Annotated in this window: 39 protein-coding genes and 1 CRISPR repeat array (1 of these 40 cut by a window edge); of the genes, 18 read left to right on the top strand and 21 right to left on the bottom strand. The window is 57.3% G+C overall.

Annotated elements, in window-relative coordinates; translation table 11 throughout:
* The 6 genes from ACEE09_RS04400 to ACEE09_RS04375 all read left to right on the top strand — a co-directional run.
* On the top strand, positions 1-425 hold a 425-nt coding region (locus ACEE09_RS04400), incomplete at its 5' end, for a transposase family protein (RefSeq protein WP_449082426.1).
* Positions 426-461: 36 nt separating this feature from the next.
* Positions 462-2192 carry an McrB family protein gene (locus tag ACEE09_RS04395; RefSeq protein ID WP_449082424.1) on the top strand — a complete coding sequence of 577 codons (1731 nt, stop codon included), beginning with the start codon at positions 462-464 and terminating at the stop codon, positions 2190-2192.
* A gap of 2 nt (positions 2193-2194) precedes the next feature.
* Positions 2195-3760, top strand: coding sequence for a 5-methylcytosine restriction system specificity protein McrC (locus ACEE09_RS04390; RefSeq protein WP_449082422.1), 1566 nt, complete (start codon positions 2195-2197; stop codon positions 3758-3760).
* Between the two features lie 190 nt (positions 3761-3950).
* Positions 3951-4682 carry a glycerophosphodiester phosphodiesterase family protein gene (locus ACEE09_RS04385; RefSeq protein WP_449082420.1) on the top strand — a complete coding sequence of 244 codons (732 nt, stop codon included), beginning with the start codon at positions 3951-3953 and terminating at the stop codon, positions 4680-4682.
* A gap of 77 nt (positions 4683-4759) precedes the next feature.
* Entirely contained in the window at positions 4760-6277 is a 1518-nt protein-coding gene (locus ACEE09_RS04380) for a DUF1846 domain-containing protein (RefSeq protein ID WP_449082418.1), read from the top strand.
* Between the two features lie 254 nt (positions 6278-6531).
* Complete coding sequence (locus ACEE09_RS04375) at positions 6532-7698, top strand: cytochrome P450 (protein ID WP_449082416.1); 1167 nt, start codon at positions 6532-6534, stop codon at positions 7696-7698.
* Positions 7699-7808: 110 nt separating this feature from the next.
* Here the strand turns inward: ACEE09_RS04375 and ACEE09_RS04370 are convergent, their stop codons facing one another.
* From ACEE09_RS04370 to ACEE09_RS04360, 3 genes are all read right to left on the bottom strand, one after another.
* A complete protein-coding gene (locus tag ACEE09_RS04370; RefSeq protein ID WP_449082430.1) occupies positions 7809-8087 on the bottom strand; it encodes a cupin domain-containing protein in 279 nt (92 codons plus the stop codon).
* A gap of 35 nt (positions 8088-8122) precedes the next feature.
* A complete protein-coding gene (locus ACEE09_RS04365) occupies positions 8123-8740 on the bottom strand; it encodes a lytic transglycosylase domain-containing protein (RefSeq protein ID WP_449082415.1) in 618 nt (205 codons plus the stop codon).
* Between the two features lie 103 nt (positions 8741-8843).
* A complete protein-coding gene (locus tag ACEE09_RS04360) occupies positions 8844-11696 on the bottom strand; it encodes a multicopper oxidase domain-containing protein (protein WP_449082413.1) in 2853 nt (950 codons plus the stop codon).
* A gap of 96 nt (positions 11697-11792) precedes the next feature.
* Here ACEE09_RS04360 and ACEE09_RS04355 point away from each other — a divergent pair, with 96 nt between their 5' ends.
* The 4 genes from ACEE09_RS04355 to ACEE09_RS04340 all read left to right on the top strand — a co-directional run bounded on the left by ACEE09_RS04355 (position 11793) and on the right by ACEE09_RS04340 (position 15342).
* Positions 11793-12296 carry a DUF456 domain-containing protein gene (locus ACEE09_RS04355; protein ID WP_449082411.1) on the top strand — a complete coding sequence of 168 codons (504 nt, stop codon included), beginning with the start codon at positions 11793-11795 and terminating at the stop codon, positions 12294-12296.
* 18 nt (positions 12297-12314) lie between these two features.
* Entirely contained in the window at positions 12315-12797 is a 483-nt protein-coding gene (locus tag ACEE09_RS04350; protein ID WP_449082410.1) for a hypothetical protein, read from the top strand.
* Between the two features lie 84 nt (positions 12798-12881).
* On the top strand, positions 12882-14027 hold the full coding sequence (locus tag ACEE09_RS04345) for a CPBP family intramembrane glutamic endopeptidase (RefSeq protein WP_449082409.1): 1146 nt from the start codon (positions 12882-12884) through the stop codon (positions 14025-14027).
* A gap of 10 nt (positions 14028-14037) precedes the next feature.
* Entirely contained in the window at positions 14038-15342 is a 1305-nt protein-coding gene (locus tag ACEE09_RS04340; RefSeq protein ID WP_449082407.1) for a M18 family aminopeptidase, read from the top strand.
* Positions 15343-15424: 82 nt separating this feature from the next.
* On the opposite strand, the gene ACEE09_RS04335 is transcribed toward ACEE09_RS04340, so the two are convergent.
* Together ACEE09_RS04335 and ACEE09_RS04330 are read right to left on the bottom strand one after the other, a co-directional pair.
* On the bottom strand, positions 15425-15790 hold the full coding sequence (locus ACEE09_RS04335; protein WP_449082405.1) for a GNAT family N-acetyltransferase: 366 nt from the start codon (positions 15788-15790) through the stop codon (positions 15425-15427).
* 95 nt (positions 15791-15885) lie between these two features.
* Positions 15886-16341 (bottom strand): carboxymuconolactone decarboxylase family protein, encoded by a 456-nt coding sequence (locus ACEE09_RS04330; RefSeq protein WP_449082404.1) that lies wholly within the window; start codon positions 16339-16341, stop codon positions 15886-15888.
* A 94-nt stretch (positions 16342-16435) separates the two neighbouring features.
* On the opposite strand from ACEE09_RS04330, the gene ACEE09_RS04325 reads away from it, so the two are divergent.
* Positions 16436-17080 carry a phosphatase PAP2 family protein gene (locus ACEE09_RS04325; RefSeq protein ID WP_449082402.1) on the top strand — a complete coding sequence of 215 codons (645 nt, stop codon included), beginning with the start codon at positions 16436-16438 and terminating at the stop codon, positions 17078-17080.
* Here ACEE09_RS04325 and nadE read toward each other — a convergent pair.
* Positions 17049-17873 (bottom strand): ammonia-dependent NAD(+) synthetase, encoded by an 825-nt coding sequence (gene nadE / locus ACEE09_RS04320; RefSeq protein WP_449082401.1) that lies wholly within the window; start codon positions 17871-17873, stop codon positions 17049-17051. The genes ACEE09_RS04325 and nadE overlap by 32 nt on opposite strands.
* A 168-nt stretch (positions 17874-18041) precedes the next feature.
* On the opposite strand from nadE, the gene ACEE09_RS04315 reads away from it, so the two are divergent.
* The gene (locus tag ACEE09_RS04315) at positions 18042-18488 is read left to right on the top strand and encodes a DUF4870 domain-containing protein (RefSeq protein WP_449082399.1); all 447 of its coding nucleotides are present in this window, start codon (positions 18042-18044) and stop codon (positions 18486-18488) included.
* Positions 18489-19017: 529 nt separating this feature from the next.
* Positions 19018-19836 (top strand): hypothetical protein, encoded by an 819-nt coding sequence (locus ACEE09_RS04310; protein ID WP_449082398.1) that lies wholly within the window; start codon positions 19018-19020, stop codon positions 19834-19836.
* A gap of 147 nt (positions 19837-19983) precedes the next feature.
* Here the strand turns inward: ACEE09_RS04310 and ACEE09_RS04305 are convergent, their stop codons facing one another.
* The 3 genes from ACEE09_RS04305 to vapB are packed head-to-tail and all read right to left on the bottom strand — an operon-like array spanning position 19984 to position 22644.
* On the bottom strand, positions 19984-21960 hold the full coding sequence (locus ACEE09_RS04305; protein ID WP_449082396.1) for a M13 family metallopeptidase: 1977 nt from the start codon (positions 21958-21960) through the stop codon (positions 19984-19986).
* Positions 21961-21970: 10 nt separating this feature from the next.
* On the bottom strand, positions 21971-22429 hold the full coding sequence (vapC, locus tag ACEE09_RS04300; protein WP_449082394.1) for a type II toxin-antitoxin system tRNA(fMet)-specific endonuclease VapC: 459 nt from the start codon (positions 22427-22429) through the stop codon (positions 21971-21973).
* The gene (gene vapB / locus ACEE09_RS04295) at positions 22429-22644 is read right to left on the bottom strand and encodes a type II toxin-antitoxin system VapB family antitoxin (protein WP_449082392.1); all 216 of its coding nucleotides are present in this window, start codon (positions 22642-22644) and stop codon (positions 22429-22431) included. The genes vapC and vapB overlap by 1 nt, the downstream gene beginning before the upstream one ends.
* A 176-nt stretch (positions 22645-22820) precedes the next feature.
* On the opposite strand from vapB, the gene ACEE09_RS04290 reads away from it, so the two are divergent.
* Both ACEE09_RS04290 and ACEE09_RS04285 read left to right on the top strand, forming a co-directional pair.
* Positions 22821-23699, top strand: a complete 879-nt coding sequence (locus tag ACEE09_RS04290) for a Rho termination factor N-terminal domain-containing protein (RefSeq protein ID WP_449082390.1) — start codon at positions 22821-22823, stop codon at positions 23697-23699.
* Positions 23700-23774: 75 nt separating this feature from the next.
* Positions 23775-24770 (top strand): aldo/keto reductase, encoded by a 996-nt coding sequence (locus ACEE09_RS04285; protein WP_449082388.1) that lies wholly within the window; start codon positions 23775-23777, stop codon positions 24768-24770.
* A gap of 146 nt (positions 24771-24916) precedes the next feature.
* Here the strand turns inward: ACEE09_RS04285 and ACEE09_RS04280 are convergent, their stop codons facing one another.
* Positions 24917-25345 carry a hypothetical protein gene (locus tag ACEE09_RS04280; protein WP_449082387.1) on the bottom strand — a complete coding sequence of 143 codons (429 nt, stop codon included), beginning with the start codon at positions 25343-25345 and terminating at the stop codon, positions 24917-24919.
* 241 nt (positions 25346-25586) lie between these two features.
* Here ACEE09_RS04280 and ACEE09_RS04275 point away from each other — a divergent pair, with 241 nt between their 5' ends.
* Complete coding sequence (locus ACEE09_RS04275; RefSeq protein WP_449082385.1) at positions 25587-26882, top strand: adenylosuccinate synthase; 1296 nt, start codon at positions 25587-25589, stop codon at positions 26880-26882.
* A gap of 113 nt (positions 26883-26995) precedes the next feature.
* Here ACEE09_RS04275 and ACEE09_RS04270 read toward each other — a convergent pair whose 3' ends face one another.
* The 4 genes from ACEE09_RS04270 to ACEE09_RS04255 form a co-directional block, all read right to left on the bottom strand.
* On the bottom strand, positions 26996-28129 hold the full coding sequence (locus tag ACEE09_RS04270) for an ABC transporter ATP-binding protein (RefSeq protein WP_449082383.1): 1134 nt from the start codon (positions 28127-28129) through the stop codon (positions 26996-26998).
* Positions 28130-28150: 21 nt separating this feature from the next.
* On the bottom strand, positions 28151-29452 hold the full coding sequence (locus ACEE09_RS04265) for an ABC transporter substrate-binding protein (protein ID WP_449082381.1): 1302 nt from the start codon (positions 29450-29452) through the stop codon (positions 28151-28153).
* A 73-nt stretch (positions 29453-29525) separates the two neighbouring features.
* Positions 29526-30470, bottom strand: a complete 945-nt coding sequence (locus tag ACEE09_RS04260) for a carbohydrate ABC transporter permease (protein ID WP_449082379.1) — start codon at positions 30468-30470, stop codon at positions 29526-29528.
* A complete protein-coding gene (locus ACEE09_RS04255) occupies positions 30460-31407 on the bottom strand; it encodes a carbohydrate ABC transporter permease (protein ID WP_449082377.1) in 948 nt (315 codons plus the stop codon). The genes ACEE09_RS04260 and ACEE09_RS04255 overlap by 11 nt, the downstream gene beginning before the upstream one ends.
* A 139-nt stretch (positions 31408-31546) precedes the next feature.
* On the opposite strand from ACEE09_RS04255, the gene ACEE09_RS04250 reads away from it, so the two are divergent.
* Entirely contained in the window at positions 31547-32479 is a 933-nt protein-coding gene (locus ACEE09_RS04250; protein WP_449082375.1) for a dihydroorotate oxidase, read from the top strand.
* Between the two features lie 17 nt (positions 32480-32496).
* Here ACEE09_RS04250 and ACEE09_RS04245 read toward each other — a convergent pair whose 3' ends face one another.
* From ACEE09_RS04245 to ACEE09_RS04225, 5 genes are all read right to left on the bottom strand, one after another.
* Positions 32497-34050, bottom strand: coding sequence for an MFS transporter (locus ACEE09_RS04245; protein WP_449082373.1), 1554 nt, complete (start codon positions 34048-34050; stop codon positions 32497-32499).
* 157 nt (positions 34051-34207) lie between these two features.
* Positions 34208-34942 carry a trehalose operon repressor gene (gene treR / locus ACEE09_RS04240; RefSeq protein WP_449082372.1) on the bottom strand — a complete coding sequence of 245 codons (735 nt, stop codon included), beginning with the start codon at positions 34940-34942 and terminating at the stop codon, positions 34208-34210.
* A 253-nt stretch (positions 34943-35195) separates the two neighbouring features.
* Positions 35196-36002 carry a methyltransferase domain-containing protein gene (locus ACEE09_RS04235; protein ID WP_449082370.1) on the bottom strand — a complete coding sequence of 269 codons (807 nt, stop codon included), beginning with the start codon at positions 36000-36002 and terminating at the stop codon, positions 35196-35198.
* Between the two features lie 154 nt (positions 36003-36156).
* A complete protein-coding gene (locus ACEE09_RS04230) occupies positions 36157-36600 on the bottom strand; it encodes a DUF3021 domain-containing protein (protein WP_449082368.1) in 444 nt (147 codons plus the stop codon).
* Positions 36601-36620: 20 nt separating this feature from the next.
* On the bottom strand, positions 36621-37058 hold the full coding sequence (locus tag ACEE09_RS04225) for a LytTR family DNA-binding domain-containing protein (protein ID WP_449082366.1): 438 nt from the start codon (positions 37056-37058) through the stop codon (positions 36621-36623).
* A gap of 250 nt (positions 37059-37308) precedes the next feature.
* Here ACEE09_RS04225 and ACEE09_RS04220 point away from each other — a divergent pair, with 250 nt between their 5' ends.
* The gene (locus tag ACEE09_RS04220) at positions 37309-38505 is read left to right on the top strand and encodes an RNase H family protein (protein WP_449082364.1); all 1197 of its coding nucleotides are present in this window, start codon (positions 37309-37311) and stop codon (positions 38503-38505) included.
* A gap of 117 nt (positions 38506-38622) precedes the next feature.
* Here the strand turns inward: ACEE09_RS04220 and ACEE09_RS04215 are convergent, their stop codons facing one another.
* A complete protein-coding gene (locus tag ACEE09_RS04215; RefSeq protein ID WP_449082362.1) occupies positions 38623-39249 on the bottom strand; it encodes a DedA family protein in 627 nt (208 codons plus the stop codon).
* Between the two features lie 372 nt (positions 39250-39621).
* A CRISPR array of direct repeats spans positions 39622-43128; the repeat unit is 29 nt; unit sequence GGAAATACCCCCGCGAGTGCGGGGAAGAG.
* Positions 43129-43149: 21 nt separating this feature from the next.
* Positions 43150-43266, bottom strand: partial view of a type I-E CRISPR-associated endoribonuclease Cas2e gene (cas2e, locus tag ACEE09_RS04210; RefSeq protein ID WP_449082360.1) — the end only. The gene runs 195 nt beyond the window's last position; only the last 117 of its 312 coding nucleotides appear in the window; the start codon falls outside the window, past its right edge — the gene reads right to left on this strand; it ends in the stop codon at positions 43150-43152.

Below are 43266 nucleotides of genomic sequence, written 5' to 3'. Positions count from 1 at the left end.
GTAAAACAAATTTCTCTGGAAAGCACAAACGAGCCGGATTCAACCACCAAGTCATTTGCACCTTGGATGGAAAGTTGCTGGCTATCACAGACCCGGTGCCCGGGGCCAGGCATGATGCTTACGCCTTCAAACATCATGGCTTGGAAAGATATCTTGATGAGAGCACTGTGGCTGATAAGGGCTATATCGGGTTGGGGTTGGCTACCCCGGCCAGGCGCAAGCCGGGTCAGCGGCTGAGTCGGGAGCAGAGGCGGAATAATCGGGTGCTGAATCGGCTGCGGTCGGTGGTGGAGCGGGTTATCGCTCACATCAAGACTTGGCGGATTCTTCATACAGGGTTTAGGCGGCCGTTGGGGTTGTATGGGCGGGTGTTTGCGGTGGTGCGGGGGTTGGTGTTTTTGGCTGCGGGTGGGACTTTTGAATAAGCCTCTATAGATATTTTTAAGCAAAAGGAGAAATAGTTGAGAAAAGATTTTATATTTTGCAACAAAAATATAGATAACCATATGAAGGAGGGAAAAAGCCAGAAAAGTTATAAGCATCCAACAATTGATCAAGATCGAAGTTACTTTATAACAAAATTTCCTGCAGAGTCCCTTTCTGCGAAGGAGTTTATAAAGCGTTTTAATACCTTTCAGGATTCTGGGTCTGGCATGAAGAAGTACTGTATTCCGGAATATGATGAGTTTTCAATTAGGTTTTCTCACGAAATTCGGGAGTCTCTGGAAAACTTGAGAGAAGAGTATTCAGGTGCGTATTTATTCAGGGTATATGATGATATTCGTAAGGAATCGAATTTAGATATTCCCTATAGTTCGACTAACTCTGCCCCTGGTGTGGTCAAAAACCTTGTTCAAATGTTTGAAAACTACAGTCAATTCTCAGATAATTTGGATTCAATAATGATAAGTGCAAAATTAAAAACAGATGCTAATGGGAATCCTAAAGATGGGATTTTTAAAAGTGATCTAAAGACAGCGGGAAGACTCCCTGAGGAGGAAGAATCTGTGATGGAGATGGTTGATCTATTGAAATTCCAGAAAAATGCCATCGTGGAAGGTGTTGCCGGCTCTGGCAAGTCTCACATGCTTCAGAAACTGCGTGAAAGCGGGGAGTATGGTGAAAACGGCAGTCAGATTGAGGTTGTTGTCCTTCACCCCTCCACTTCTTATGAAGAGTTTGTTTCCGGTATTCGTCCGAACTTTACGAAAAAGGAAGGCGAAGGAGAATTTGTAACTCAAGAGGGCATCTTCGTACAGATGTGCAACAGAGCAGCCGCCAACCCAGATAAGAAATTCTTACTCTTCATTGACGAAATCAATCGCGCAAACACCTCCCGAGTCTTTGGCGACCTCATGCTGGTCATCGAAGATTCAAAACGTGTGGACTTCAGTAAATTCACCACTAAATCTCCTGAAGATGAAAATTTTGAAACAGAAAATAAACCTAAAGTAACTTCTTTGGGTGCTGACGAATCAGCAGACGGACAAGTTGCTAAGAGCGAAAAATATCCTTTGAAAGCTTACCAATATGGTGCTCTCTTCTCCTCAGAGACAACGATTCCATCCACCGAAGATGGGAAGTCTGCCGAATATGTCCGCCTGCAAAATCCTATTATTAAGCAGGGAATTGAGTTTAGTAAACTCGCGGTCCCTTCTAACCTGCACGTCCTGGGCACCATGAACACCACTGACCGTTCCGTGGGCACCATTGACCTGGCTCTGCGTCGTCGCTTCCATTGGATTACCCAGGAGCCCATGAATGATAGGGATAAACTGCTCACGGCTTTGGAGCTTTCAGGTGATAAGGGTAAATCAGTTGATTTAGTGGCTGATTGGTTCATACATGCAAATGAAGTTTTAGGCTCAAAGGTTGGCCCTGACGCCCGCCTGGGACACGCCTACTTCTTCGGTAAAGACGGCGACGCGAAAGCTATCGCCAAAGCTCTCATTACCCAGCTCCTAGAGATTATCTTTACCTTCAATGTCAAGGAAGATGTCCTAGAAAAGATTGGACTTCCAAAACTTAAGGCGTACAACGACAAGAAACTTGACTATGAAGGTAAGGGGCTGGGTCGCCGTCCCATCGTTAAAGAAGATAAAGGTAAATCTCCAACACTCGACGGGGGCAGTGACTCTGAGAACGAGGTTTCTGACAACACTGATTCTGAAAATAGCCAGGGCGACCAGTAGTCATGACCGCCTACCGCTATTTCCGTGTGAGCGGGAAGGGCAACGGTGTCGGAATCACCGTGCTGAGGCTGGTGGGGGAAGAAAACCCCACCGGCCCAACCACCCTTACCCTGCACGTCCTCCCCAAAATCTGGTCAGACTATAAGCTCCTACGCACCCTCCCAGACCTCAGCACCTCAGAGCACGAGGGGAAAGATACTTGGCACAGCTATCTCTACGAGATGGACACCCTCCAACTTCCGGACGAGTGGGCTAAATGCCTAGCTGCCGCCACCCCAAACTCAACTGAATTTGAAGAAGAAACCCAAGAAACTGAGCTTGTATCAGAAGTAAAACAACACGGTGAGGAAGACGACAGGGAAGACGGCGAGGTAGACCCTCTCTGGCAGGAAGTCACGCAACCCGGAAAAGACCATCACAAAGTCGAACTCAAGCCCTTAGAGGACGACCACGCCAAGCTTATGTGGGACATGCTCTCCCACTACGACCAGCACCCCAGCAGGGTTGCCGGTCACCGCGACTTCCCACCAGCAGGTACAGAACTCTTCCCCCATATTCCTGCTATGCGTGAAGTCTTTTACGCCCAGTTCGTCCGTTACGCCCTTGAAGCTGTTCGCCACCGTAAACCCACCTTCTTACCTATTCAGGAAGAGCTGGGGTTTGTGCGGGGACGCATGGTGCCAAGAGGGCTCGTTGACCGTAAAGTCCAGCGACGCATGCCTATCCTGTGTGAGTTTGATGCTCTCACAACCGATAGTTACATCTGGCAGGTCATTCGCGCCGCCACCCAGCTTGCTGCCACCAGCAACAACCAAAGAACCCTGGACGCCGCTGTTGAAGTTGATGCCCACATTCGAGACGTCCGCCTGGTTCAGCCGTCAACACTCCTGACGAGCGGCATCGCCGCTAATGACCTAGCTCGCTTGAGCGCAGACTTGAAGAAGGCTTATTTCCTGGGGCGGGCAATGATCAGCGAGAACTTCGGGATCGGCGTTGAAGAACCCCTCACGGAGGGGGGTGTCATCGCCAACATCAAATACACCACCAGCGACCTGTGGGAAAAGATTGTTGCTGGTTACATGCGGCAAAGCGTCGATGAGGCTACGGTGGATGAGCAAAAGAAACTCTATCTCTACTACGACGGTAAGAAGAGCGCTTTCGTTACCCCCAAAACACCTGACCTAATCGTTACTGCCCAGCAGAAGACCACGGTGTTTGACGCCAAGTATAAGTTCCCTAAGGAGTCTATTACTCAGGCCAGTATGAGTGACCAGTACCAGCTCACTACCTACTCCTACCGGATGGGGTGCAGCGCATTCTTGGTCTATCCAGAGCTGGAGGTCGAGCAAAAGACGTCCGGCGGAGGATCTCAGTGCAACAAGGTTTCCTCTCTCTTCCTGGCACCTCCGGGTTATGGCATCAAGGGAATAGAGGGGCAGCCCCAAAAGTCCGAGGGCTGGAGCCGCATCGGCGTCCTTTCCCTGCCCTTTCCTAGTCCTGGTGCTGCTGACTTCAGCTTGGCTGAGGTATATCGGGAACGTATTCGTGAGATCTTTAGTGGCTCTTAGCCAGCTGTTCTCCTGAGAGCCGTATCCGACCTGTGCAGGCTTCTGAGCCTGTGTGCACAGTTTTCCCTGCACACAGCCCAAGGAACCCTGCACAGCCTCACGCTAGCGCCGGGGGAACTTTGCCCAGTGGGAACCTCCCGTTAACCCCCTGGCCCCATGCTGGTTAACCTCCCTGCCCCATACTGGTGCCATGCGTATTTTTGCTCACCGCGGGGCGTCCGGAACTTACCCTGAAAACACGCTTGCCGTTTTCGCCGCAGCCGCAGATTCTGGGGCGACCTGGGTTGAAACTGATGTTGATGTGGCAGCCTGCGGCACCCCCGTCCTGCTGCACGATACGCAGCTGCGGCGCACCACTAACCTGGCCGGGTCCGTCTACGATTACACTGCCGTGCAGTTGCAGGGTGCGGACGCCGGCGCCTGGTTTTCAGCCGCAACAGCAGGTCAGGCGGTGCCGACCTTGCGGCAGCTTGTCGATTTGGCGAATGAGCGGGGTTTGAACCTGAATGTGGAGCTGAAAACGAATGAGCAGGGTGCGGTGCGCTCGCGTCTTCTGGTGAGCCGGGTGATTGAGGAGCTGGAACGGCTGCACCCGGGCCGTGAGGTGATTGTTTCTTCTTTTAATCACCTCTTGCTGGCTGAGTTTAAGCGTCTGGCTCCGCAGTATGTGGTGGGTGCTTTGTTTGAGCGCCGCATGTTTCAGCCGGGGTGGCGGTCCATGCTTGAGCTGATGCAGGCGTCTGCGGCGCACCTGTCTGATGCTGATGCGACCTGCCAGCGGGTGCGTGATGTGCGCGATGCCGGGTACGAGGTTAATATTTGGACGGTCAATAGCCCCGCCCGCGCCAATGAGCTGAAGAACTGGGGCGCCACTGGTATCTTTACTGATTACCCTGAGCGGCTACTTCATCTAGAACACTAAAGCGTGCCCGCTCTCACCGCCGCCACGCGGTCGGGGCGCGAGCGCTTGCACACATGGTCTTGATAGGCTTGAATTCCATGGTGAACAAAATTGGTTTTGACCGTGAGAAGTACATCGAGATGCAGTCTCGACACATTCAGGAGCGCCGCGAAGAAATCGGCGGCAAGCTTTACCTCGAAATGGGTGGCAAGCTTTACCTCGAAATGGGTGGCAAGCTTTTTGACGACATGCACGCCTCCCGTGTGCTGCCAGGCTTCACGCCCGATAATAAGATTGCGATGCTGGAGCAAATCCGCGACGAAGTGGAGATCCTGATCTGCCTGAACGCCAAGGACCTGCAGCGCAATAAAATCCGTGCTGACCTGGGCATCACTTACGAGGACGACGTCCTGCGCCTGGTCGATGTTTTCCGTGACCGCGGCTTCCTGGTCGAGCATGTGGTGCTCACCCAGATGGAGGACGACAACACCAAGGCTGTTGCCTTCAAGCAACGCCTGGAGCGCCTGGGTCTAAAAGTTTCGCGTCATCGCGTTATTTCGGGTTATCCCACCAACACTGACCTGATTGTCAGCGAAGAGGGCCTGGGCCGCAACGAGTTCGCTGAAACTACCCGTGACCTGGTGGTGGTGACGGCCCCCGGCCCCGGTTCAGGTAAGCTGGCAACTGCCCTGTCGCAGGTCTACCACGAGAACAAGCGCGGTGTGAAGGCAGGCTACGCTAAGTTTGAGACCTTCCCCATCTGGAACCTGCCCTTGGAGCACCCCGTTAACCTGGCCTATGAGGCCGCTACCGTTGATCTTGATGACGCTAACGTCATTGACCACTTCCACCTGACTGCTTACGGTGAATCTACCGTCAACTACAACCGTGACGTTGAGGCCTTTCCCCTGCTGAAGGTGCTCTTGCAGAAGATGACCGGCACCACCCCTTACCAGTCGCCCACTGATATGGGTGTGAACATGGCCGGTAACTGTATTACTGATGATGCTGCCTGCCGTTATGCTTCTGAGCAGGAGATTATTCGCCGCTATTTCAAGGCCCTGGTGGATGAGGCCCGCGGCGGGCTGGATTCTACCCAGTCAGATCGTGCTGCTGTGGTCATGGCTAAGGCTGGTATTAAGGAAACTGACCGCCCGGTGGTTACCCCCGCCCGCCTGCGCGAAGAGACCACCGGTGCCCCCGGTGCGGCTATTGAGCTAGCTGATGGCACTATTATTACCGGCAAGACCACTGATTTGCTGGGCTGCTCGGCTGTTGCCCTGCTGAATGCGCTCAAGCACCTGGCTGGTCTGGACGACGCCAAGCACCTGCTCTCTAAAGAGGCCCTGGAACCTATCCAGCACCTGAAAACCCTGCATCTGGGCAGTCAGAACCCCCGCCTGCATACTGACGAGGTGCTGATTGCCCTCTCAACTTCGGCGGCACATGATGAGGACGCCCGCGCTGCCCTTGAGCAGATTAAGAACTTGCGTGGGGCGGACGTCCACACCACCACGATCTTAGGTTCAGTTGATGAGGGAATTTTCCGTTCCCTGGGCATGCTGGTCACTTCTGACCCTAAGTTCCAGAAGAAGGCCCTCTACCAGAAGCGCTAGACTGCCCGCCGTCCTGAGGTCCAAGATCCACTTAACCCCGCACTTAACTGCGGGGTTTTACGTTTAACTGCGGGGGAAACCCGGGGTGCTCGAAACCCGCCCCCTGTGAAGCCCCTGTTTATGCTCCTGCCCACGCACCTGTGTGGTTGAGTAGACGGGCGAGGTAGGTGCGCTTGCTGTATGACTTCTGATAGGTTCAAAACAGCAGTAATTTGCATACCTAATACCAATGACCGTTATGTCAGGGGAGAATCATGGCTCAACACGTTGACGAAACACACTACGACTGGAACTCCCGCTCGCCCGAAGTGCAAGAAGACCAGATCGCAGCCTACGATTCTATGCGCGCTCGGTGCCCTGTTGCTCACGATGAATTTATGGGCTACACCCTCTTCAAAAATGAGGATGTCCGGTATGCCCTTGAACATCCTGAACTGTTCTCTAACCGGGTGTCGACCCGCCACATAGCGGTGCCCAACGGAATGGACGCACCCGAACACACTGCTTTCAGAGCGATCAACGATAAGTACTTTACCCCAGAACGTATGCAGGCTTTTGAACCTCGAATCCGTAAGGTGGTGCACCAGCTCGTCTGCGATATTCCGCGCGGTGAAACGGTCGATATCATGGAAGAATTTGCCACCCGCTACGCCATGCGCGTGCAAAATGCTTTCATGGGGTGGCCAGAGAGTCTTGAAGAAGCTTTGATTGCCTGGATGAACAAGAATCGGTCTGCCACCCTCAAACGTGACCGGGCTGAGATTGCCTCGGTTGCTGTGGAATTTGACGGCTATATTCGGACTCTTCTGAACGAGCGGCGGATGAACCCTACGCTTCAGGACGTCACCGCCGAGCTCCTGCACGATCGTGTGGAGTTGCCGGGGCAGGAACCTCGCGTCATGACGGATGAAGAAATTGTCTCTCTTATTCGAAACTGGACGGTCGGGGAGCTGTCAACGGTTTCAGCTATCGTGGGAGTCATTGTGAACTTTTTGGGCGAGCACCAGGGTGAGGCTGACCGCTTGCGGCAGCATCCCGAATATATTGGTCACGCGGTGGAAGAGATTTTGCGTTTGCAAGATCCCCTCGTTGCTAACCGCCGTGTAACAACTGCAGATGTTGAAGTCGGCGGTCGTACGATTCCTGCTGGATGCCCGGTGACCATCAACTGGACGTCGGCTAACCGTGATGAGGACGCTTTTGAGGATGCCCTGGACTACCGTCCTGATCGTAATCAGTCGATGAACCTGACCTATGGCGCGGGAATTCACGCGTGCCCCGGGGCTCCTCTAGCTCGGTTGGAGCTGCGCGTACTGGTTGAAGAGTTGCTTGCAGCGACGGAGTCAATCACGGTGGAGTCTACCGTGAATGCTCAGTTCCCGGTGGCAGGTTATTCCTCGGTGAAGGTCGTCGTGAGGTAGGTGAGTGCGGCGGCGTCCGCAATGTGTCGGTGTCCTGTCGCTCCAGCGTCCACTTAACCCCGCACTTAACTGCGGGGTTTTACGCTTAACTGCGGGTGCCCCCCGGGGTGCTAGACGGTGTAGGTGGCGTCGTCAACGGGTGCACCCCAGTTGACGAACTTCCCGTCCTTGTTGAAGGGGATGACGGCGATGTGGGTCATGGGGCCATCGCTGGTGGCTCCGTGCCAGTGGTTAATGCCTGGTTCGAAGAAGGCCTCACCGGGTGTGAGGGTCTGGGGTTCCTGGCCTTCGAGCTGGTAAATGCAGATGCCGGAGGTCACCACAATAAGCTGGCCGACGTCGTGGGTATGCCAGTTAGTGCGGGCTTCGGCCTCGAAGGTAACAGCCAGGGACTGTAGCTGGCTGCTGGGTGCCTACGACTCCCCTAGCGCACCAGGGTAGCCTGCTTGAAGCTGGGGTCAGGCACACAGGTCACCGCGTATTTAGTGGAGGCTAGCTCATCAATTTTGATCACGTAGTTCTGGGTCTCAAAGTAAGGTGGGATGCCGCCAAATTCCTCCACGGCACCGGGCCCAGCATTATAGCCGGCCAAAACAATATCTTGTAGGGAGGCCTCATCTGAGACGTAGGGTGCTAGGTACTCTGAGAGGTAGGCCAGGTAGCGGCCCTGGGCGGCGATGGAGTCTTCGGGGCTGTTAATATTGCCCTTGCCCCAGATGTCCCAGGTGTCCTGGGTGAACTGGGCTAGGCCGTGGGCGCCTGCGTGTGACTGGGCGGTGGTGACCCAGCCGGATTCGGTTTCTAGCTGGGCGGCTAAGAGGCCTGCCCGGAACCCAGATACTTCTGCGGCGGCTTCAATATCGTCCCATAGTTGTGGGGGAGCGTAGGTGAGGTCGGTCTGCCCGCAGTAGTCCTCGTAGGTGGCAGAAAGTCCCACCACACCGGCTGACATTAGCACCGCTGATGCCACAATCTGCCAGTGCGCTACCAGGCCTGCGCCGAGGCGCAGGGCAAGGCTGGGCTTAGTACGTTCACTTGTCATCAGGTCAAGATTACTGGAAAACCCTCCTGCCCGTCAGGTGCGCGCCCGCCGCACACACCCAAAGGTGACGCACCCAACCTGGGCACGTCACCCTCAGAGGAGGCTACTGGCTTACCTGGATCCGCCCGCGGGCGCCACGCTCTGCAGCAGCGAAATCATGGTTGACGAAGGTGTAGGTGCCTGGCTCAACAAAGACCATTTCTACGAACCCGCCTTGTGAGGCTGAGAAATCAACGGCCTGGGACCCACCTGTTGCCTGCCCGAAGGGGTCACGGCCTTCTTGGACCAGGTAGCCACCTTCCTTATAGACGGTGTCGAACTGGGTGCCAACGATGTGGAAACTCAGCTCACCGCCAGGGCCAGCATTCAGAACCCAGATGCGCACGCGCTCACCCACGCGAGCAGTGAGAGGGCTGTGCATGTACTGGGTGGCGTGCCCGTTGAAGAGGGTGAGGGTAGGTGCAGGGGCCTGGTTGGCTGGCAGAATATCGGTCAGGACGCTCCCCCCGGCCTTCTGCTCTTGCTCTTCAGCGGTGGTGCTCTCGGTGTTACCTTCAGCGGCTGGGGTGAGGGCCATCTCTGACTGAACCAGCAGGTATTCGCGGTCTACCGGGGGCAGGCCAGGTGGGTCAATGACCACGGCGCCGAACATGCCTGCACCCATGTGGGCACTGACCGGTGCGGTGCCGCAGTGGTAGAGCCAGATACCTGAGCGTACCGCTTCAAAACGGTAGACCAGTTCTTCCCCCGGTGCAATGGTGCGCATGGGCTCATTGGGGGCGACAATACCTGCGTGGAAGTCGACCGAGTGCCCCATGGTGCCATTGTTGACTAGGGTTATTTCGAAGATGTCCCCGACCTGCCCGTGCAGGGTGGGGCCCATGTAGGAGCCGTTGTAGGTCCAGGTGTTCAAATCAACTCCTGGGGCGATTTCACGGGGTAGCTCTTGCACATCTAGGGTCTGGCGGTGAACGGTGCGGCCATCAACGACGTCACCCTCAGGGACGGGGGCTAAGACCGCGTCACGGGTCTGATAGTCAGGTGAGATCTCGCCTTGGAAGTCAATATCACCGGGTGTCAATGCTAGGGTGCCGGTGCTACCACCTGCCGCAGTAGCAGGGTGAGAGCCGTGGCCCAGGTTGCCGGTGGCTGTAGCTTCTTCACCGCTTGCTTTCACGGTAAAGACCATGCCCATGGCCTGGTGGCCAATAATGGAGCACCAGCCCTCAAGATCACCGGTGATAAGACCAGCATCTACGGTTTTAGTTTCCCCCGGTGCGATACGGCCGGTAGTGGTTCCGTTAGCGAAGGTCAAATCGTGGGCGTTGGTGGCATCAGCGTTCGTGACCTCAACGATGAGGCGGTTACCTACTGGCACCTCTACAAGGTCGGGGGTGAAGCGCATGTCGGCGGTTGCTTCTACTGCCACGGTGGTGGTCTGGCCGGTGGCCTGTGTGGCGGCGGTAGGTGCGGTGAGGCGTCCGCGCGCAGCCGGATCAGCAAGAACCCCTAGCCCCACTACCAGGGCCACGGCGAGCGCACCGATGAGGGCGTTGCGCAGGTGGGGGAGGGGTGTGGGGGTGAGGGCTTGTGGGTCGGGGGTGGGGGCTTCGCCGCGGGCTCTGGCTTGTACCATGGCTTTGCGGATGGCTACTGATTTTTTGACTCCGCGGAGCATGAGGGGGATGAAGGCGAAGAGGGTGAAGGCTCCTACCAGGGAGGCGCCGGTGCGGACCCAGGAGCCTGTCCAGGAGACGGGCAGGATGAAGATGAGCAGTGATAGGTTGACCATGACGGCGCGGCCTGCGGCGAAACGGTTGAATTCGTGGTTGGCTGCGCGTACGGCTTTGGGCCCGCCGCCCATGCGGGCGGGGAGTAGATAGGTCATGGCCCCTAGGAGTACTTGGGCGAGGAAGCCGACGGTAAAGATGGGGGTGATGGGGCGCAGGGTGAGGGAGGCGAAGGGGGTGGTGGCTACCAGGTAGGCGGCCATGAGCACACCGATCAGTAGCCAGATCATGCTGGCTGCTACTGAGAAGGTGCCGTAGTCGGCGGGTTTTTTGGCGGTGGTGGTGCGCACCATGAGGATAAGGACGAGCACTAGGGCCCCGGCGTAGATGAGCAGGCCGGCGGTAGCTAGCCAGGTGAGCCCGGTCAGGGCCCCGGCTACGGTGAGGGTTAGGCCTGCGCAGAGGCCGGTGAGGGCGCGCAGGGAGCGGGTGACGGCGTCTGGGGCCATGATAGTGCGTAGCATGGTGGGCCAGAGGGTCATGAGGGTGCCTACTACTGTGATGCCTACAAAGCCCAGTATGTTAGTTGCTTCGTGGGCAAGGAGTAGGCGGCCGTACCAGGTGGCGTTGATTCCCTCGTGGGCTAGTAGGGCGCCGAAGGTGGCCCCTACTGGTAGGAGCCAGGATGCTGCGATGTAGTAGCGGACGGTGGCCCCAAAGCGGGCGGGTAGGGCGGTGCGCATCTGCTGGAGGAGAGCGATTCCGTGCCAGGTGACTGTTGCCCCTAGGCCGATGGCACCTAGGAGGGTGAGGGGGTAGAGGGTGAAGACTATTCCGACCATCAGCACCACTATGGAGGTGTTGAGGGTGTAGATGCGGGCTAGTTGTAGGGGGCGGGCGGTGTCGGGGAGCCGGTTTTTTAGGAGGGCTTCGGTGAAGTGTTGGGACCAGATCAGGATGGAGTTGGTGATGAGGCCAAGGGCTACCATGTGTACCATGAGCCAGAGGGATTCGGGTACCCAGCGGTGGGTCATGAGGAGGATGAAGAGGGCGAACATCCATAGGGAGACTGGTTTGGAGGCTTTGCGGTGCCAGGTGTGGCGGCCGCTGGCGATGTCGCGGGCTTGTTTGTCGGTGACGGGGGAGCCGGGGGCATCGAGCGGACGCGCCCCTAGGGTAAGTTGCTCGCGGTGGCCGGGCCGGGGTGCGGCGTCCTTTTCAGTCATCACTACTCCAAAACTTGTATAGGTCATGCCGATTATAGCAAGGGTAGTTTCACCCACGCTGGGAGAAGTAACAGAGCGACAAGTAGACTAAAAACCATGACCCTAGCCATCATTATCACCCTCCTAGCCGCTACCCTCATCGCCCTCGGTATCGTAGGCATCGTCTACCCTATTCTGCCTGGCTCCCTTGCAGTGCTGGGTGGCACCCTACTGTGGGGCCTGACCCTGCGCGGGCCTGAAGGCTGGTGGCTACTTGGCCTAGGCCTACCCATCATCATCGCAGGAATGGTCGCCCAAGCCGTCCTTACCGGCAAAACCCTCAAGCAGCGAGCCATCCCCAACCGCTCTATCCTCTGGGGCGTGCTCGGTGCAGTCATTGGCATGTTCGTTATCCCCATAGTAGGTCTCTTCGTGGGTTTTGCCCTTGCCCTACTCCTGAGCGAAACCCTACGCAGTCAAGGGGACATCGCCACCTCCACACGCAGCACCCTAGCCGCCCTCAAATCCATGGGCCTGGGCATACTCATTGAACTAGCCGCCGCCCTGACCACCGGCACCATCTTCACCATCTGCGCCATCACCTACTTCGCTACTGCCTAACCGGTAGACTAGTTCCCCATGAAAACTCTGCCAGCCTCCCTGCTCCTTGCCGCCACCGCCATCGTCCAGGCCCTCGGCATCTTCCGCTACACCGAAGACACCATGGCTCTTTCCGGCCACATCTTCTTCCCCGTCCTCTTTGCGCTCATGGCCATCTACATCACCTGGCGCAACACTGAGAACAACGGCGCCTTCCCCCTGGCTCACATCATCATTGCCGCCCTAGCTGTCGTTGCCCTGGGTGCCACCATCGCCGGCTGGAACGCCAGCCTCTACTACTTCTACCCCTCCTACTACGTCTTCTACGCAGCGCTGGCCCTGCTCGCGATTGAACTAGCCCTGCGCATCGCCGCCCTGCCCAAGAAGCCCACCGCTGAATCCTCCGAGAAGGTCGGCCACCGCCTGCCCGGTCGCGCCAAGACTAAGCGCGGTACCAACCTGGTCGCCGTCCGCAAGACCCCAGAGCAGCAGGCAACGGCCCCAACCCCCACCGAAAAGTAACCCCCAGTGCACCTTGTGAGACTCGGTACTGGCCTATCTGCCCACCTTCACACGCAGCGAGGCGGCTTTCGCTAGGGTAGAGGTATGAGTACTCCGAAGGACCCCCGCATCCCCTGGCAGACCCCTGCCCAGAATTCACCGCAGGCTGCGGCACCTACCCCCGCCCGAGCGTCCGCCCACCTACCAGACCAGGTGCCCCCACCTGCCCTACACTCGGTGCCAATGCCCCTGCCGCCGGTCGGCTGGCGCCCCGGCTACCAGCAAGAGCAACAGAAACTGGGCTACCACCGGCTTTCTCTGGCTGACCCCAAACACCGCTGGTACACGCCCCTGCTAGAAGCCCTGATCGGGGTGCCAATCTACCTGGTGCTCTCTGTGCTGCTGGCTCTTGCTTTCTTTTTCGTTCTCTTAACAGAACTTGACCCCTGGCTGCTTACTGATGCCACCTCCTTCTTGCATGCTATGGATGCAGAAGCTCTTGAAGATGGGGCCCTGCAAAGCCCCTCCACTTTCATCTTTCTCTTTGGGTCTATAGCACTCATGTTCCCTGTCCTCTGGCTTGCCCGAATCATTGTGGGCCCTAAGCCCTGGGGGCTGATTCACTCGGTCGCCGGGCGGATGCGCTGGGGCTGGCTAGCAACCTGCTGTGGTTTAGCGGCTCTGCTCATTGTGGCCCTGCCGCTAGCCTTCGATTTCGCTCTAGGGGCACGCTATGTTCCTAGCCCCACCCTACCTACCGGCGGTCTGATCGCCATACTGGTAGCCATTATTCTGGTGGTACCGGTGCAGGCCTACGCCGAAGAGCTGGTCTTCCGCGGCTACCTCATGCAGAGTATCGGCCGCTGGCTCAAACACCCGGCCTGGGCAATTATTATTCCCGCCCCGCTCTTTATGCTGGGGCACCTCTACGATGTGTGGGGCCAACTTTCCGTGCTGGTCATGGGCCTGGCTGCCGGGTACATTACCTGGCGCACCGGTGGGCTCGAAGCGGCTATTGCTCTGCACGTGGTCAATAATCTGCTGGCTATGAGCTTTGGTGTGCTGGGCATGGCAGACCCCTTCTTGCAGCAGGGCTCTACCGCGGGCATGTTTATCTCGGCACTGGTATCGAACGGCCTGTTCGTGCTGGTAGTTATCTGGGTGGCCCGTAAGAAGGGCATAGAACGCACCCGTACTGCCCAGGTATGGGTCAAGGGCGGCCACCCTGAGGGCGCACAGCCTGTCCGGTAAAATGTGGTCTATGACTCTTTCACAGACTTTCGATGCCCGAGCTAATATTGATGATTTAGCTGCCTTTGTGACCGCCTCCCCCACCTCCTTCCACGCGGCGGCCGAGGTTGCCCGACGCCTGACCGCCGCCGGCTTCACCGAGCTGAGCGAGCAGGACGTCTGGGGCAGCTCAGCAGCGACCGGCAAGCACTTCGTGGTGCGCGATGGTGCCATCATCGCCTGGGCCGGTAGCGCTCAGCATGAAAGCTACCGGGTGCTGGGGGCCCACACCGATTCCCCCGGCTTCAAGGTCAAGCCCAAACCCTCAGTGCGCACCCTCACCTGGAACCAGGTGGGGGTCGAAGTCTACGGCGGGCCCCTGCTCAACTCCTGGCTGGACCGCGAACTGCGCCTGGCCGGTCGCCTGACTGCGCTGGTGGACGGGACGCTGGAAACCCGCCTGGTTGCCACCGGACCCATTGCCCGCATCCCCCAGCTCGCCATCCACCTGGACCGTACCGCCAACGAGGGCCTCAAACTCGATAAACAAGAGAACATCTACCCCATCTGGGGCTTTAGTGACTCCACCGGCGATGTGCTGGCCTACCTGGCTGAACGCACCCAGGGCGGGCCGGTTAGCCCTGAAAGCATCGTGGGCTACGACCTCATGTTCGCTGACACCCAAGAACCCCGCGTCCTAGGTGAAAATGGTGAGCTTTTTGCCTCCGGGCGCCTAGATAACCTCAGCTCCGTTCATGCAGGCCTCACCGCCCTGATTCGCTACGCCGACTCAGGGGAAGAAACCGCCCATACTGCTATGCTGGCTGCCTTCGACCACGAAGAAATCGGCTCCGGCACGCGCTCTGGGGCCGCCGGGCCCTTCCTTGAGGACGTCCTGGTGCGGCTCTCTGAAGCCCGCGGCGACTCCGCCGAAGCCTACCGCCGCTCCATCGCAGAGTCGGTCTGCCTCTCATCCGACGCCGGCCACCTAGTCCACCCCAACTACGCAGGGCACCACGACCCAGCCGTCCGCCCCCTACCCGGCGGTGGGCCCCTGCTCAAAATCAACGCCAACCAGCGCTACGCCACCGACGCCATCGGCGCCGGAATCTTCGCCCAGGCCTGCGCCCTAGCCGGTGTGCCCTACCAGGAGTTCGTCTCCAATAACAAGGTGCCCTGCGGCTCAACCATCGGCCCCATCACCGCAACCCGCTTAGGTATGCGCACCGTAGACGTGGGAGTGGGACTGCTCTCCATGCACTCAGCCCGCGAACTCACCACCGTAGCCGACATGGCCTACCTAACCCGCGCTATTGAGGGGTTCTACCGGGTCTAAGGCGGAAAGAAGCGACGAAGGGTGCGGGCAGACGGCACTCCGCCTGCCCCTCGCGCCTGACCAGTTCTGAAGGGGCTAAGTTTTAGCCGCGCATAGCCTGTGCCAAAAAGCGCAGGTGGGCAGGTTCGGGCTTGCGGGTCTTCTCGGCGTAGTCGGGGTGCTTCTCCACCCAGGCCTTGATGTAGGGGCAGACAATGACCGGCTCGTACCCGGCCTCAATGGCCTGGTCGAGGGCGCTCTTGACGAGCTTGGAGGCCAGCCCGTGCCCGCCGAATTCTTCCTTCACCACCGTGTGGGGGAAGATACGCTGGTTGCCCCCGCCCTCTGTGTAAGTGAAGAACTCGGTGAAGCCCGCTGGGGTACCGGAGCTATCGGCAAAGATTTCGTAGGAGCCGCGGCCACTTTCTTCGCGTTCGGTAATAACCGGGTTCTCAAGGGTTGCGTTCATGGGAAAGTCCTTTCATGAGACTTATCTAAAAAGCTAGGTGAAGCAGGCTCACAGCGAGCGTGAGCCTGTGTAACCTGCTGAATAAGGGCGGGCGGTTAGGCCGGGTGCTGGGACATGATAGAGATACGGTTAGCTGCGTTCATTGAAATCGCCAGCCACTGCACAGCACTGTACTGCTCATCGGTCAGCACGCCCCGGGCGTAGATGCGGGCAAAATCGCGGTCCTCGGGGCAGGGTAGCTTGGTCACCGTCTCAGCCAAAAAGAGGGCAGCCTTTTCGGTCAGACTATATTCACTGCTTTCCTCCCAGACGCCCACCAGGGCCCGGCGGTTCTCGCTCAGCCCGGCCTTAATAGCGCGTTTGGTGTGCACCTTCAGGCAGTAGGCACAGCCATTAATCTGTGAAACGCGCAGACAGACCAGCTCAATCAGCTGATCATCAAGCCCCGCTGCGCGGGCTGAAGCACCAGCCTGCTTGCTCAGGGCACCAAAAGCTGCCCAAGCTGCCGGGTCGGACTTATCAAGATAAAACTCTTTAGGGATATCAGACATAGCACCAGCTTACTGGCCCGGCCCGGATACAGGCTGGGAAGCCCAGTCGGGCCAACCGGTATCCTAGAGGGTGCTCCTGTCAAGAGAGGTACCCGTGAACCACAGCCCCCAACAGCCCCACCTAGCCCGCACCGGCCTAGCGGGTCTACTGGTGTTTGTGTCGATGTGGCTGGTCAACGCCCAAGCCCTCACCAACCCTGTCGATGATGCCATCTGGCAGACCTCACTGACCTGGCGCACAGGACCGCTCGATACCTTTTTCTCGGCGCTCACCCAGGCTTTCAATACCCTGCCCATGACAATTTATGTGCTGATCGCCTTGGGACTCTTCACCTGGCGCTACCGGCACCCCTGGCCCCTGGCGACCCTAGGGGGAACCATGATTCTTGCCCCGCTAGCCGTCACCCTCATCAAAAATCTTGTGGACCGCCCGCGCCCCTCCCTTACCCACCGCCTGGTGGAGGAACTAACTTTCTCTTTCCCCTCAGGCCACTCCACCAGCACCGCTGCCTTCTGCGCTGCCCTCTTCCTCACCGCCTACCCTGCCCTCACACAGGGCGGACGCCGCGCCCTGGGGGTAGGGCTCGGCGTCCTTACAATGATTGTGGGGTTCTCCCGCATCTACGTGGGGGTGCACTGGGCAAGCGACGTGCTAGGCGGCCTGGGCCTGGGAATAGCTATCGCCGCCCTAGTGCACCTGGTAGTGCTTACCGTTTGTACCAGGAATCAAAAATTGTGACCGGGGTAGTGCGCTTATGACGGGAACGTAAAAACTTCCCCTCAATATTCTCAGCGGCCACCGGGTCAATCTCTTTACCCTCTAGATAATCATCAATCTGATCATAGGTGACCCCCAGCTCGTCCTCGTCGGTACGCCCCGGCTTACCATCAAGCAAATCAGCAGTAGGAACCTTCTCCCACAGGTGGGTATCAGCGCCCAACACCTTAAGCAGGGCCCGGTTCTGGCGCTTGTTCAAACCAAAGAGGGGGGTGACGTCCGCCCCGCCATCACCGAACTTGGTGAAGAAACCGGTCACAGCCTCTGCCCCGTGGTCGGTGCCCACCACCAGCAGATTCTTCTCACCAGCCAGGGCATACTGGGCGATCATGCGGGCACGAGCCTTCACATTGCCCTTATTGAAGTCAGCGATAGGGCGGCCGGTTGCTGTCTCAAAAGCTGATTCGAAACCGTCCACCGCCTCTGCGATATTGTAGGTGACAGTCTGCTGGGGCATGATGAAACGCAGGGCAGCCTGGGCGTCCTCCTCATCGGCCTGCACCTTATAAGGTAGGCGGACGGCAATAAATTCAGCCTCAACACCCTCTAGCTCTAGCTGGTCCACAGCTAGCTGGCACAGGCGTCCGGCCAAGGTGGAATCCAAGCCGCCGGAAATGCCCAGCACAAAGCCGCGGGTGCCGGTGGCTTTCAGATAATCCACCAGGAACTGGACGCGCTTGCGCACCTCCTCAGCCGGGTCGATGGAGGGCTTTACGCCTAATTCTTCAATAATGTGAGCCTGTAAATCGCGCATGACTCTATGCTACTGCCCGGCACACCCCAGTCCACCGTGAGGACGTAACAGGGCGGTTAACTCTCCACCCAGAGTATGAAATTGCAAGGGCACACACCTACCCTCTCGCGCCCTCACCCGCCCCGGACTAAAGTGAAAGGTAGATAACTGGTATTTAGGAGAGTGGATATGACTGAACACAACCAGAACCCCTACGGTAACTACGGCCAGCAGCCCGGCCCCACCTATGATGCCTACGGCAACCTTATCCCCGCAGACGCTAAGAGCATGGCCACGTTCGCCCACCTCTCGGGCCTACTAGGGCTAGTATTCACCGCATCTTTTGCCAGTTTTGTGGGCCCCCTCATCTTCTGGGTTATCTATAAGGACAAGCCGGGGTACGGGTTCGTGCGCAGGGCTGCCGCCGGTGCCTTTAACTTCAGTTTCACCCTCTGGCTAGTGAATATTGTTGCCTGGGTACTGACATTTGTGACCTTGGGGATAGCAGGTATTTTCACCTGGCTCGTCTTTATCGCGGTATGGGTTGCCCTAATTGTCGTGCATATTCTTGCAGCAGTGAAAGCCAATAACGGTGAAGTTTTCACCTACCCCATGACCTTGAAGGTGTTGAACTAGCTTTAGCGGCTATTTTCCCGTAATCTTCAGAGTTCTTCGACAGGAGCGATAGCTTTCCCCGCGCTCCTTGAGCTGAGCGTAATCGGTACTGAAGGCATCTGGAGCAAGTGCGCGGGGAAAAGCAGATGTAGCACGGTGCTTTACTCGGTTTCTACCATGACCGGTTCCATAGCGAACAGACGGGTTTCGGGGGCCGGGGCCTATGCGATGGCGATGATTGGGTTTCATACCCCTTACCTTTCACAGTTTGGTATCGGTGGTGCAGATAAATGACGCATCACCATTGAGCGAATTACGCTAAATAACAAATAACTGAAGAATATGGTGTTTGTGGTGATAAATGAGGCTGTATTACCCTGGGCCTCTCTTTGTCAGATGTAACATCCATTATTAAAGATAGATTCAGAGGTGTTAACTTGCAATCATTAGGCCCAGACGCGGAGAATTTTTACACAGGTAGCCACTAAATTTGATTGTTTAGAGTGCTAGAAAGATTTTCTCACCCGCTGCGCCCACCCCTGGAGGCCCCATGCACCGCCTTATCCGGCTGTCACTGACAGCTTTGACCAGCAGCCTGCTACTTACAGGCTGCATCAGCATCACCGTACCTAACAATCATGCGGCAGAACCTAGTGAACCCACGTCCGCCCCGAGCGTCACAACCACCAGTAGCGCCCCATCTCCCAGCCCCGCTGAAGACACCCCCGAACCTGAGCAAACGATTCTAGCTCAACCCGAGCAGGCCCCCGTGGTGGTTACACCAGCCCCTACCGAAACACCCGTTCAGGCTATCCAACCCCCGCAGGAAGCTAACCAGGCACCTGAGGTAGATAACCCCTGCCTGACAGACCCTGAATGCAAGGAAACCGGCTACATCGATGTTAATCACGCTACCCTGGGCCCGGTGCGGTTGGTGAGCTACTACAAATATATGACGCCGTATACGGTCCCTGGCAGCGGTTACGGTTACTATGCGGTCTTCCAGAATGGGCGAACCATCGGGTTCGTTAAGTCCCCTGGCTATGCTCTGGGCAGTTTTAGCATGTCGGGTGTTTTTACTCCCAATATGACGGAGCGCCCTCAGGGGTGGAACATTGACCGCTACGGCCACATTTTTATGAACAGCGGAGGTGCCCTGACTATCATCACCCAAAAAGATTGGGGCTTTGATTCTCAGGGAACTATGCCGGGAGCCTCCGAAGGGTGGCATAACGATGTCACAAATATAACTATCGACAGCCAGGGCAACCCCTATATCTACACGCATCAGCTCGATGAGACAATTAGCCGGTACGTTGATGGCCCCACCTACACCTTCAACGGCACCGACTGGGTACCTGTCGACTAATATCATCTACCCTCTCGGCCATTCCTGCTATGTCCTAGCCCTCGGATGCGCAAAAGGACGCCGGTAAGTAGCTCACCGGCGTCCTTTTAGTTGAGGCATGGGTGCAGTCGCCTTCCGGGAAAGCCCCTGCACCTTATATAGCTTCTTCTACCAGATGCGCACGCGCTCTTCTGGCGCCAGGTAGAGGTCGTTCTCAGGTTGCACATCGAAGGCAGTGTAGAACTCATCAATGTTGCGTACCACGCCGTTGACACGGAACTCCTCAGGGGAGTGCGGGTCAATCGCCAGGAACATTTCGGCTGTCTGCGGGCGGGTCTTCATGCGCCAGCCCTGGGCCCAGGAGATAAAGACACGCTGGGCGGCGGTCAGCCCATCAATGACGGGGGCGGTCTCAAGGGTCAGGCCCTGGCGTTCCAGGTAAATCTGGTAGGCCTTGAGTGCGATGGAGAGGCCACCTAAATCACCAATGTTTTCGCCCAGGGTCAGCTCGCCGTTGACGGTGAACTTCTCGGGGTCTAGACCGGTGGGGGTGTAACCGTTGTACTGCTCTACCAGGGCCTTGGTGCGGGCGGTGAATTCCTCGCGGTCGGCGTCCGTCCACCAGTTGTTCAGGGCACCGGTGCCATCGTACTTGGAGCCTTGGTCATCGAAGCCGTGGCCGATTTCGTGGCCGATCACACCGCCGATAGCGCCGTAGTTGACGGCGGCGTCGGCCTCCACATCAAAGTAGGGGGCCTGCAGGATCGCTGCGGGGAAGACAATCTCGTTGGCCGGGGGCATGTAGTAGGCGTTGACGGTCTGCGGGGTCATGAGCCACTCGGTCTTATCAACTGGCTCATTGATACGGGAAATCTGGAACTCGTGCTCAAAGACGCCAGAGCGGCGCAGGTTCTCGAAGAGATCATCGGTGAGTTCGAGGCCGGAGTAGTCGCGCCACTTATCGGGGTAGCCGATCTTGGTGACGAACTTACTGAGTTTCTCTAGGGCCAGGGCGCGGGTTTCGTCGGTCATCCAGTCTAGGTCTGTGATGGAGCGGCGGTAGGCCTCTAGGAGATCATCAACGAGTTCCAGCATCTTAGCCTTGTGGGTGGGCGGGAAGTGAATAGCAACGTATTCCTTGCCCAGCTCTTCACCTAGTGAGCCTTCGACTAGGCCGACGCCGCGCTTCCAGCGGTCGCGTAGTTCTTCGGACCCTGAGAGGGTGCGGCCGTAGAAATCGAAGTTTTCTTCAACGATGTCCTGGTTCAGGTAGGGGGCGCGGGAGTGGGCCATGTGCCAGATGTACCAGAGCTTCCAGATGAAGAGGGGGGCGGCGGCCCACATCTGGGCGGCGGCCTCAAAGTAGGAGGGCTGGTTGACCACAACGGTGCCAGCTTTCTCGGTGCTGATGCCCATGCCTGCTAGCCAGGTGGTGAAGGGGAAGCCGGGGAACTTCTCGTCAAGTTCGGCAGCTTCTACCGGGTTGTAGCGGGCGTCGGCGTCGCGGGTCTTGACGTTATCCCAGTGGTGGGAGGCAATCTCAGTTTCGTGGGCGAAGACGGCGCGGGCGGCATCGGCCGGTTCTAGGCCGAAGTTCTCTGCTAGGCCGGTCAGTTCAAACATGCGCTCAATGTGGGCTACGTAGGCTTCGCGGAGCTGGGTGTATTTCTCGTCGCGGTAGTAGGACTCATCGGGCAGGCCCAGGCCGGTCTGGGCCAGGTAGAGCACATACTTTTCAGGGTTCTTGGCATCGATGCTGGTGTACCAGCCGAAGGGCCCACCGTGGCCCTTGCAGTCGAGTTCTGCCATGACCTGCACGAAGTCATCGGGGGTGATGGCGTTGAGCACCGGCTGCACCTCTTCAAGTAGCGGGCCGGGGCCGTCCGCCTCAATTTTTTCGGTGTTCATGAAGGATGAGTAGAGGGCACCAATGCGTGAGGAGGGCTGCTCGGCGGCAAATTTCTCTACGATTTCGCGGACGTGCTCTTCGGCGGCGTCACGCAGGAAGTACATGCCACCATCGCGGGAGCGGTCGGCGGGGATGACGTGGGAGTCGTACCAGGTGCCGTTGACGTAACGGAAGAAGTCGTCAGCTGGGCTGGTTGCGGGGTCTAGAAAGCTAGTGTCGATACCTGAGTTAGTCATACCAGCTAGTTTAGGGGTGCGGACGTCGCCCGTCAGCTGCCTCACTCAGGTTCGGCTCAGAGCGTGAGGGGTTCACCCAGTTCACTACGCGCAGGGCCTCAACCCGCTCGAACTCCCTCTCATTATTCGTTACTATCACTAGCCCTCGGCTGCGCGCATGGGCTGCGATATGCAGGTCGTTCTCGCCGATTACGCGTCCGGCCTTTTGCAAGGTTGCTTTGATGTCGCCAAACTGGGCTGCGGCGTCCATGCCGTAGGGGAGGACGGTGAGCCGTGATAGAAAGTCTTCGACCACCCGCAGGTTTTGCTCAGGCTTAGCGCTTTTTGCTGCACCAAAGAACAGCTCGGCTGCGGTGATACTGCTGACGCATAAGCGGCTAGCGTTCTGGTTGAAAATATCGAGAATCTCAGGTGGGCGCCGTTTTATCACATAGATGACGATGTTTGTGTCAAGCATGTAGGTCAGCATTAGAGTTCCTCACGTTCAGGCTGGGTGCCAGCGTGGCGGGAATTCATAAAATCATCCGTTACGGTGGGGGAGTTGGGGGCGAAGAAGCTATCCCACACTGCGCCCTCGGGGGCTACGATGCGTTCTGAGCCTACTTTGCGTACATTAACTTTTTTGATGTTTTCGCTAAAGCGCATCTCTGCGGGTAGGCGAACCGCTTGAGTTCTGTTGTTCATAAAAACTGTTGACCGTACCATAGATAACCTCCTGCTATATACCTTAAGTATATACCCGTATTGGCAGGCTGAGTAGGGCACCAGGAGCATAAATAAGCCGTGCCGCGCTTGGGGTAGGGCGTGACCGGGACTACGCTTAGAAGGTAAGAACACTGAACAACTAGAAGGTGAGTACCATGAGCAAGAAGCCAGAACTCAGCAAGGAACTCAAGCGTTCCAGCGACAAAGCACAAAAACGCTACATCAAGGCCTACACTAAAGCCCTAGAAAAGCACGGCGACGAAAAGAAAGCCCGCAAAAAAGCCCAAAAGAAGCTCGAAAAGAAATACGAGCTGGTAGGTAAGAAATACGAAAAAATTACTGACCAGCCGGTAAAGAAGGCCGAGTCTAAGAAACCTGAGCCCAAGAAAGCCGAGAAGAAGACTCCACAGAAGAAGGCCGACAAGAAAGAAGAAACCAAGAAAAAAGAGCCCAAGAAAACCGAAAAGAAGGCTGAGAAGAAAAACCCAAAGGCTAAAAAATCCACACAGCCCAAAAAGTCCAAGAAAAGCGCAGCCCAGAAAGAAGCTGAACTCATCCTGGCCGAGACTTTAGAAAACTCAGACGAAACCGTCACCTACGAAGACATCCTTGATGCAGAAAGCGTAGAACCTGGCGACATTGAGGCCTTCGAAAACGAGGAACTGGGCTTTGACCTAGACACCCCCGATGCCATCACCAACGTCGGTGAAGATGAGGGCCTAGCCCCTGAAGAAGCCGACGAACCAGACGAAGCAGAAGAGCTCTACGAGCAAACCTTCGCTAGCAGTAACCTCACTGACTTCGATGAAGGCCTCACCACCGAGCCCCTGGCAGAAGCTCCCGCCCAGGAGGACGCCGCGTTCGCACCTGACCTCACTGACGATAAGGAGCAGACCTTCCTGGTGGCAGAAGCCCGCCCCCTCGCTGACCTCACCCGCGCTGAACTATACGAGCTGGCCAAGCAGCTTGAGGTGCCGGGCCGCTCACGCATGAACAAAGCCGACCTTCTCACTGCGGTGCGAGCAGCCCAGTAGTAAATGCTCTCAGGTGGATGGCTCTGTGTACCTTTTTGACTCTGTGACGGGTGTGTTGAGACACATGACAGTAATATGACGAGTATGAGCATTGAATACCGTCAACTGGGAAAAAGCGGACTAACCGTTTCGAATGTGGGCTTAGGCTGTAACAACCTGGGCCGCGCTAAAACCGCCACCGAGAGCCAGGCTGGCACCAACGCCGTCCTCACCGCCGCGGTGCAAGCAGGCATCACTCTGTTTGATGTGGCCGATATTTACGGGGCTGAACCGGGTGTCTCTGAGACCATGTTTGGGCGTGCCCTGCGCGAGACCGGTATAGACCGCGACGAGATCGTGATTGTGTCAAAGTTTGGTATGGACATGGGTGGTGCCAACGGCACCGACCACGGGGTGCGAGGCTCCCGCCGGTACATTATGCGGGCAGTTGAGGCCTCCTTGAGTCGCCTGGGCGCCGACTATATCGACCTCTACTTCCACCACACCCCCGACCCTGCCACCCCCATGGAAGAAACCCTCTCGGCCCTGGGCACCCTGATTGAGCAGGGCAAGGTGCGCTACATCGGCTCATCCAACCACACCGGCTGGCAGATTGCCCATGCTGAGCACCTGGGTCGGGCACTGGGGCACCGCTACATTGCAGCGGAGAACCACTACAACCTACTGGACCGCCGCGCTGAACTTGAGGTGCTCCCTGCCGCCCGCCAGTTCGGGCTGGGAGTGCTGCCCTACTTCCCCCTGGCTAACGGGCTGCTGACGGGCAAGTACTCGCGGACGTCCGCCCCGGCAGACGGGCGCCTAACCCGCATCAAACCTGAGATTTTGGAGGGCGCTAACTGGGAGCAGCTTGAGGCCTTCTCAGCTTTCGCCGCCGAGCGCGGTATGAGTGAGGTGCAGGTGGCTTTCTCCTGGCTGGCCCAGCAGGAGCCGGTTGCCTCTGTGATTGCTGGTGCTACTACCGAGCAGCAGGTGCGCGCGAACGCGGCTGCCGTCGTCCGCCGATTTGATGCGGACGAGCTCACCCACCTGGACGAGATTTTCCCGGCACCGCCGAAGGTGGCGCTCTTCTAAAGTGCTAATGCAAATGTAAAGCCCGCCCTGCCTCCCAGTTTCAAAGAGGGGGGGCAGGGCGGGCTTGTCATCTATTTTTCTAGTTTTTATGAGATCATCGATTGCTTACTTCGGCAAGAGCACGGGTGCCATCGCAGGGCACCTCATTACCAGTTCTTATACATATCGACCAGCATGTTGGTCATGGTGAGGGCAGATACGATGAGGAAGATCATTGAGCCGAGTACCGACACAACGATTGCGATGATTGAGGTGGCCTTTTCCTGATTTTTCTGGAAAAGACCAATGATGCCCAGGATGAGGGCTGCAAGGAGCAGCATCCAGCTAAAGGACATGAATATGATGCTGGGTATGGCCCCAAGAACGAAGCCAGGGAGGCCTAGGCCCAAGGCTGTTGCACCAATCCCATTTATAGGTTTTTTACCCTGAGATTGCTGGGGCTGCTGGGGTTCCCTGTAAGAGGGCTGGTAGGGCTGCTGGCCAAGTGCGGGGTAGGGGCCTATAGAAAATGAAGATGCCCCCTGCTGGGCAGAGGCGGGAAAAGCTGAGTGTGGGATGTTTGGGTTTTCGCTCATGTATATCAGCTTAAAGTATCGGGGGAAACCTAGATGTATATCAGGTTATTCCGTGAACATTTCTCTATAGAAGCCCTAGGTGAGTGTGCCATTGTGAGAGATTCAGCTGCGACAAGGCCCACCGTCCTTGCTATCCTTAAGAATGGTGTGCCCTGCGTCCGAGCCGTCCGCACAGGCCGAGCAGCCCCACCCCACCGCCGTGAAACCCGGCAGGTGACCACCCTATTCAGGAGTAAGACTTATGCCAGCAATTGTGATTGTAGGCGCCCAGTGGGGCGACGAAGGTAAGGGCAAGGCAACCGACCTGCTCGGTGGCCGCGTCGACTACGTCGTCAAGCCCAACGGCGGTAACAACGCCGGCCACACCGTCGTCGTCAACGGCCAGAAGTTCGAGCTTAAGCTCCTTCCCGCCGGCATCCTCTCAGAAAACGCTGTACCCGTCATCGGTAACGGCGTCGTCGTCAACCCCGAAGCCCTCTTCGAAGAAATCGACGGCCTCGAAGCCCGCGGCGCAGACACCTCCAAACTCAAAATCTCCGCCAACGCCCACCTGGTAGCGCCCTACCACCAGACCATGGATAAGGTCACCGAACGCTTCCTGGGCAAGCGCGCCATCGGCACCACCGGCCGCGGTATCGGCCCCACCTACATGGACAAAATTGGGCGTCTAGGTATTCGCGTCCAAGACATTCTGGACGAGTCCATCCTGCGCCAGAAGGTTGAAGGTGCCCTGCGCCAGAAGAACGAACTGCTGGTCAAGGTCTACAACCGCCGCCACGTGGAGGTTGAAGAAATCGTTGACTACTTCATGAGCTTCGCCGACCGCCTAGCCCCCATGATTGTCGAATCAACCCAGCTACTTAACAAGGCCCTAGACGAGGGTAAAACCCTGCTCATGGAAGGCGGCCAGGCTACCTTCCTCGACGTTGACCACGGCACCTACCCTTTCGTCACCTCCTCCAATCCCACCGCAGGCGGCGCCTCAGTCGGCTCCGGTGTGGGCCCCACCCGCATCTCCCGCGTCATCGGTATTCAGAAGGCCTACACCACCCGCGTGGGCGCTGGCCCCTTCCCCACTGAGCTCTTTGACGAAATGGGCGACTTCCTGCAAAAGACCGGTGGCGAGTTCGGTGTGAACACCGGCCGCCCCCGCCGCTGCGGCTGGTATGACGCAGTGCTGGCCCGTCAGGCTGTGCGCATCAACGGTTTTACTGACCTCTTCATCACCAAGCTAGACGTCCTCACCGGGCTAGAGCAGATCCCTGTCTGTGTGGCCTACGATGTGGACGGGGTGCGCCACGATGAGATGCCCATGACCCAGTCAGACTTCCACCACGCCAAGCCCATCTACGAATACTTCGACGGCTGGACCGAGGACATCACCGAAGCTAAGACCCTAGATGAGCTACCTGAGAATGCTCGTAAGTACCTTGAGAAGCTAGAAGAAATCTCCGGCTGCCGCATCTCAGCTATCGGTGTTGGCCCCGGCCGCGAACAGACCATCGTGGTACGCGACCTCATCGAGGACGAGAAGTAAGGGCGGACGTCCGCACGTCCTTCTCCTAGTTCGGGTAGGTACCCATCTACGTCAGAAAAACCCACCAAGAGTTTGGTGGGTTTTTCTGACTGAGATGGTAACTCCACCGAGGGCTAGACCAGGTATTCCAGGTTGATTTCGGTCTCGGGGTCGAAGAAGGACGCCCGGGTGGGGGTTAGTCGTAGTTCGTCGCCAGCTGCCACCTTGTGCTCACCCAGCAGGCGAACTGCGATAGTGGGTGAGCGTACCTCTAGGCCTGTTGCGGGGCTGACGTAGGCAAAGGCCTCAGCTCCTAGCTGCTCCACATGCGTCACTGTACCCCGTAGCCCGCGTATTTCTTCGCCTTCCCCTACATGTTCAACCTCCCAGTCTTCGGGGCGTACCCCTAGGATAATTTTGCCGGTCAGTACCGGGTTGAATTCGGTGGGGATGGGTAGGCGGCAGAGGGGCCCTAGGAAGGCGTGGGCCTGGGGCTGTGGTATCCCGTCGATTTCTCGGCTGACTTCTACCTCATTGATGAGAGCCATGGAGGGTGAACCAATAAAACCTGCTACGAAGGTGTTGCCGGGGTGGCGGTAGAGGTGCATGGGCTCGTCTACCTGTTGCAGGATTCCGTCTTTGAGTACTGCTACGCGGTCGCCCATGGTCATGGCTTCGGTCTGGTCGTGGGTGACATAGACCGTAGTGATGCCTAGTTCCCGCTGGAGCTGGGCGATTTGTGCGCGGGTTGAGACGCGCAGGCGGGCGTCCAAGTTTGAGAGGGGCTCGTCCATGAGGAAGACCTTGGGTTCTCGCACGATAGCCCGGCCCATGGAGACGCGCTGACGCTGGCCGCCTGACATGTTGGCGGGTCTGACGTCTAACAGGTGCTCTAGTTCAAGGATGTGGGCTGCCCGATCTACTCGCTCTGCAATTTCAGCCTTGGGCAGTTTGGCGTTTTCCAGGGCGAAGGCCATGTTTTGGCGGGCGGTCATGTTGGGGTAGAGGGCGTAGGACTGGAAGACCATGGCCACGTCGCGGTCGCGGGCTGGTTTTTCGGTGACGTCTACCCCGTCAATGAGGATGGTGCCCTCATTGACGGGTTCTAGGCCTGCCAGCATGCGCAGGCAGGTGGATTTGCCCGATCCTGATGGCCCTACCAGGGTGAGAAATTCCCCGTCGCGCACGGTGATATTGACCCGGTTAACGGCGCGGGGCCGCTTGGGGTCGTAGATACGGGAAATGTCTTGCAGGTGGACTTCAACCATGAGGATCGGGCTTTCTGGGGGTTAGAGGTTGGGTTTGATGTCGCGGTCGTAGGTGGCCTGGAGTTCGTCCTGCAGGGCGGTAAAGACGGTTGTGACGTCCTGGCCTGCCACGATTTTGTCCAGGGCCCCGCCGATAGCCTTGCCGCCGCCGTTGATGAAGACACGGGCGTAGTCCTGGGACTTGGTGTTCTCATTGAGCTGGCGGATGGCGGTGGCCGCGTTGGGGTTTTCCTTCATGTAGGCGGCCTGTTCGGGGACGTCCGCGGCGTTGGTACGCACGGGCATGTAGCCGGTGGCCTGGGTGAAGGCGATGGTGTTGGCGGTGTTGGTGAGGAAGTCGATGAACTTGACGGCAATCTTCTTACGCTCATCGGAGATACCTGCCGGGATGGCTAGGCCTGCGCCACCGGTGGTGGTGCCGGGCTTGGGGCCGGGCAGGTAGGTGGTGATGAAGTCGCCGGTGGCTGATTCTTTCAGGCCACCTAGTGAGCCGGTGGATTCGAGCAGGCCGGCGGCGTTACCGATGCCGAACTCGTTGGCGGAGTCTTTGACCACGGAGATGTAGCCGTCTTTGACCATGGTTTGCAGGAAGGTGGCTGCTTCAATGGTCTTGGGGTCGGTGAATTTGAGGTCCCATTCCTTGGAGTAGGCTCCACCGAAGGTCCAGAAGGCGCCCTGGAAGTACCAGTCCAGGTAGTTGGAGCCGTCTGCGACGGTGAGGGCGGGCTTGCCGGTGGCTTCTTTGAGCTTGGGCGCCCAGGTTTCGGCGAATTCCTTCCAGGTGGCGGGGCCGGTGCCGTCGGTGGGGAGGCCTGCCTTTTTGAGGTCGGCGGTGTACCAGTACATGAGCGGGGTGGAGCGGGAGTAGGGCACACCGTAGTTTTTACCATCGTAGGTGTAGTCGGTGAGCAGGGTTTCTACGTAGGTGGAGGTGTCGATGCCTTCTGATTCCCAGAGGTCGTTGAGGGGAGTGGTGGCGCCGGTGAAGGCGAAGTTGAACCAGGTGACGTCTGAGGCGACGATGACGTCGGGCAGGCCGCCGCCGGAGAGAGCTGCGTTGAATTTCTGGCCCAGTTCTTCGTAGTTTTTACCGCCGTCGATGAGTTCTGCGGGGGTGTCGGGGTTGGCTGCGTTCCAGGCGTCGATGAGTTTTTGTTCTATGTCGCGGGAGGAGCCGGGGTGGTTGGACCAGAATTGCAGGGTGCCGTTGCCTTCCTGCTGGGTGGTTGCGGTTCCGGTGCCGGTTCCTGCGCAGGCTGAGAGGGCTGCGGTGGTGGCGGCTAGACCGGCCAGGGAGAGGGCAGAGCGGCGGGTGATATTCATGGGTTTTTCCTTGGGGTAGGAGGGTTGGTAGGAGGTCGTGGGTTGGGTGAGGCTGGCCGGTGGGGGCTGTAGGTTAGCCCTTGACGGCTCCTGCGGTGAGGCCCTTAATCATGGAGCGTTGCAGGAAGAGGAAGAGAATGATCATGGGGATGGTCGCTAGTACGGTTCCTGCCATGACTGGCCCCCAGTTGGTGAGCCCTTCGTTGGCTTGGAGCATGGTCAGCCCGATTTGTAGGGGTGCTACTCGACCGGTGTCTGAGATGAGGAAGGGCCAGAGGTACTGGTTCCATTCGGTGACGGCGGTGATGAGGATGAAGGCCATGAGGGTTGGCCAGCTCATGGGCAGTACTACTTTGAAGAGGGTACGGAAGAAGCCGGTGCCGTCGAGGGTGGCTGCTTCGATAATTTCGGTGGGTAGGGAGAGGAAGTGGTTGCGCATGAGGAAGGTTCCGAAGGCAACCCCAGCTAGGGGGACGATGATGCCGGTGAAGGTGTCTCGCCAGCCTAGCTGTGCGACCAGGGCATAGTTGGAGATAATCGTGATTTCGTTGGGCACCATGAGGGTTCCGATGACCAGGTAGAAGAGGATATTTGAGCCTGGGAATTTGTAGAAGGCGAAGGCGTAGGCGCTGAGCACACCCAGGGTTACTTTCACGATCACTAGGGTCACGGTGATGATGATGGAGTTGAGGAAGTAGCGGGAAAAATCTAGGGTTTCCCACACGTAGGTGTAGTTTTGAGGGGCGAAGATGTGGGGTACCCAGGTGATGGGGTTGGAGTAGATTTCAGGGCGTAGTTTCAGGGAGGTGATCACCACGAAGTAGAGGGGCACGGCGATAAGCAACCCGGCCAGAATCATGCCTATGTAGCCGAAGGTTTTGCCTGTGGCTGAGGCGCCGGGGGCTGTGTTTGCCTTGCGCCTGGGGGTGGTGGGGGCGTCCTGAAGCTGCTGCTCAGCCAAGGCCGAGCCGGGCTTAGCTGCGGGCAGGGAGCGGGCGCGGGTGGTGTCAACGGTCATTGTTTTTCTCCTGCATACGAACCTGCACGACGGTAATGACGAGTACGGCCAGGAACATGATGGTGGCAACTGCGGCACCGTAGCCTGCGCGGGAGTTGACGAAGGTTTCCTGGTAGACCTGGTAGACCAGGGTTGTGGTTGAGATGCCCAGGGGGCCACCGGCGGTCATGACGTTGATGATGTCAAAGACTTGGAGGGAGTTCAGTAGCACCGTGATGGAGAGGAAGAAGGTGGTGGGGCGTAGCTGGGGTAGGGTGACGCGCCAGAATTTTCGGGCGGGCGGGGTGCGGTCGATTTCGGCGGCTTCATCGAGGTCTTTGCGTAGACCCTGTAGGGCGGCTAGGTAGATGACGAAGGTGTAACCCAGGTTCTTCCAAATGTAGGTTGCGGTCACCATGAAGAGGGCCCAGCCGGGGCTGGTATAGAAGGCAGGGGAGTCGAGGCCGACCTTGCCCAGCAGGTCTTGAATCAGCCCGTAGCCGGGGTCGAAGACGAATTGGAAGGCCACACCGATGGCTGCACCGGAGATGACGTAGGGGGCGAAGATGAGGGAGCGTACCCCGTTGCGTCCTTTGAGGGGTTTATCGAGCAGCAGGGCCAATGCTAGGCCAAGTACCATGGACCCGAAGACTGCGAAGAAGGTGAAAATGGCGGTTTGCCAGACGATTTGCCAGCTTTCGGGCTTGGAGGCCCATTCGATGTAGTTATCGAGGCCGATGAAGGTTGCTGGCCGGGTGGAGGCAATGTTCCAGTTGTAGAAGGAGAGCCTGATGTTGTCGATCAGGGGCCGGTAGGTGAACACTAGGAGCAGAGCTAGGTTGGGCAGCAGCAGGGCTGTGCCGATGAGCGCAGTTTTAGCGCTGGCGCGTACTCGGCGGACGCGGGGTTCACGGGTCAGGTCTGTCTCTTCTAGACCAGGAATTGTTGGGGCAGTCACAAATATTTATCTTATAGGGCTGAGGTGAATAGAAGCTGAAGCTAGGGTTGCTAGGGGTTAGTAAGTAGCTTTATGACGCGGGGCAGGGGCTGAAAATGGTAAAATGAGGTGAAAAATCTATAAAAAGAAGTAGGGCAAAATGGCTTCACTACGTACAAAAATCGGCTCCGTTGAATTTGATAACTGCCTGATGAACGCTGCTGGCGTTTACTGCATGACGCGAGAAGAACTGGCCCTGGTAGAGAACTCCTCTGCTGGCTCATTCGTCACCAAAACAGGCACCCTTGAAGAACGAGCAGGTAACCCTGAACCCCGCTATGTAGACACAGAGCTAGGTTCCATCAACTCCATGGGCCTACCCAACAAGGGCTACCAGTACTACCTTGACTACCTGATAGAACTACAAAACCAGCCCAACTCTAAGCCCCACTTCCTCTCCCTGGTGGGCATGTCCCCTGACGAGACTCACACTATTCTCAAAGCGGTTCAGGCCTCTGACTACCAGGGTCTGGTAGAGCTTAACCTCTCCTGCCCTAACGTGCCGGGCAAACCTCAAATCGCCTACGATTTTGAAACCACCGAAACAATTCTCACCGAAGTATTCTCCTATTTCACCAAGCCCCTCGGTGTAAAACTTCCCCCCTATTTCGATATTGTTCACTTTGACCAGGCCGCAGAAATCTTTAACAAGTTCCCCCTGGTCTTTGTCAACTGCATCAATTCCATCGGCAACGGCCTTGTTGTTAACGATGAGAGCGTGGTCATTAAACCCAAGAACGGTTTCGGTGGTCTAGGTGGAGACTACGTCAAGCCCACCGCCCTGGCCAACGTTCACGCCTTCTACCAGCGGCTCAACCCCTCCATCCAGATCATTGGTACCGGTGGCATCAAGAATGGGCGTGACGCCTTCGAGCACATTCTCTGCGGCGCCAGCATGGTACAAATCGGTACCGCCTTGCACCAAGCAGGCCCCGCCATCTTTGACCGCATCTCCCAGGAGCTAACAGCCATCATGGAAGAAAAGGGCTACCAGAGCCTTGAGGACTTCCGTGGTAAGCTCCAGTACCTCTAATACGTAGATTGCGGGCCCTAGGCGGTAACTCCGCGTAGGGTTCGCACTACCATGATCGCGCTCATGAGCATGAGCACCACCCCAATCGCCGAGGTATAGACCACCCCTGAGTCAAAGGCCTGCTGGGCTGAGGCGAGCAAGGCAGCACCCGTTTCCCCACCCAGGCGCTCAGCGATTTCAGTGGCCCCGCCCAGGGTCTCACGGGCGGCGTCCGCATCCGCAGCACTTACGCCCTCAGGCACTACCAGGTGCGCCAGGTAGGCCGCGTTGAGAATCGAACCTAGAATCGCAGTGCCCAGCACCGAACCAGTCTCGTAGGCGGTCTCTGAAATGGCGGAAGCCGCACCGGCCTTATGTGGCGGAACAGCGGCTAAAATAATGTCGTTGGTGAGGGTTTCAGCAAACCCAATTCCTGCACCCAGGAGGGAAAAAGCCACCAGAATACCGGCATCAGAGCCTGAACCGGCAGTGAAGAACACCAGGGCGAAGGCTGCCGCGTTCATGAGCAAGGCACCAGAAATCACCACCCACGGCTTGATGACCTTCACCAGGTGCACCACAGCCAGGCCCGCCAGCACCGTCAGTGCCAGGCCAGGCAAAAGCATCAGGGCCGCGTTCAAGGGGGAGTGCCCGCTCACCAGCTGTAGGTGCTGGGAGATGAAATAGAGGAAGCCCACCAGCGAGAAAATAGCCATGAGGTTAGTCAGCACCGCCCCAGTGAACTGCTTATTAGTAAAGAGCCGGACATCCAGCATAGGGTTAGTGCGCTTTAGCTGACGGCGGGTGAAAGCAAGACCGCAGAGGGCAACAAGAACCAGAAGGACGCCAGCGAGCAGGTCCAAACCACTATGGGCACAGTGCTTAATGGCGTACACAAACGGGACCATAGTTGCCATGATCAGGCCGATACTGGCGAAGTCAATACTGCCAGGGTGAGGGTCCTTAGAATTAGGAATCAGCCAGGGCCCAAGGATGAGCAAGGGCAACAAGGCTGGGATAGCCAAGAGAAAGACCGAACCCCAGTAGAAGTGCTCCAGCAGAAACCCGCCCACAATAGGCCCGAGGGCGGCCCCACCGGCAAAACCTGAAGCCCAGATAGCAATAGCGGTGCGGCGCTCAGTAGCGTCGGAGAACATGTTGCGGATGATAGAGAGCGTTGCAGGCATCAGTAAGGCCCCAAAAATACCCATACCGGCGCGGGCTGTGATTAGCCAGGCGGCGCTAGGAGCCAGAGCTGCAGCCGCAGAAATAACCGTGAAGCCCAAGCCGCCCAGAAGGAGCATAGTGCGCCGGCCATAACGGTCACCCATACTCCCTGCCGGGATCAGCAGACCTGAAAGAATTAGCGGGTAGATATCGTTGATCCAGAGCAACTGGGTGCCGCTAGGAGAAAGTTGAGCTGAAATCTCGGGTAGGGCGAAGGAGAGCACAGTGTTATCAACCGAGACCAGCAGCACTGGCAGCATGAGCACTGCCAGGGCCGCCCAGCGGCGGGGGTAAGGCACGTAGATGTGGTTGCTGCTTGCGATTTCGGCTGCAACAGCTCTCATCTGACCAGTTGCGGGCTGCATATCTACTCTTTCGTTAGGACGACTACCTGCGGTAAGGTGCCCGGCATCGGGCTGGGCCGGGGGTAAAGAAAAGAAGCGCACCCCTTAATACGGGATACGCTCCTAACCTTACCTATCTCACAGGTACTTTGGTGCTTGGTGCAACCAATCTGCACCTTTAACCAGAAATCGGGATTTCCTGGCGACGGTGGGCAAAATCCAGGTATCGGAACTTATCGGCACGGTGGCGGGAGATAGTGTACTGGAAGGCGGTGCCGTCCTTAAGCACGGTAATTGAAGTAGTCACCGCAACATACTCACCAGCGTGCAGGTTCAGATACTTAGCATCGTTAGGGGTAGCCTGCTCGATAGTAATCTGCTTGGCAGAGGAAGCAAGATTAAGACCCAAATCGTTCTCAAAGTAGTAGTAGAGGGAGTCCTCTGCAGCCTCACGAGGAACCTTAGGAACCACACTTTTGACGATGTAATCATAGTCAATAATGGCCGGTGCGCCGTCCATGTGGCGCACGCGCATAACGTAAGTGACAGGAACCTGCTCAACCGAACCATTGGTCAGAGCCTGAAAAGGCACAGGGGGTAGCATGGCATCTTCGAGCTCAATCAGCTCAGTTTGAGTTTCGCCGCTTACTGACTCAGCGAATTCTTTATAGCTCACCAGTGAAGACACAGGGATAGAGTAGCGCTTATGCTCAATCACCAGAGAGCCCTTACCCATGATGCGCTGAATATAGCCGCGATCAGTGAGAATGGCTAGAGCCTTGCGGGCGGTCTCGCGAGAGACACTATACTTTTCGGTCAGCTTCTTTTCGCTGGGCAGTAAGTCGCCTACGACGTACTTACCTTCATCAATATCACGCGCAAGGTCGTGATAGATCTGTTCAAACTTTCCCATGTGGTTCCCTTAGATATACAGGCGCTCACGCGCCCTGATGTGAGGTGGAGTCAGTTTACATGTTATGTAATTATGTGCCTCTATATTTTAATGCCGAACTCCCAGATTGGCGAGGGCGCAGACCACACATAAACATTACATATTAACTATTTGAGAGTGTTTCCCCTTACCATTTTTACTCCACCTCAGCTCAAACTTGCTTACCAGGGCAGTAAACAAGCCGCGCAATCGTCCTCCCAGATAGTAAAGAACCTTAGCGAGTAGAAGATTCCTCAGCCCTCTGGGCAACCACAAAAATACGGCGGAAAGGCAGAATAGTGCCCACCGAACTAGCCGGGTAGGCCTCACGCAAAGCAGCCCGGTAACGCTGCTCAAACTCCTGACGCACACCCTCAGGCAAACTGGTCAGTACAGGGCGGGCACCTGCCCCAGCCAGCCAATCATAAACAGGGTCTTCCCCCTGCAAAACATGCTGATAGGTGGTCTCCCAGGCATCAACCTCCCAGCCCTCACCCGAAAGCACCTCAAGGTAGGTAGCAGCCGGGGTCACCGAATCAATGAGCTTAGTTGAGATAAAAGGGGCGAACTGCGACTCAGCAGCAAGCTGCCGCAAAAGAGCATGAGTGGGCTCCAAAAAATTCCCCGCCACCTGAAAAGCAAAACTGCCGCCAGGGGCCAAGGTCTGAGCAATACGAGGCATCAGCTCCACATGGTTCTCAATCCAGTGAAAGACCGCATTAGAAACAATAAGATCGGGGGCCTGGCCACCCTTCTCAGCATCAGCTAGCCACTTTTCAATAGTCTGATGCCGGTAGCCCACCAGCGGGTTACTATTAGCTGCTTGGGCCGCCGCAATCATCTCGGCACTCCCGTCCACACCCACAATGCGGGCCTGAGGCCACCGTTCATGCAAAAGAGCAGTGCTATTACCTGGCCCGCACCCCAAATCAACAATCAGAGACGGCCCCTGCTGCGGGACATGAGCTAACAAATCTATGAAAGGGCGGGTCCGCTCAGAGTTATAACGCAGATATTGGGTCGGGTTCCAGGTGGTGTTCACGGGGTCTTATTCCTTTCACGAACACAGAAAGTACAGTAGATGGACTCACGAGGTGCAGGGCCCAAGCCCTGCACCTCCTAGCGAAATCACTGTATGTCAGAGGCACTCTGACCAGGTGATTCCGCCACCCCCGCCGTCATGTGGGGTAACAGTTTTAGTCGTCCATTTTCCCTAAGGCCGCATTGATGGTGCGGGTTTCACGGAGGCTCACCCAGAAGGAGATTACCCATACCAGGGCATATATGAGCAGTGCTACCAGCAAGAAGCCCATAAAAGCACCCATGGTCAGGGGGAACCAGTGCAGGTAGGCTCCAGCCAGAAGGACGCTGGTAAGCACGATAGCTGCGTGCACCAGGGTGGCCAGAGCCAGCGGCCACCTCTCGTTCTTATAAAGGTCAGCGGCGCAGTAGTGGACTGCCCCTAGCCCCGCATAAATAAGACGTTCTACCAGAACAGCTGTGTTCTGCTGGTCAAACTGGGCTAGGTAGCTGGGCACCCCAGGCACATAGGTGCTGCCCATGAGTGCTGAAAATAGAAGTTCCATGGTGCAACCAATAGCGATTCCAATCAGGGCACCGATAAGGATTTTGCGAGTCATTATTCTTCTCCTGTCAGTTGCTAGAGGCCGAGAGCTTGCTTGACGTTCGTGAGGGAGCGCCGAGAGACGAAGCAGCGAGTGCCGTCCTTCAGCACTACCCCGATAGTGGTGGTGAGGGAGACGTCAAAGCGTTCCACCCAGTGAATGTTGATGAGCTCCCCCTGGTTTATTCTGATGAAGCTCTGGGGCAGCCTGGCTTCAAGCTCTTTCATGCGCTGCTTGACCTGCCAGGTGCCCTTGGCCGTGTGGGCGTACACATTCTTATCTGAGGTGAAAAACCGTAGAGTTTGGCTCAACGATAGGGGGATGGCACTGCCTTGGGCGTAGGCCAGAAGAGGGGTTGTGGTTTTACCTGCAAGGTAGGTTTGTAGCTCTTCTATCTCAGTCGTGAGCTCTGGGGCGGTGACATCGAGGCGGGTCTCTTTGTATTTAGGGTCAAGAGTGAGCGTGAACTTCATGGTTTCTCCTCCCAAGGGGAGTAGCTGGTGTGGACATTTCTAGTAAAGCTGCTGCCGCGGTACCTGAACAAGGGTGGGAGGATATGCGGTAGCTGCTGGCCGATAAGCGGGGAGGACGCTGGTTGGGCGTTCACTAGGAGAGTGAATGGGGTGCTTCTCTGAGCTCATCTCTTGGCAAAACGATATTGAGTTGGTATAGCTTTAAAGAGTAAGCAACACAACTATAGACACCCCTTAGGAGATGAATAATGTGGAAATTACGCCTGCACATATTAAAAAATGTGAACTGACCTGGGAACCGCCTGACTACACCAGCTCCTACCCAGACGGGTTCACCGAACAAGGCGTGGCCGTCATCGTGGTCATCATGGAGCAGGTTCGAGCTGCCGGTGACTGCCATGTGGGGCTGACGTCCTTCGCCTTCATCTCACGAGAAAACGGGGAGAGGGAAGTCATCGAGAGCGAACCGGTGGCAGAGTCGCTAACTCACAGTCTCATGGACCCCTGCGACACCGTACACACAGACATGCTGGGCCGGGCCATCCTAGCCAGCATGGACCTGATCCCAGAGGACTATAAGACCAACCTCATCACCGTCGCCGCCGACAAACACTACCTCAAACTCCTCTTCCGAAAATTTACGGCCTTCCGCGATTTTCTGGAATATCGCTCCATTGACAAGGTCATGAACCCCTACGAATCCCACTCGCTCGGGGAAATCCACGTCAAGCTCATGGGCACCCCGGCAGGTGAACTCATGCCGGACTTTATAGACCAAGCCACCAACCTAGCCCACCAGGAACTTGAACAAAATACGGCCCAGCTGCCGGTAGAACAGCTAGAAAAGTACAGTGTCTTCACTGACTGCTCCTATAGGTCAACGAATAACAAAAAGTATTTAAAAGGCGGACGCATGGGCATTGGTGGGGTGAGCGAAGACGGCTTCTTCTTTCACTCCCACTACGATGCAACCAACATTATGACCGGGGAACTCTCGGCCATGCTCGCTGCCTTTAACATCTTCTATCACGGTGGCCGCCAGCTCATTATTCACACTGACTCGCTAGGGGCCCTCACCTTTGTGCTGCGCCTGGCGCACAGCCGCTGGGTCTACAAAACCTGGGTGAATGAAGGGGTGCAAAACCAGCGGGTCTTAGAGGAGATGGAGCGGCTAACTGAGGCCATTCGGGAACGGCGGGTGCTGGTCAAACATATCCCTGGCCACAGTGGGCACGGGTTGCAGGAGTCATCAGATTCGGTGTCAAAAATGCACCGGCACTTCCCTGGGCAGGTTGTCGATAGGGGGCATGTCTCCGAGTTCAATAAGCGCTGCGAGTCGATTATTACTGCCCTATCGGGGTGTGAGAAGGCCCTGCGTCTGCCCTGTGCTGATTGGATCCAGATTCGCCCGTCGGTGGTGCACGCCCGCAACCGCCTGTGGAAGTAACGTCAGAACCACTAGCAAAAAGGCCACATAAGTAAAGGGACCGCATACGATGCGGTCCCTTTAAGATTGTATGGCCCTAGTGGAATAAGGGAATAGGGGAGTGAGGAGGCCTGCCCCTTAGGCTACGTCGTGCTTCTCCTGGCGGGCGCGGCGCAGCAGCCAGATGAAGACGGCCACCAGGGCCAGGGCTACCAGGGCGTAGACCACCTTGGAGTACTGGTCGATGACGCCTTCAACAGCAGTCCAATTCTCACCCAGAACCCAGCCACAGTAGATGAGCAGGGCGTTCCAGATAGAAGAACCAATCAGAGTGTAAAAACCAAAAGTCAGCGGGTTCATGCGGTCGATGCCGGCGGGAATCGAGATGAGTGAACGAATACCAGGGATCACACGGCCAATGAGGATGGAGGCCTTACCGTACTTGTCGAACCAGGCTAGGGCGTTGTCGACGTCCTCAACCTTGACCAGCCACATCCAGGCTGCGATCTTGCGCAGGCGGTGAGCGCCGATGGCTGCACCCAGGTAGTAGAGGAAGTAGGCGCCGGCGAGCGAGCCGACGGTCGCCCAGATAAAGGCGGCCACTACGTTGATGGAGCCCTGGGAGGCGGTGAAGCCAGCCAGCGGCAGGATAACCTCGGAGGGAATGGGTGGGAAGACGTTCTCAAGGAAAACAGCCAGGCCAACACCAGGGGAGCCGATGGCCTCCATGATAGAGATAACCCAGTCGATAATGTTCTGGAGCACAAGCGCCCTTTCTTCTATACGGAATATGGGCAACGGCCCAGTGACAAAACTTCCTCTATTCTCCCCTAGAACCCTGCATTTTCCTATGAGCCAAAGGCAAGGACGCTGGGGGGTTTTGGTCACGTTAGGGGAGGCGCATGTTCGCTTGCGCCACCGCACATAAGCAACGCCTAAATCAGAAATGATTATCTAGGTGGGAGGCCACTCTGGCTCAGGCGGTTTCCCAAGAATGGGAAGAAGAACTATAAGCTGCTACTACACCTAAGGAACCTATAGATATTCTTTTTCTAGTAGGAAATTTGAATAGGTAAAAGTGCCACCTTACATGGGTTGAGAAAACTGCTCAATCTTCACTCACCGATTTATTATCACGGAGATACCCCCGTATGTGCGGGGAAGGGTCTCAGTCTTGGGACTCTCCTAGGTAGGTCTAGGAAATACCTCCGCGAGTGCGGGGAAGAGCAGGGTGCTTTGTCTATGACTAGTTCTATCTTGGAAATACCCCCGCGAGTGCGGGGAAGAGCGGGTGCTCCGGGGGCAAGGCGCATAGCGGCGGGAAATACCCCCGCGAGTGCGGGGAAGAGCCCGTATCGGGCACAAGCTACCTTTTCTCCCCGGAAATACCCCCGCGAGTGCGGGGAAGAGAGGCTCAGCCCGAGGCAACGCCACCACCATTGGGAAATACCCCCGCGAGTGCGGGGAAGAGTTGCCTCGGCAGGTTGGTTATCGAATCTCACGGGAAATACCCCCGCGAGTGCGGGGAAGAGGGGATGCCCCCACCGTGGCAGCACTGACCACCGGAAATACCCCCGCGAGTGCGGGGAAGAGAAGATTCATTGATTTCTCCTAGAGTAGGTCTAGGAAATACCCCCGCGAGTGCGGGGAAGAGCATAGCTCTTCCTTTCTCTCCTGCGTCTTAGAGGAAATACCCCCGCGAGTGCGGGGAAGAGAATATGATTTCCTGCATAACCCGCCTGAATATGGAAATACCCCCGCGAGTGCGGGGAAGAGACAATATCGCCCAAAGTAAAACCACGGGCACCGGAAATACCCCCGCGAGTGCGGGGAAGAGAAGGGAGCTAATGACTTGCCCATCTAGGGCTTGGAAATACCCCCGCGAGTGCGGGGAAGAGGCAAGCCAACCACCTGCCTCCAGCTTTGTGTAGGAAATACCCCCGCGAGTGCGGGGAAGAGTAGCCCCCGATGCTCAGGAGAACATTCCTCTGGGAAATACCCCCGCGAGTGCGGGGAAGAGCCTTCTCCAGCCAGCGAATCAGCGCCGCCAAAGGAAATACCCCCGCGAGTGCGGGGAAGAGATAGCTTGCATGGCCTCTAGCGGGGCGCGGGCGGAAATACCCCCGCGAGTGCGGGGAAGAGTGCGGGGGTAGCCGCCCCGGTGTCCGCTTTCCGGAAATACCCCCGCGAGTGCGGGGAAGAGAGGTCGAGGCCGGGTTTCATGGCCTTGATTTTGGAAATACCCCCGCGAGTGCGGGGAAGAGCGCTGGAGCTGGTATTCGGCCTCGATGGCCTGGGAAATACCCCCGCGAGTGCGGGGAAGAGCCATCTGCGTAACGGTCATCTGCCTAGACGGAGGAAATACCCCCGCGAGTGCGGGGAAGAGAGGGAGCGGTTGAATTCTCGAACATTCGAATAGGAAATACCCCCGCGAGTGCGGGGAAGAGAGACCATTTTGCTTGGACCATAGATAAGGGTGAGAAATACCCCCGCGAGTGCGGGGAAGAGTCCCAAGTAATCGGCGCGCTCCCGGTGCGCCCGGAAATACCCCCGCGAGTGCGGGGAAGAGAGGGTCTCTATTCGGTTGTGGTGTCGGGCTTGGGAAATACCCCCGCGAGTGCGGGGAAGAGGACTGAGCAGCGGCTATCTCAGGTTTACGGTTGGAAATACCCCCGCGAGTGCGGGGAAGAGGAATCTTTATCAGCGCCACTCCTTGGCGCGCTGGAAATACCCCCGCGAGTGCGGGGAAGAGACGGGGTCTCCTCTCCTGGTGTGTTAGGCGATGGAAATACCCCCGCGAGTGCGGGGAAGAGGTCCTCTAGCCACTGCACCCGGTACTGGACTTGGAAATACCCCCGCGAGTGCGGGGAAGAGTTAGCGGCGGCCTGCTCGGCCTTGGCCCCGGCGGAAATACCCCCGCGAGTGCGGGGAAGAGTGGGCCGGGGGCGTTCTGCTATAGTGTTTCTTGGAAATACCCCCGCGAGTGCGGGGAAGAGCAGTTCCTTGGCCCAGGCGAGGTGGCGGTCGCGGAAATACCCCCGCGAGTGCGGGGAAGAGGCGCAGCGATTCTTCACCTTATAGATGTAATGGGAAATACCCCCGCGAGTGCGGGGAAGAGGAGCAGGTGGCCAAGATGGAGCGGGCTAGGTGTGAAATACCCCCGCGAGTGCGGGGAAGAGCCAAAGAAGGCGCTGGTTCAGCTGGTGCCCTCGGAAATACCCCCGCGAGTGCGGGGAAGAGGGTCATTTCTTTTCTCCTTGGTTTGCTGTTTTGGAAATACCCCCGCGAGTGCGGGGAAGAGTCGAGACAGTACCGGTTCCAAGCGGACGGTTCGGAAATACCCCCGCGAGTGCGGGGAAGAGGCTCGGCGACACATTGTCCGTCTTGAGGAGCAGGAAATACCCCCGCGAGTGCGGGGAAGAGCAGAGTATGTGCCCCGACTTTCTTATTTTCTGTGAAATACCCCCGCGAGTGCGGGGAAGAGTCACTGTGACCATGGGTGTAGCCATTTAGGCGGGAAATACCCCCGCGAGTGCGGGGAAGAGCAGGTAGCGGGGTTCATTAACCAGCTTGACCCGGAAATACCCCCGCGAGTGCGGGGAAGAGAATTTCCCACCCTGCACGACAATTGCCCTCATGGAAATACCCCCGCGAGTGCGGGGAAGAGGGTTATCCCCATCCCACCGGTAGTAAAGCCAGGGAAATACCCCCGCGAGTGCGGGGAAGAGGCAGTCACCAAGGCAGCACCAAGATTTTTCACGGAAATACCCCCGCGAGTGCGGGGAAGAGCCACCTTCCCGCATGAATCTCATCAGCAGGACGGAAATACCCCCGCGAGTGCGGGGAAGAGGAGCCACATTAATCTCATGGATAGCAACATCAGGAAATACCCCCGCGAGTGCGGGGAAGAGGAGTCGTTGAGGGTGTCGGCCTTTCGTGGCAAGGAAATACCCCCGCGAGTGCGGGGAAGAGCAGTGCCGTCCCCGGCGTCAGTCCAGCGCACAGGAAATACCCCCGCGAGTGCGGGGAAGAGTTCGAGCGAAATTTTCACTGAGTCAGCCCACTGGAAATACCCCCGCGAGTGCGGGGAAGAGATGACGGTATCGTAGACCGTGAGGAGCGAAAGGGAAATACCCCCGCGAGTGCGGGGAAGAGTAGGTCGCCATATCTATTTTGCTCCTAGCTTGGGAAATACCCCCGCGAGTGCGGGGAAGAGTCCCCAGCTGGCGCTTATCGAAGATTGCGGTTAGGAAATACCCCCGCGAGTGCGGGGAAGAGGGGGTACTGGAGCAGGGGGGTGGGTTCACCTAGGAAATACCCCCGCGAGTGCGGGGAAGAGAACCTCGGTACGCATCTCCGTGACTTCCTCTTGGAAATACCCCCGCGAGTGCGGGGAAGAGTCAAAGCCCTTGGCGCAGTGCTGGGCGTACCCGGAAATACCCCCGCGAGTGCGGGGAAGAGACCAGATTTCGTGGCAGCAGTCTTGAACCGGCGGAAATACCCCCGCGAGTGCGGGGAAGAGGCCACACCCAGTAAGGAGCCTTCTCTTGCCTAGGAAATACCCCCGCGAGTGCGGGGAAGAGGCACTGGAGCAAGGGGCCTGGTTACTTAAGAAGGAAATACCCCCGCGAGTGCGGGGAAGAGACCATCTGACTTGCGATTTTATCAGCTTAAACCTGAATTTTCGCTATTTTTGGGTACCGGAAGGTAGGCGAGAGAAAGCCCATCTAGTTCAATAACAGGGCGACTCTGGGCACCTACCGATTGAATAGTAAAACCCTG

The organism is Rothia sp. 88186D007BW (genome assembly GCF_053544215.1).
This window is presented reverse-complemented; position numbering and strand designations above follow the sequence as displayed.

What these genes read in the sequence shown, in the direction of transcription:
- ACEE09_RS04365 (WP_449082415.1), bottom strand. Translation starts at nt 8,740, where the DNA reads ATGACAAGTGAACGTACTAAGCCCAGCCTTGCCCTGCGCCTCGGCGCA.
- ACEE09_RS04380 (WP_449082418.1), top strand. Translation starts at nt 4,760, where the DNA reads ATGGTGAACAAAATTGGTTTTGACCGTGAGAAGTACATCGAGATGCAG.
- ACEE09_RS04230 (WP_449082368.1), bottom strand. Translation starts at nt 36,600, where the DNA reads ATGACTCGCAAAATCCTTATCGGTGCCCTGATTGGAATCGCTATTGGT.
- ACEE09_RS04245 (WP_449082373.1), bottom strand. Translation starts at nt 34,050, where the DNA reads ATGCAGCCCGCAACTGGTCAGATGAGAGCTGTTGCAGCCGAAATCGCA.
- ACEE09_RS04345 (WP_449082409.1), top strand. Translation starts at nt 12,882, where the DNA reads ATGAGTACTCCGAAGGACCCCCGCATCCCCTGGCAGACCCCTGCCCAG.
- vapC (WP_449082394.1), bottom strand. Translation starts at nt 22,429, where the DNA reads ATGCTGACCTACATGCTTGACACAAACATCGTCATCTATGTGATAAAA.
- ACEE09_RS04335 (WP_449082405.1), bottom strand. Translation starts at nt 15,790, where the DNA reads ATGAACGCAACCCTTGAGAACCCGGTTATTACCGAACGCGAAGAAAGT.
- nadE (WP_449082401.1), bottom strand. Translation starts at nt 17,873, where the DNA reads ATGCGCGATTTACAGGCTCACATTATTGAAGAATTAGGCGTAAAGCCC.
- ACEE09_RS04390 (WP_449082422.1), top strand. Translation starts at nt 2,195, where the DNA reads ATGACCGCCTACCGCTATTTCCGTGTGAGCGGGAAGGGCAACGGTGTC.
- ACEE09_RS04265 (WP_449082381.1), bottom strand. Translation starts at nt 29,452, where the DNA reads ATGAATATCACCCGCCGCTCTGCCCTCTCCCTGGCCGGTCTAGCCGCC.
- ACEE09_RS04275 (WP_449082385.1), top strand. Translation starts at nt 25,587, where the DNA reads ATGCCAGCAATTGTGATTGTAGGCGCCCAGTGGGGCGACGAAGGTAAG.
- ACEE09_RS04315 (WP_449082399.1), top strand. Translation starts at nt 18,042, where the DNA reads ATGACTGAACACAACCAGAACCCCTACGGTAACTACGGCCAGCAGCCC.
- ACEE09_RS04310 (WP_449082398.1), top strand. Translation starts at nt 19,018, where the DNA reads ATGCACCGCCTTATCCGGCTGTCACTGACAGCTTTGACCAGCAGCCTG.
- ACEE09_RS04350 (WP_449082410.1), top strand. Translation starts at nt 12,315, where the DNA reads ATGAAAACTCTGCCAGCCTCCCTGCTCCTTGCCGCCACCGCCATCGTC.
- ACEE09_RS04360 (WP_449082413.1), bottom strand. Translation starts at nt 11,696, where the DNA reads ATGACTGAAAAGGACGCCGCACCCCGGCCCGGCCACCGCGAGCAACTT.
- ACEE09_RS04375 (WP_449082416.1), top strand. Translation starts at nt 6,532, where the DNA reads ATGGCTCAACACGTTGACGAAACACACTACGACTGGAACTCCCGCTCG.
- ACEE09_RS04260 (WP_449082379.1), bottom strand. Translation starts at nt 30,470, where the DNA reads ATGACCGTTGACACCACCCGCGCCCGCTCCCTGCCCGCAGCTAAGCCC.
- vapB (WP_449082392.1), bottom strand. Translation starts at nt 22,644, where the DNA reads ATGAACAACAGAACTCAAGCGGTTCGCCTACCCGCAGAGATGCGCTTT.
- ACEE09_RS04270 (WP_449082383.1), bottom strand. Translation starts at nt 28,129, where the DNA reads ATGGTTGAAGTCCACCTGCAAGACATTTCCCGTATCTACGACCCCAAG.
- ACEE09_RS04250 (WP_449082375.1), top strand. Translation starts at nt 31,547, where the DNA reads ATGGCTTCACTACGTACAAAAATCGGCTCCGTTGAATTTGATAACTGC.
- ACEE09_RS04355 (WP_449082411.1), top strand. Translation starts at nt 11,793, where the DNA reads ATGACCCTAGCCATCATTATCACCCTCCTAGCCGCTACCCTCATCGCC.
- ACEE09_RS04225 (WP_449082366.1), bottom strand. Translation starts at nt 37,058, where the DNA reads ATGAAGTTCACGCTCACTCTTGACCCTAAATACAAAGAGACCCGCCTC.
- ACEE09_RS04305 (WP_449082396.1), bottom strand. Translation starts at nt 21,960, where the DNA reads ATGACTAACTCAGGTATCGACACTAGCTTTCTAGACCCCGCAACCAGC.
- ACEE09_RS04330 (WP_449082404.1), bottom strand. Translation starts at nt 16,341, where the DNA reads ATGTCTGATATCCCTAAAGAGTTTTATCTTGATAAGTCCGACCCGGCA.
- ACEE09_RS04385 (WP_449082420.1), top strand. Translation starts at nt 3,951, where the DNA reads ATGCGTATTTTTGCTCACCGCGGGGCGTCCGGAACTTACCCTGAAAAC.
- ACEE09_RS04340 (WP_449082407.1), top strand. Translation starts at nt 14,038, where the DNA reads ATGACTCTTTCACAGACTTTCGATGCCCGAGCTAATATTGATGATTTA.
- ACEE09_RS04290 (WP_449082390.1), top strand. Translation starts at nt 22,821, where the DNA reads ATGAGCAAGAAGCCAGAACTCAGCAAGGAACTCAAGCGTTCCAGCGAC.
- treR (WP_449082372.1), bottom strand. Translation starts at nt 34,942, where the DNA reads ATGGGAAAGTTTGAACAGATCTATCACGACCTTGCGCGTGATATTGAT.
- ACEE09_RS04285 (WP_449082388.1), top strand. Translation starts at nt 23,775, where the DNA reads ATGACGAGTATGAGCATTGAATACCGTCAACTGGGAAAAAGCGGACTA.
- ACEE09_RS04280 (WP_449082387.1), bottom strand. Translation starts at nt 25,345, where the DNA reads ATGAGCGAAAACCCAAACATCCCACACTCAGCTTTTCCCGCCTCTGCC.